Genomic DNA, 52941 nt, shown 5'->3' on the forward strand with positions numbered 1-52941 from the left:
GTTAGATAGCCTGTTTTCGCCTGGTTACAACTCCACAAGGGTCCACTTTTTTATACCCAGAGTTCGAGGGGGTTCATAATGGGACGAGAGGGACGTAGAGCAGGATCGAATAATCCGGAAGGTGAGGAGAATCGTGAATCTTCTGCTGCTGATCCTGAAACTCCTGAATCGACGGATGGGGAGGTGGCATCTCCTGGCACGTCACAAACGACCTTCGAAAACGGATCAGATCCCGCCGATTCGTCTCAAGAAGCAACTAACGGCGACGGTGGCGGCATCTCAATTCGTGATCGTCTCCAAACGGAGTCGTCCGGTGGCGTTTTCGCGAACAAAGACCTCGTCCGGTCAGATACCATCATCGACGAGGACCGTATCGTCGGTCGGGACGACCAACTGGGCCGTGTCGTCGACAATCTAAAACCGGTCCTCCAGAATGAAGGGATCCCCGATATGCTCCTGAGCGGGCCATCTGGAACGGGGAAATCGCTCATCATTCATGCAGTCTGCAAACAGATCGTCGAACTGTGTGAATCTCAAGGCAAGACCTTCGGGGTCATTTCAATCAACTGCGAGGGGCCGAAGACTGCAGATCGGGCTGTCTATCGGTTAGTCAAAGCCGCTGCCGACGACCTCGGCGTTGATCCTGGTGTTCCCCAAACCGGCGTCTCAACGGATCAGAAGCTGGAGCGACTGTACGAACTGATGCGAGAGTATTACGACGGTGTCATCTTCATTCTCGATGAGATCGATATGCTCGAGGGGCCGTATCAGGAATCAGAGTACAATTCTCTCATCTACCAGCTTTCACGGGCTCGCAAACTCGCTGACTTTGATGGTCCCATCTCGCTCACGACGATCACGAACTACGCCGACTTCATGAAGGACCTCAACAGCCGCGCACAGAGTTCTTACAACCCTGACGACATCTTCTTCGACGATTACGATGCGAACCAACTCCGTAGTATTCTCCGCAACCGGCGGGACGCCTTCAAGCCAGACTCACTTGCAGATGACGTTGTTCCGCTTGTTGCTGCGTTCGGCTCCCAAACGCACGGGGATGCGCGGAAAGCGATTGATCTCCTCAGATGGGCTGGTGAATTAGCCGAGCGGCGTGGGGCCGACACGGTTATCGAGACTGATGTCCGTGATGCTCAGGAAAAATACACCGAAAACCGCAAGCTCCGCCATATCAGCGGCATTTCGACTCAAAAGAAACTCTCCATCTACGCTGTGGCGGCCACTGCCCACTACGCAAGAGAACACCCTGAGTGGATCCCTGCTGGACCTGCGTTCAAGACGTATCAATTCATTGCTGATACAATGGACGCGGACCAGTACAGCCGTGAGACGTTCGTAAATCACGTCACAGAGCAGAGTACGTACGGTGTGTTGGACTTCGAGCGTCGAGGTAAGGGTCGAGGCAGAGGAGTGCATATGTATTTCTCCCTCTCTGAAGATCCCGAAACGATCATGGAGACGATCCGTGAGGATTCCCGGTTCGAAGATCTAGCTCACGAAGAGGCGACTATCAGCGCGGTTGTCCGCGAACGGCTGAAGCAGTTCCGGAGTAAGAACTGATCTCGCCCGTATTCTCCCCGCACTTACTTCTCGAAAACGGGGGGTGTTCGTATCCCGCGCGATGCGTTACAACTCGAAAATGGGGGGTGTCATTCGTCGGGATGTCTCGTTACTACTCGAAAACGGGGGGTGGGTGAGCCAAGAGATTTGACGTGCCGGTCAATGTACTGTGCTTTCCCCTTTCCCTCTCCCATTTACAACTCGAAAACGGGGGGTGTGTCCTACGATTTCTTAATCGTCGGCACCATCGATGATGCGGAGACGGTGGAGAAACGACGGAAACGTGGGGCGGGTGTCCTCTCCCTTCGTGTTTCACTCGTCCGGGTTGACCGGACCCATTCACACTGAGGGGTGTTGGGCAAACCAATCCCATTCACACTCTGGGGGGTGTCGTCTGCTACGTCTCTAATAGTACTGAAAAGACCACCAGGCTACAGTTCAATCTCGTCTACTCGTCGGGATTCACCGGCCCTTTGTACTTCGACGTCACCGAATCTCCCTCCCGCCACTGCCAGTAGTAGTAGCGGTTGTCGTTGATTTCCTTGATCGTGATCGTCGCCTTCGCCGGCACGTCGTCTGGGAGGTCATCGGGGCGCTCCTCGATGTCGGCGTCGTCCGCTTCCTCCTCGAGACGAGCTTCCCGCTCTTTGTGTTCGGCCAACGCCTCGGCGTAGCTGGCAACGTCCCGAAGATGCTCCGATGTGGCTTCGTTGAGCGTGTTGACGATCTCCGTCGGGAGGTTCGCCGGTGGGGTCGGGGGTTCGTAGGACATCGACTCTCTCCGTGTTAACCAACACAGACTCTCCACCCATAGTTTTGTTGGTTAAGACGGTGGAGACGGCTCCCGTGCCTGCTGACTGTAACACTACTCGAAACTTCTTCATACATAAGTTTCGTACTATGTTACGCCGTGCTCCGGCGCATCGAACTTGAGGTCCTCGCCACGGTCGACCGCGGCGACACGATCTCCGAACTCGCGACGAAGCTCGACCACAGCAAGAGTTACCTCTCTCGTGCCGTCGCCGACCTCGTCGAGAAGGGGCTCGTCTACACGGAACGCGACGGCCGTCGAAAACGCGTCGTCCCGTCGGATGCTCGCGCCGTCGAGCTCTATCAGGACCTTGTCCGCCAGCACTCTCACATCGAGTTCCCCGAGCTGCTGACCGGGAAGGCACTCGAGGTGCTGTACTACCTCGACCAGCCGCAAACTGTCTCCGAGATTGCGGACCGGACCGACAACTACCGCAACACGGTCAACCGGGTCCTCAAGCGGTTTCGCGACCGTGGGCTTGTCGGGACCGTCGACGGCCACTACAAGTTCAACGCCGACTTCGACCGCCTCCACGCGTTCGCCTGTGAACTCGCACACCACTACATCGCCAGCGCCTCGAAGCCGTCGCCCCGAAGGGGACGATTCTCTGGGAAGACTACGACGAATTCCTTGCTCAGGCCGAGACGGAGATCGATGCGGCGGCGTTCCACGAAACCGGCCTCGCTCGATTCGCGGCCTTCGACCTCCAGTTCCTGCTCACCGGGCACCGCTACTACGTCTACTCCGAGAACCTCGACGCAGTCACGCCGGCAGAGCTCTGCTGTCACACGCTGCTGATCGACGACGGCAGCCGCCACCGCTCGTACTGTCTCCTCCTGCTCAGCCACGTCGACGTCGCCGAGGAGGACCTCCGAGCGCAGGCGGTGAAGTACGATCTAGAAGACGAAATCGACGCCTTGCTCCGCTATCTCGAGACGCACGGTGAGGTCGACGACGACCGGCTCCCGGAGTGGGACGAGTTTCAGGAGCTGGCGGCAGACTACGAGGTGCGACTATCCTGAGACCGAACGTCGTCGCCAGCCGTGCCGTCTGCCGGCGTCAGTTCGGGTTGTAGGGATTCGTTGCTGTCTCGAGCCGATAGACATCCTCGATGGCGTCAAAATCGTCGTCAAACGCATACAGGTAGCCGAGCCCCTCGGTTTGCATATACGCGACAATGCAGGCATCGACGAAGGAGAGGGGTTCGTGTTGGCGAAAGAGGGCCTTCCCGGTTGCGAGGGCGTCGGTGGTGAGTGAATCGATGTGGAAGCGGGCGTTTTCTTCGATTCGATCGAGGAGATCGACGGCTGCGTCGTGGCCGGCGTGGGTCGTGAGGCCGTTGAGCGTTTCCGCGAGCACGTAGTCGAGGACGACTGCCTCCGGGAGCGCTCCATTGTCAATGCCTTGGAGCACAGGAAGTGCGGCATCGTGGGATCCATCCCGCCGGTATGCGGCGGCAAAGAGGACTGTCGTATCGATCAGTGCACGGGGCATTTACTCGACATCGACGCCCCAGGCGTCGTGATCGCGCGTTACATCGGTCGGCTCCTCACCAGCGTAGCCGTCGAAGTCGGCGAACGTGCCGGTTTGCTGTTGGATGACGTGGACCCGAATGCTCCCGTCATCTTCGAGATGCCAACGGAGCTGGTCACCGTCGTCGATATCGAGTTCACGCCGAATCCGGGCCGGAATGTTCGCCTGATTGCCAGACACTTTGCTTTCGGCGTCGATTCTGTCGCTGCTCATACCTCTCGGTACGTGACCGGCCGTGAAAAGCCTAGTGTGTCGCCACACTACCACGCGCTCCAGAAGATATCGTTCTAGTTCGAGGGTGCTGGAAGGCGCCCATCCGGACGTGGAACACGACCCTGTTTTATCTCGTGATCGACGCGACGCAGATGCTTGCAGCCGCCTTCGGGTGAACGCTGCTGCCAGTCGGGACAGGTACACGACTCGTCGATGACGTCGACTTCGTACCGGTTCCCGGACGCGGACTGCACCTCGTAGCGGCCACCTTTCGAGAGGAGCGAAACGTCCATCGCTTCGGCGACGGCACGCTTCGTGCGGGGCTCGAGATCGTCCTGTGACTCTGCGTTCTCGTCGACGACCAGCCGGTCGCGAACGTCGCCCGTTCGGCCACCGTCCGGAGCGACGGCTTCCGCAGGGCCACTGAGCCACTCGTGGAGCACTTCCTCCACCGGATGGCCTTCCGGCCAGAGGTAGTGGACCTCACGACGCTCGCGATGGTCGTAGGAGCCGCACGTGGCTGCGCTTCCAGTCCAGACGCGCCAGGCACCCGGCGCGGCCATCACGTCGACGATGTCGCGGGGAACCGTCTGGTGGTCGTCCGGGAAGAACACCCGGAATCGGGTACACCCTTCTTGCGGCGGCACGGTCTCCCACCAGTCTTCGCTGGAGCCCCAGCTGTCGTACATCGCCTCGTCGCTCCCGTAGCCGACTGTCACGCCATCGATCGGCGTCCAGTCCGCTGGGAGGGGATCCGCCTCGCCTTCGAGCACCCGAAGAACGGCGTTTCGGAGGTACTCGTGGGCTTGGTTGTCTGTCGTTCGAGCGACCTGGTCATGCTGCTCGGCAACGTGTTCGGCTTCCTCGAGGACCGTTGTGAGATAGTCTTCAGTCATGGTTCGCGGAGGTCAGAATGCGCCTCCGCCCTTCTGCGGGCGCAGAAAAAACTTAACCAACAAAAGAGGGAGATTCGGGCAATTTGTTGGTTAACCGATTTAGGGAGCAGGCGGCTCTTCGAGCACGTCGATGAGCTCCTCTGCCGTCCGACTGATTCGTCCGAGCCGCTCGCGAACGGCTTCGGGATCGTCCGACTCCCAGGCTGCGAGGTAGAACGCCGACCCACTGGTGTCGAGTCCGCAGTACCGGCCGACGACGTACGCGACGGCTTCGGCCTCGACTTCGCGTTTCGACCGCTCGGTGTCGTCGGCGACGTCGAAGTGGAGCAGGGCGTGCGCGTACTCGTGAACCAGCGTCCGGGCGAGATCAGCGTCGTTCTCCCGATCACGCACCTCGACACGCGGCTGCATATCGACGAGACTCAGCTGCTCGCAGATGCCCTTCGCCTCGCCGTGCGTCCACTCCTCGGCTGGAACGATCCGCACCGTCACGCCGAGGTCGTCAGCGGCGACAGTCAACTGTTCGACGAGATCACCGGCGTCCCCGGTCGCTTCCGTGTCGAGATCAGGAAGTGGCTCGCCCTCGGTCTGGGAGACATCGAACACCGGCGCGGGCTTGAACCCGACGAGACCCTCGGACCATTCCTCGGGCGGCGTCTCGTCGTACTCACAGTCGCTGTCCTCGTGGTAGCTCGGCGAGTTCTCGCACTCCGGGCACTGCTTGGTGATGATCGGCGCCCAGATCCAGATGGCCGATTCGCCCTCTGTGACGTACCGGTCGAACTCCTCCTGCCACGTCCGGTAGCCCGCCACCCGGCTCGCCTCGGGACACTGCTGCTTGATAAGGAGCGTGTTCCGGTAGGAGTAGTCGTGGAAGCGACTCTGGACGTCGAGCCACCCCTGGAACTCTTCGCTAGCCTGCGCGTCGTCGACGCCGGCGACGAGGTCGTCGATCCACTGTTCGATAGTGCTGTTCATCTCGTCGGATCGCGTGTCGGTCTGGTCGAAGGAGACCGACGAGTCACTAGTCGTAGCCATTGTGTTCACCGAATCGAGTTCACGGCGACTGCAGCAGTTCAGAACGCGCCGCACCCCTCGGGGGCGTTCAAAAACCGCTCTGTCGGTCAGCGGGAGTCCGTGTCTGAGCCGTTTAGAGAAGGACGAGCGGGCCCGGTGGCGGTTGTTTGGTCGCTAATCCACGAGTAATCGACTCGGATTCTTCAGACACTTCGGCTAACTTGCTTTCCTGAGCCTAGGTATTCGAAAATACTGAGTGGAGTTTCATCGAGCGAATTGTCGTTGACGGATTATTATAGACCGATTAGTTTCTAGCGTGCGAGAAACTTCGAGTGCTCGAAGCAGGTTCTATACTTCGGACTTGACAGTATAATTACTTTGAGTATAGATGTATAGGCGCATGTCGGATCAAGACTGCCACTGTGTCGACCCAACGGTTGACAAGTCGGACGCACAGACCCCGGAAACAGACAGCTGGATCGAAGAACGGCCAGTGAAGACCGCCGCGCTCCCGGAGGCCGTGGGAGACAATATGAGTCGGTTCTTCGGCGATTCGATCGACACGTTCGACGACATGATAGCGGCGATTCGTACGGTGGTCGAAGGGGAGGGAATCGCTATCGACGAACTCTGTCACGTTGATGGTGAAACCCCTCACTACGCGAAGACAGAAAATGAGACCTATCACTTCCGGTGTTTCTACGACGGTATCGCGCTCGCCCATCTCGTGGATGAACCCGTCGAAATCCGGACTGAAACCCCCACAAACGACCCCGTCGATATTCAGGTGTCGCCCGCGAACGGCGCCACAGTCACACCGCCAGATGCGGTCATGTCCTTCGGTGTGACCACCGAGAGTGACGTGCCCGCTGACGAGATGCCCACAACCCGGGAGGCCTACGGAGCCATCTGTCCATACGTGAAGGCGTTCCACACCCGCGGCGACTACGAGCGCTGGGCGGAAGACGTGGCGGCCACCACGGTCGGCATTCCCCTCGACGCCGGTGTACCCATCGCCGCCGCACTAACAGCGACCTCTTCTTCGTGGGGCGCCGAATGAGCTTGGGTGGTATCGCACTCGTCGGCTCACAAGCTACACTCGGGCTCGCGGGTCTGGCCGTCGGCGGCGCGAAGGTCACACACCAAGAGGACCAAGTCGACGATTTCCAGCGATTCGGGTATCCACAGTGGTTTCGGGTCGCTACCGGTATCATCGAGATACTCAGTGGTATCGGCCTGCTTGCTGGGTTAGTCTGGCACCCCGGACTAGCGCTGGTGGGTGGTCTGCTCCTCAGCGGGGTGATGGTTGGCGCGATAATCACCCACGTTCACATCGGTGATCCATTGTCGAAAACCGCCGTACCTGCGTTCCTGCTAGCTCTCACGGCGGCTCTCCTCGCGGGTCAGCATCTCGTACAACTCTAACCCGGGGCCTTCCATCTCGCGGCCGAATTAAGACGTGCGGGCTCGACGACGGAGGAAGAGCCCAATCACAAACAGCGGGAGCGCCGTCGCCAACCCGACCACAAGTGCATCGCCGATGGAACCGACGGCACCGTTTGCCGCGGTCACGCCCGCTGCCGTACCTCCGGCAACCGCTGCCCCGCCCCCAAGCGAGGCGAGACCGACACAACAGAGCCCACAGATGCCGGCGATAGCGAGTATCCCCCATCGTGAGCCATCGTCCTCTGAGGATGCCGTACTCTCACTGTGAGCGGTATCGGGGTCGGCCACCTCGCTAGCCGCTCCTCTGTGGTCGGTGTCGCCATCAGGCCGACTCTCCCCCTCGGTACGCTTCACCGGGTCCTCGGTCATGCACCGACCTTCTTCAGGACGGACAAAATACGTTCAGTACCCCGACAGTAACCACATTACGTTACCGTAACGGAGCGCTACAGCCAGCAACTGGAACAACTAGGGACGGGGAATCACTCTTCGATCTCCTCTACCCACTTGAGGAGGGGTTCGAGGTGTTGGCCCAACTCTTCGCCAGTTTCCGTGAGTTCGTACTCGACCCGTGGCGGGATTTCCGCGTACTGTTCGCGCGCGAGAATCCCGGCCTCCACGAGTTCGTCGAGTCTCGTCGAGAGCGTCGAGCTACTCACGTCCTCGAACGTTTCTTCGATGTCACCGTAGCGGGCTGGGCCGATCACATCGACCATGCAGACGAGTTGCATTGCGTACCGGCGGCTGAGAAGGTCCATCACGTCACCCAATGGACAGAGACAGTCCATGTCGATATTCGTTGAACTTGGCGTTTCAGTCACTGTGTCTCGAGAATCTGGCATAGCTTTCGTTCACCACACCTGATTTCATACTTCGGACTTGACAGTATAAATAGTTCGGTATTCAAAGTAGTGATGTATTATGTGTCAAAATAACCCAGAACGGGAAGTTACGTGTACGCTCACTGAGGAACAGGAAGCAGCACGATCAGAGAATGTCCGATCACTTCTCATCTCACACTATATTGGGTACAAAGCTCCAGAAGACGCCTTGGAGCTCCGATTCGAAGGCGGTGACGAGTCACTCCAAGCAGTTGCTCAGTTCATTTCGGCTGAGCTGCAATGCTGTTCGTTCGCTGATTACAAAATCACCGTGTCGCCCCCATACGAAGAAACGGTTCTGACCGTCACCGGTCCTGAGGGGACGCGACAGATGTTTCGGGAGGGGTTAGTCGAACGGCTGGAGGAAGAGGCGGCGTCAAGTAGTCAATCTGCGTGAACTCACTATCGTCTCGACGACTGAGGGCGTCCTAGCAGGCGGAATCGTCTTTGCTCTTGGCAGGTTGAAGGTACGTTTTCCCCCATTCCTCAAGCGAGTCGATGACTGGTTGCAGTGACTCTCCTCGATCAGTTAGCGAGTATTCGACGGCGACGGGCTTCTCACTCACGATTTCCCGGTCGACCAGTTCCTTCTCTTCGAGGTCGTCGAGGCTCTGCGAAAGCATCTTGTTCGTAATCTCTCCGACTTCATTACTGAGTGCGTTGAACCGGAGCGCGTCGTGTTGCAGCAGGCGGTGGATAATGACTGGGTGCCACTTCTTGTCGATCACATCCATTGTGCACGTGACTGCACACCAGTCGTCGCCCGCACACCATACCGCCAGGCATTCGTCCTCCGGAACGTCGGCCGAGTCGCTCATACAGCTTTGTTGTACGTCCGCCCGGATAGAAGTTCCCCAACGATACGACATATACAAACGAAACCACGGTTTCGCGGACGAAACCTCATAACCTAACAGATACGTGATACTTATCTATCGAGCGTTCTTCGGGTAACTTGGAATGACGGAAATCAACATCGAATACTGTGTGCCGTGTGGCCTCCTCGAATACGCCGTGGAGACCCAGGAAATGTTGCTCGAAAAGTTCGGGCAAGATCTCGACGGCGTCCGGCTCCAGCCTGGTCACGGCGGCGTGTTCAAGGTACACGCAGACGACGACCTCGTCTGGGACAAGGATGACCACGACGGCGAGATCGACCTCGAAGCAATCACTGCGGCTGTCCACGACCGCGCTCACGCGCACGCCTGAGTGCCCAGCTGTTGACTCACGCTGTCCATGCTTGAACTCTATCAGGCAGAGGGGTGTCGATATTCGGCGAAAGTCCGCGAGACGCTGACCGACCTCGGCGTCTCATACGTCGCCCACAACCCCCGCTCTGCCGCCGGCGAGACTCGCAACGAACAAACCCATAACCACCTCCGAACACTCGGCGGGGAAGATCAGATTCCCTTCCTCGTCGATCACCAGCGCGGCGTGACAATGTATGAATTCGACGACATCGTCGCTTATCTGGAGGAACACTACGCATGACCGACGCCGTCGGAGAGAACTGCCCGGTCTGTAATTCCTCGGACAACGCGAAAGCGCAGTTTGCGACTGCCAAGGTGGCGGAGCACATAAAGGAGAAAGCCCACCGGGATGACACGCATCAGGAGTGGATCGACAAACACACGCAGAACGGGACGCTCTCGGAGATCCGCGAGGCGCTCGACGAGAAGGGGCACCCTCGGAACTGATCGATGGCTCGCGAGTCAGAGGACGGCGATATCGATCTCCGACGTAATCTCCGCCCGGTTCTCCGGATCGGCATCGCAGCATTGTTGCTCGTGCCGGGAGCGAGTAAGTTCATCACCTACGGGACGTCGGTTCGGTTCTTCGAATCGCTGGGGCTGCCGGCACCGGCTGTTCTGGTCCCAGTTGTCGGTAGTTTCGAGCTCGTCGCCGCCGGGCTGTTACTTCTCGATCGGTTCTCCTGGCTCGCAGCGCTCCTCACTATCCCGATTATGACCGTTGCCGCGATTACTGCCGGGCCCACCTGGCAAAATCTCGGTGCCCTCGCAGCTGCGGTCGTACTTGTCGGCCTCGACACCCAGGAGGTGACTGAACTCGTATGACGGGTCACACCTGTCCGATCTGCGGTGCCAGCTTCACGTCCGAATCCAGCCTCGACGACCACTGCTGGGATGTCCACGACGCCTGTCACTACTGCGGCACGGAGTTCGACGACCAGAACGCGTTGTACATGCACTGGCTCACAGTCCACGAGGACAGCCTGTCGAACAGAGCTCGAGCACGGGCAACGTCCGAAATCGGCGAGCTGACGTTTCGTGAACGACTATACCATCAGGGCCCCGTTGGCGCGGTCGCGAATACCGGTCTCAGCAGACGGAAGCTGTTGTTCGGAGGACTGCTCGGTCTTGGTAGCGTTGCCGGGGCAACGATCTTCGGTGGCTCCGGTGGCGGGAAAGCCCTGACGGAGCACGCTGCGGCGACGGATCTCGGGACGCAGCCAACGCTTGGCCCCTCGCCGTCGGAGGCTGAGGGAACAATCGTTGCGTTCGAAGATCCGTCGTGCCCGGCCTGTGCCCGGTTCGAGCGCTCCACGTTCCCTCAGATAAAATCCGAACTCATCGACCCCGGACGAGTCTCGTTCGTGTTCCGCGGGATTCCCGTCGTCTACCCGTGGGGTGACCCTGCTACCCTGGCCTTGGAGGCGACATATAGCCGCAGTGCCGAGGCGTTCTGGAGACTCAAAGCGTTCTACTACAGAGAGCAGGCGAACGTCGGGACGGAAAACGTTCAGGACGTGACCAGACAGTACCTGGCCGACCAGACCGACGTCGACGCGGACGCTGTCATCAGCGATGTCCAGAGTGAAACGTCACGAGATGCAGTGGATGTGGATCTGCAAGCGTCGCAAGATGCGGGCGTGCGGGGAACGCCGACGTTTTTCCTCTTCAGCGGGGATTCGTTTGCGACCGAGATCGTCGGTCCGCAATCGTACGATGTGTTCGCGAACTCACTGGGGGTGTGATTTCGGATGACTGTTGACCTCCGTCCTCGGTTACCGACCAGCGTTGACGAGTGGCGACTGGTCGGCCGCACGGTCCGACTCGTCCTCTCTCTACCGCAGTACGCTGTCCTCGCCGTCGGTTACGCTGCGCTCGGGCTCTCCGTATTCGTGTTCTCGCGAAATCTAGCCATCCTCCGGCAGATCGTCCTTGGTAGTAGTTTGCCGTGGGTGAGTCGGGCGACGGTTCTCGCTGAGCTGTATCCGTTCGTTGGCACTGCATATACCACACTCCAAGGAACCATCCTCGCCTTGACAGCGATCCTCATCGGCATCAACATGGCCGTCGCGACCTACCACGTTCGCGAACACAGGTTATCGGTCGGACAAGGTTCCGGCAGCCTCGGAGGGATCGTTCTCGGAACGCTCGGGGCTGGGTGTGCGGCGTGCGGGTCGGCCGTCCTTGCTGGACTCCTCTCAGTCATCGGAGCCTCCGGACTCCTCCTCGCGCTTCCGCTCGATGGACTCGAATTCAGCGTTCTTGCGGTGTTCGTATTGCTTCTCTCGCTCTACTGGTTAGCCGATGGAATGCGTGGCGGTGAAATCGCCGGCTGTCCTCTCCCCGAATAGACGGACATACATCACTAATGTATTCGACCACAATCGACGAACACAGTCGCCTGCTCACACTTACAGTATGACACGATTCTCGAAACAGTGGATTCAGCACAATCAGGTCGCGATCTACGCCGTCGCCGCTCTCCTCGCGATTGTGGTCGGCCTCGGCCTCCCGAGCGCGAGCTCAGTGCTGGAACCGCTCATCAACCCTGTGCTCGCGGTGCTGCTGTACGTGACGTTCCTCGAGATCCCGTTCGTCCGTATTCGGCGGGCGTTCCGGAACGGTCGGTTCATGGCGGCGGCGCTCGGGATGAACTTCGTGGTCGTCCCGATCGTGGTGTTCGGGCTCACGCGGTTTCTTCCACAGGAGCCAGTCATCCTCGTGGGGGCATTTATGGTGTTGTTGACGCCGTGTATCGACTATGTCATTACGTTCACCGAACTTGCGGGCGGTGACGCCGAGCAGATCACGGCTGCAACGCCGGCACTGATGCTCATCCAGCTGTTGTTGCTCCCGCTGTACCTCTGGCTGTTTATGGGCCAGCAGGTGGCCGAGTTCATCGAGGCGGGGCCGTTCATCGAGGCGTTCATCGTCATTATCGCGCTTCCGCTGACGCTCGCGTGGGCGACTGAGTACTGGGCAGAGCGCTCCGAGCGCGGCGCACAGTTGCAGGACACGATGGGCTGGTTGCCGGTGCCGATGATGGGGGTGACGCTGTTCGTCGTCATCGCCTCCCAATTGCCGCGCGTGCAGGATTCGATCGGACAGATCGCATCGGTCGTTCCCGTCTACGTGGCGTTCCTCGTCATTATGCCACTGGTCGGTCGGCTGGTGGCCGGACTACTGGGGATGGAGGCTGGCGAGAGTCGAGCGCTCGTGTTTACCTCCGTGACGCGGAACTCGCTAGTTATCCTCCCGCTGGCACTCGCGCTCCCGTCGGGGTACGCGCTCGCACCAGCGGTCGTGGTCACTCAGACACTCGTTGAACTAACGGGGATGGTTGTCCTCACACGAATCGTCCCGGCCTGGTTAGTCCCAGATTCGCCCGACCAGATTCTCGACCTCGATGTCGGCCAGAGTGATTGAGTCTCACTCGATACGGCATCCAGATCGTAGGGCTGGGTCACCGGAGCTCGTGGCGTTCGTCCGCGAAGCCGACCGTGACGAGGTACTCGAGGAACTCGTCGAACCGCTCGACGTCACTGGGCGTGTCGGTCGCAAGATGACGTGCCCACTCGATGGCCCACTGGAAGGCGGGATCCGTGCCGCCCTTGCCGTGAATGTACCACCACCGGGCCGCTTTCAGCACGACCAGCGGATTCGTCGGCGGCTGCTCACCGGCGAGCCCACGGGTGATGGATTCGATTTCGTCGGGGACGTCGGCGGGATCGACCTCCGCTGATTGCGTGTTGTCGATATCGACCGGGATCTCGTCGATCGAGACGTTGTCAGGACGCTGTTGTTGACTCACAGGCATCACCTCTGAGGACTTTCGAAGGAGCCCTCGCCCTCTCTGGGGGCACGAAAAACAGTCGAATGAGACGCACTCTACTGATTCTTCCAACGCGATTTACCTACCATCCCGATTTTCATCGGTTACCCAAGATTTTGGAGAACGGTGAGTTTATTTGCCCGTTCACCGGAGACAGAAGTGAAACACGGGCGATGGAGTCCGCCTTCCCCAACCGCCGACACGGCTGATGACTCCTATTTCCGGCTCATCAGATGCTACGGAGACAACTCATTCGGCACGGGGAAGCGATCGTACTGATTGCACTTGGTGGAATCGTCGGTGCGAATCTTCGATACGCTGTTGGGGCAGCAGCGGGTGACGCACTCTTGACCACTCTCCTCGTCAACACCGTCGGGAGCTTCGGACTCGGGGTACTCCTCTTCGATGCTCGAGCAGATGAGGTCCTGACCAAACGGGTGCGGTATGTCTTCGGAACGGGCTTCTTCGCTTCATTTACCACCTACAGCACGTTCGTAGCCGATATTGCGTTGACCGCACCGGAACTTGCAGTCCCCTATATTATCGCCAGTTACGCATCCGGGTTTGGCGGAGTCCTCGCCAGTCGAAAAATCGTGTCTGCGACGTCTACAACCGCAATACAGCCACCGACACCGGGTGATGACTGATGGAGGTACTTCTTATCAGTATTGGCGGAGCAGTCGGTGCAGTCCTGCGTTATGTGGTCGGGCAGCTAATCGACAATTCGTCGTTCCCGTGGGCCACTCTCGTGGTAAACGCGCTCGGGAGCTTCATCCTCGGGTTAGTCATCTTCGGGGTGAGTGATTCCGACATCCTCCTCTTGGTGAGTGTCGGATTTTGTGGGGCGTTCACGACATTCTCGTCGTTTAGCTTTCAGACCGTTAGCCTCTGGGAACAGGGCGAACAGAGAGCTGCATTCTTGAATGCGCTGGGCAATCTGACCGTCTCTCTGCTTGCGTTCGGAGCTGCGTGGGTTCTCATAGCCTAAGCACTGAGAAATCCTGTTCATCGGTCGGTTCGGGGAGATCTGGAAATGAATACAACTCGATTTACGTCACGCCGGCGGGAGTTAGACGCTCTGCTGGACGGCTATTTGATTCGAACTGAGCGTAGAACTTCGCTTGTTAGTCAACCACTGGTTGGACTGGCAACCGCTCGAGGCGGCGATGGCACGGGATACAGAGAGTCAGCAGGTTACTCAGGACATCTGCATCGTCGACCGACTGGTCTGGGTCGTCGTAGAACCGCCGTCGAGGAATCCGATGGTGAACCGGAAGATCACGTCCGAATTTCTCGCGGTGAGCTTCGCGGCCCATACCGCAGCGCAGCCAGGACTCGTTATCACGGGCGATGATTTCCTCACGAATCTGTGGCCAGTTCGAGCCAAACGGAACTGTCTCAGTATCAGACTGACGGTAGTTTTCTAGATAGTCCGGGTCGGCCGCTTGAAGGGCCGTTCGCCACGTTCCGAACTCACGCTGATACGGAACGATGGAGAACTTCCCGTGTTCGTTCATTTCCGTCGTTGTCGGTGGGTGACCCAGATCATCTGCGACAGCCCGTAGTTCGGCTAATAACTCCTCCCGTGGAATTCGCCACCGCTGATTCGGCTCGAAGCCGGCAGCTCGGAGAGCTTCATTCCACGAACCGAATCGCTCCTGATAGACTGCTGCACTCCGTTTCCCTTGGCTCCGCATCTCATCCTTCCGAGGGACATGGCCTAGCTCTTCGGCGAGACTGTTGAGTTCGGATATCAGATCCTCTTCGCTCACATTCCACACGGAGTGGACTTCCAACCCAGCCTGTCGAAGAGCACGATTCCAGGTTCCAAACGCTCGCTTGTACGAATTCGAGGTGTAGGGGCCACTCCGGTCCATCTCATCTGTCGTGGGGGGTCGACCCAGTTTCTCAGCGAACCCCTCTAAGGCAGTAAGGAGTGTCTCTTCGGAGAGGTTCATTTCGACGTTCGGTTCAAAACCGGCCGCCTGTAGTGCTGAATTCCATCCTCCAAATCGCTTGCAGTATGTCTTTACCGAATACTCCCCGTGATTACTGTATTCTCGCTCTGACGGAGTTCCCCCTACGATGTCGGCAACCGATTTGAGATCTGCAATGAGGTCCTCATCGGGCGTCGGTGATCGTCCGTCTGGGTCGTTCGTTCCTGTTTGAAGTCCGGCAGCCTCGAGTGCGTTATTCCACGACCCGAAGCGATCCCCGTACGTCTTCGAAGCATGAGGTCCTGAATCGTCCATCTCACTCTGCGAAGGGGGACGACCCAGTTCCTCAGCGAACTTCTGGAGTCGATTGAGGAGTTCCTCCTCCGAGTACAGCTTCTTGCCCATAATTTCTGATGCGGTTGAGTCACTCAGTTTGGTCCCGGCTCGCTATTTGAATGTCCGTACTGGTCTCTGTGATGCGTCATCCTATCGATAATGGCCTGTGTCTATGATTGGGGTCGCAGGGCCACAGGTTGCAGCCCCGCGCCCTCTCAGGGGCACCAACAACAGGCTGTAAGCGCTATTAACCAACAAATGGCTATACCCACCAGATGTTGGTTAATCGTTCACCCGATTGACTGGCTATGAGTGTCTTTAGAAATGAATCAAGTATTCTATCCACAGAAATGGAATAGGGCTAGAGATGAGCCGCATAAGAGACATTAATCGGAAGTCTTACTTGAGAGTCTATTCAATTCGATTACGATGGCACAAGGGACGGGACGACTTCGACGCTATCTCGACGACGAACTTGAGGAGTGTCGCAGCGAGGACGTCGAGCGCCGACTCGACGAGCTCAGCACCCTCGAAGCAGCACTCGGAACTGCGCAGGTAGAGGCTGAACTCGATGTGCTCTCGGCACTCTCCAACGAGACACGGTATACGCTCGTCCGTGTGCTCGTTGCCGCACAAGAGGAACTCTGCGTCTGTGAACTGAATGCGGTTGTTGACGTGACCGAGAGCGGGCTCAGCCACGCGCTCTCGAAACTCGTCGATGCCGGACTAGTCGACGGCCGGAAGGACGGCCGGTGGAAGAAGTACCGTGCGACCAACCGGGCTGTTGCGCTCGTTACCGTCCTCGAGGGGAGTGTGAGCGATGAGTAACGTCGACGCCCACGACCACGGCCCCAACTGTGACTGTGAGAGCTGTGGCGACCCGCGCTCGATGGACTTTCTCGATAAGTACCTCACCGTCTGGATTTTCGGCGCGATGGCGATCGGCGTGGGACTCGGATTCGTCGCCCCGTCGGTGACCCAACCGATCCAGAACTTCCACCTCGTCGAGATCGGCCTCATTATGATGATGTATCCGCCACTGGCGAAGGCCGATTACTCGCAACTTCGGACCGTCTTCAGCAACTGGCGGGTGCTGGGACTCAGTCTGATCCAGAACTGGCTGATCGGCCCGACGCTGATGTTCGGGCTCGCGGTCGTCTTCTTCAGCGGGTTCGTCCCCGGCCTCCCGGCGCGACCCGAATACTTCCTCGGGCTCGTGTTCATCGGGATGGCTCGGTGTATTGCAATGGTACTCGTCTGGAACGAACTCGCGGAGGGATCGACCGAGTACGTGACGGGCCTGGTTGCGTTCAACAGCCTCTTCCAGATCGTCACCTACGGGGTGTACGTCTGGTTCTTCGCTCTGTTCCTTCCGCCACTGCTCGGTATGGAGTCACTCGTCGCCGGCATCACGACGTTCGATATCACGCCGATACAGGTGTTCGAGGCGATCGTCATCTTCCTCGGGATTCCGTTCGCCGGAGGATTCCTCACCCGGTACGTCGGCACTCGCGCCAAGAGTGAAGCGTGGTACGATGATGAGTTCATCCCGAAGATCGACCCGTTGACGCTCGTTGCGCTCCTGTTCACCGTCATCGTGATGTTCGCCACGCAGGGCGGCAACATCGTCGCCTCGCCTGGTGACGTTCTCCTGATTGCGGTGCCGCTGACGATCTACTTCGTCGTGATGTTCCTCGTGAGCTTCGGGATGGGGCGGGGCATCGGTGCGGACTACTCGACGACGACGGCCATCGGATTCACGGCGGCGTCGAACAACTTCGAACTCGCCATCGCCGTCGCCGTGGCGGTGTTCGGGGTCGGCTCCGGTGTCGCGTTCGCTACCGTCGTCGGCCCGCTTATCGAAGTCCCCGTCCTCCTAGCACTGGTCAACGTCGCGCTGTACTTCCAGCGGAAGTTCGACTGGGGTGGCTTCGATACTGGAAATCTCGATTCGTCCGCACCTGAGCCGACAACTGACGATTAACCACAAAAATGTCATCCAACACTGAAGCAGACGATCCGATTCGTATCGCCTTCATGTGCGTCCAGAACGCTGGACGCTCACAGATGTCCACGGCCTTCGCAGAACGTGAACGAGAATGCCGTGACCTCAAGGACCGTGTCGAAATCCTCACTGGAGGCACTCACCCGGCCGACCACGTACACAACGAAGTCGTTGACGTGATGGACGAAGCCGGGTTCGACCTCTCCGACCGGACGCCACGAGAGATCACGCTGGACGAACTGCGTTCCTGCGACTACGTCGCCACGATGGGTTGCTCGACACTCGACGTCGGTGACGTTGGCGAGGATGTCGATGTTCAAGATTGGGCGCTGGAGGATCCTGACGGACAGGATCTTGATCAGGTACGCGAAATCCGTGACGAAATCGAACAGCGGGTCATCTCGCTGTTCGATGAATTTAGCATAGCTGAGTAATCCTTCCGAAGTATTACTTTTCGTCTTCTCGCAACGCTTCTGCTTTCCACTGGAGTCGGCGCAGAATCTGCGTCCGATTCTGGTGGGCGTTCTCGTAGGCAACACACTCCTGGAGCGTCTCCATATCGGGGATCGTCGCGATCCCGGCCTTGATCAGGCGCGTGTTCGGTGCTTCCAGACGCTTCTCTGGAGGGAATTCGTCACTTTCTTCGTCGTCAGTGGCTCCCATCTCGAACAGCCTCCACCCCTTGAGGGCCGACACAAACAACTCTCCGTACGATAACGCCCCACCTCTAATAGAGATAAAACCGATACAACGGCTACCGTAATGGTCATCCCCCGCGAGTGTTTACAGGTCCGTATGGAGCGAAAGACGATTTCCGTCACCGGGATGTCGTGCAACGGGTGCGAACAGAACGTGGAAACCGCCCTGCGAACCCTCGATGGTGTGAGTCGGGTCGAAGCCGACCACGAAGCTGACACGGTCGATGTGGTCCTCGAGGATGGGGTCTCCAACGACGACGTGAACGCGGCAATCGAACAGGCTGGCTACGACGTAGAGGCCTAATCAGCCGTCGCTCGGCCGTCTCTCACGTCTCCGTCCGTGCGTTCGTCGAGGGCGAACTCGGTGTTGACACCCTCACCGGAGAGGAGTTGGCCAGCGAAGCTGTTGGCGAGAACGGCCGAGACGGACAACACCATCGCAAGCATCGCGAACACCGGATGAACGAGTCCCGTGGTCGCGGCAGCGACGCCGACGCCGTTGAACGCGAAGGCTGTCACGAGATTCTGGCGAGTCTTCCGATAGCTCTCGTTCCCGATCTCGTAGGCGTCCATCACGCCGCCGAGCCGATCGCCCATCAGGACGATATCCGCCGACTCAATGGCAATATCGGTTCCTGCGCCGATGGCAATCCCGATATCCGCCTGCGTGAGTGCGGGAGCGTCGTTGATGCCGTCCCCGACCATCGCCACGCGGTGACCTTCGTCCTGCAGGCGACCGATCTCCTCGCGTTTCTCGTCGGGCAGCACGTCGGCCATGACGCGATCGATACCGACCTCCTCGGCGACCGCGTTCGCAGTGCGTTCGTTATCCCCGGTGATCATCACGGGCGTGATACCGGCGTCACGCATCCGCTGGACAGTCTCGGCTGCATCGACTTTGATTTCATCGCCGATGCCGACCAGGCCGATTAGGTCACCGCCACGGACGACTCCAGAGACGGTGAGGCCGCGGCCCTGGAGCCGTTCGATGTCGTCGCTCCCCTTCGACAGGTCGATCCCCTCGTCGCTAAGCCATCTCGGTTTTCCGACCAGCACGTCGTCGCTGGCCATGGTCGCCCGGACGCCCTTGCCGGTCACGGAGTCGAAATCATCGGGGTCAGCGTACTCAACATCTCGCTCGTCGGCGAACTTGAGGATCGCATCAGCGAGAGGATGCTCGGAGAACGCCTCTGCACTGGCCGCAGTCGTGAGTACATCCACCTCGTCGGCACCGAACGCGACGACCTCACTGACGGCAGGTTCGCCGACGGTAATCGTGCCGGTCTTGTCCAGCACGATGTGGTCGATATCGGGGAAGATCTGGAAGGCGTCGCCAGAGCGCATCAGGATGCCGCGGTCAGCGGCCTTCCCGCCGCCCCGAATCAGGGCGAGCGGTGTCGCCATCCCGAGCGCACACGGATAGCCGAGCACGAGGACCGCCAGCGCTGCGAACGCCCCGCGCTGGACGTTGGGGGCTGCCCTCCACGCGAGCGGTGCGACCACCCAGAAGAGAAAGGAGAGCGCGGCAATCGTCAAGACGCCCGGGACGAAGTACTTGAGGATGCGGTCGGCGAGCTGGATGATGCCGGGTTTCATCGCCCGCGCCTCCTCGATCTCGCGGGCCACCTGGTTCAGGAACGCGTCCTCGCCCGTTGCAGTGACCTCGATGAGCAGGGTTCCGGTCTCGTTGACGCTGCCGCCGATTACTTCGTCGCCCTCGGCCTTCTCCTCGGGGATTGACTCGCCGGTGGCGACCGACTCGTCGACCGTGGACTTGCCCTCGACAACCTCGCCGTCGACGGGGAGGTTCTCGCCGAGCTTGACGCGGACGCGATCACCGATGTCGAGGGCGTCGACAGAAACTTCCTCGATGTCGCCGTCATCACCGACGCGACGGGCCGTATCGGGTTGGAGGTCGAGGAGGCCTTGGACGGCTTGGGAGGCCCGAGTGCGGACGATGAGGCTGGTGTACTCCGAGAGGATGTGGTAGGTAGTGATGAACACGGAGACGGCGAAGAAGTGGACGGTCGGGAAGCTGGGGAACACGAACAGGCCGAGCAGTCCACCGAGGAGGCCCGCAAACGCACCTGCCTCCAGGAGGACGTGCTGGTTGAAGATCCCCCGGCGCAGGCTCTGGTAGGCTTTCGCTTTGATGTATCGTCCAGGGCCGAACATCGTCCCGAGTGCCAGCCCGAGAGTCACGAGGTCCATCGCGAGCGATGCAGACTCGAAGCGCCCCATCACGAAAATCATCCATCCCATCAGGGCAGCGACAACGATGGATGCGCCACCGGCGATGAGGAGGCGGCGCCTGCCGTCGGCGAGTTCGGCCTGCTGTTGCTCGTACCGCCTCGTTTTGTCCGGGTCGCGGATGGTGTACCCGAGATCCCGGAGTGTGTCCTTCACCTCGACCTCGCTCAGGTGCTCATCGTCGTATTCGACGAGAACTTCCTCGTGGGCGAGGCTGACGTCGACGTCCTCGACGCCGTCGGTTCGGCTGTAGGCCTTCTCGATACTGTCGGCACAGAACGAGCAGGACATCCCCCCGACGTTGAATTGTTCGTGTGTCGTTCCCATCGTGGGTGGTGGTTGTCGCGCGACGCGGATAACCATTACGACAGATTTCATAGCGGTTTCGAAGAGTTAATACTGCTTTCGGGAGCGTGGCGTTACTCTTACCATCGTTGTCTGCCTACCTTCTCACACGAATGGCGCTCCTCGAATCAGACGTGCCGATCCGCGAAGTCGTGACGACGGACCCAGAGAAAGCGAAGGCGCTGGAGAACGACGTGCGGGCGAAGATCCTCGATATGCTCGCGGCCGAGGCTATGACGATCGAAGAGATTCACGACGAGTTGCATCGTCGTGGCGAGGAGAAGGCCGAAACGACGGTGCGCCACCACGTGAACGTCCTAAAGGACGCCGGGATGGTCGAGATCGCACGGCTTGAGGAAGCTGGTGGTGGCACACGGAAGTACTACAAGTCGAACACGCGGGTCTTCTCGTACGACCTTCCCGAACGTAGTACTGACCAACTCGCTTCGGCACAGGACACGACTCGTGAAGAGCTCGCTGCGCTGATCGAGACCCTCGTCGAGCAACACGGCGACGAGATCGCGGCTGTAGCGAGAGAGATGAAGCCGTGTGAATACTGCGAAACTCAGCACTACGAGGAGTTTGTCGTTCGGGAACTGCTCAATCGCGCGCTCATCGACCTCGGCGAAACCGGGGACCTCGACGATCTCTTAGCGACCGCCGAGTGAGCGATTTCGTCGAATATCGTTTATTTATAATTTCCCCCAGTACACTGGGCGGAGGGTTCATTCTGCTATACCAGCAATACTCGGATAATGCGCCAAGCGGTACTCAGTATTGACCACGAAACACTGACTGAGTACGGGTTCGAGGTGTTTCAGGACTCCGGATTACTCGATATTGAAATCCTCTCGTGTGAGGGACCACGCGGCGTTTCCCGCCTCCACGTCGAGGAGCGACTGGATGAACAACGGCTGGACGATCTCGAGACGGTTCAGTGGTGGGAATATGTAGCGGATCAGGGATCGGAGCATGCCTATCTTGTCGAGATGAACGTGGCCGACGAGTTGGACCGAGCCGGCGTCGATGCTGACAGTATGACGCGGGCTGAATGGGCCGAAGTACAGAGCCGGGGATTCGCATTCGAGGTGACTGGCTCCCAGGCGGAACTCAAAGCAATGATCGCTGACCTGCAGGCTGCTGGACAAAACGTTACCTTGGAACAACTGCGTGACTATCGTATCCGAGAGTCGCCGTTGGATGCACTAACCAATCGCCAGCAGGAAGTGCTTGATGTCGCGTACGAGCTCGGGTATTACGACGTACCGCGTACATCGTCAACGGAGGAGATTGCAGCCGAACTCGGCGTGGACGATTCGACCGTGGCCGAACACCTCCAGCGAGCGGAACACAACCTCCTTGAATTCCTCCTGGGTTAGTCGAGATCCACGTACTTTCGTATCAGCGACCGCACTGCTGCTGGCTGAAACGGCATGGTTTTCCCGTCGGTTTCTGCAGCCCACTGCTCGTACGTGTCTGCGGATTCAAACGCGTTGATGTACTGGCAGAACGTGTTCGTGAGTGTGGGTGTCTCGGTTTGGAGCATCCAGCTGAAGATGGTTTCATCGCTGTCCTCGAGCTCCGGAATGGACACGGCGATCCCGAATGTGATCACGGTATCTTCAGGGGTGACGTCCACGCCCCCGTTCTGGACAGTGAAGGTGATTGGCGTTCTGGTTACGGGATCCACCGAGCGGACGGTGACTGGATCCTGAGTCTCCATCACCGCGGCACCGAGTGCGTCTAGGATGCATGGCGAGTACTGGATCTGGCCGTTCACGCGGACTTCGTGTCGGGTCGGGTCGTCCGTGTAGAGGTCCTCCGGCTCGATGGTTCGGTCGCTCGCCGCAAGCTGCTCGGCGAACGTGGCCCAGTAGTCGCCCATCGTTTCCGGTGGGGTCTCGAGATTGCTCACTGCCGCGAGGTGGTTCGCGAAGTCGGGCGGCAGGTCGATACGGTCGTCGGGTTGGGATTCAGTTCCCATTGCAAAGTAAGAGACGGCCCAGCAACCGGTGGTACTTGCTCCCAGCTAGCTGGGGGAGTTCATAGGAGGCTAATCTCCAGAAACCTCAACCCCTGACCTTCGTGTGACGGAGTGACCCGCTTCGAGACGCGTTACGAGGGTTTGTGAACGCCACCGGCGGCGGAGTTGATGCTTTCGGGGAGCGTGGGGTGGATGTGCATCGTTCTGGCGATTTGGTCGGCGGTCGCGCCGAGTTCGATGGCAAGGACGAGTTCGTGGACTATTTCGGCGCCCTGTTCGCCGACGACGTGCGCTCCGAGGAGCTCGTCGGTCTCGGCGTCGGTGACGAGTTTGACGAACCCCTCGGGTTCACCGAGCGCCTTCGGCTTGCCCTGGTCGGCGAGGTCCTGACGACCGATACCCACCTCGTACCCTTCGTCTCGTGCTTCCTGTTCGGTCAGTCCGACGTGCCCGACCTGCGGGTCGGTGAACACCGCCCACGGGACGACTCGGCCCTCGGTGCTGATTTCTTCGTCTTTCGCGAGCTGTCGATACAGGAGGTCGGCGTCGTCGCGCGCGGAGTGGGTGAACATCGGCGGCCCACTCACGTCGCCGATAGCGTAGACGTCGTCTGCGGTCGTCCGGAAACTGTCATCAGTCTCGACAAATCCCTGCTCGTCGGTCTCGACGCCTGCCTGTTCGAGTCCGATGTCGTCGGTCTTTGGGTGCCGTCCCGCCGCGAGCAGGACCTCCGAAGCCGTCGTCGCGACGATTCCATCCGGCCCGTCGGCCTCGAGGACGATTCCTTCGCCGTCGGATGCAAGCTTCGTTACGGCGGCCTCAGTGCGAACGTCGATCCCTTCGTCGGTGAAGACGTCCTCAATCACTGTGCTGACTGCCGGCTCCTCTCGGGGGAGCAGTCTGTCACCGCGCTGGAAAACGGTCACGTCGGTGCCGAACCGGCTGTACATCTGGGCGTACTCGGTCCCGACGTAGCCGCCGCCGATCACCGCCAGCGAATCCGGTACCGTATCGAGAAACAGCATGTCGGTGCTGTCGAGGACCTCGACATCGTCGAGTCCATCGATCGGTGGTCGTGCGGGACGGGCACCAGTGTTGATGACGATCCGCTCTGCTGAGATACGCCGATCGCCGACCCGGAGTTCCTCGGGCGACTCGAAGGTGCCGCGCTCTTCGATGAGGTCGACGCCGTCGTGGTCCGCGACGTTCTCGTAGGCGCCCTCGCGAATGCTCTCGACGACGTCGTCTTTGCGCTGGACAATCGCCTCCAGATTGGCGGTGATGTCGGCGTCAATTTCGATGCCGAACTCCTCGCTCCGGCGAGCGAGGTGTGCGACCTCTGCGCTCCGGAGCATCGTCTTTGTCGGGATACACCCGCGATTGAGACACGTTCCGCCGAGGAGATCGTCCTCGACGAGGACCGTCTCCATGCCGGAGTACGCGCACTTCATCGCGACGGGGAGGCCGGCCATCCCGCCCCCGAGCACGAGCAGGTCGTAGTCGGAGTCTGTCATAGTTGTGGGGAATGCTATTGGTTCGCTTCTTCGAGAACGTCCTTCCGTTGCTTGAACTCGTCTTCTGAGAGCTCTCCCTGGGCATACGCGACTCGGAGTTCCCTGAGTGCCGGGTCTCTGCTACTGAGACCACCTCGGGTGACTACGCGATAGAGGGCGTATCCAACCCCAAGGACGACCAGCAGAACGGCCAGCATCATTCCAGCTCCCAGAGCGGTGACATCGACACTGGGCCGCCGGGCCACATTCCCCCACCCATCCACATCATCGGCATCATGACTGCCATCAGCACGAACGGAATGACCAGAATCGCAGCGATGACGATGAGTACGACACGGAGCGGACTGCGGCGTTCAGATGTTCGTTTAGAGTCCATGATTAGTGGTCGTAGCGTATTCGGATAGCTGTTGTGCGGCTTCCGGTACCCCGACACCTCCTCTGTTTTGGCGTGAATTTGTTTTTATGAATATTACTCGACACAGCAGCTCATCGTCGACGTGTCCCGTCGGAACGCCTGACAGGCGTGTTTGAACGCCTCGCTGAAGGTGGGGAACGGGTGGACGGTGTCGATGATGTCGTCGACGGTGAGGCCGAACTTCACGGCCAGCGTCGCTTCCATAATCATGTCGGCGGCACGGGGCCCGACCATGTGGACACCAACGATCTCGTCGGTCTCGTGGTGCTTGACGACCTGGACGAGGCCGTCCGTGTTTTTGACGGCCTTCGCCCGCGGCACGTCCTCCATCTGGACGGTCCGACAGGAACAGGTGCCGTGCTCATCCATATACTCGAGTTCGGTCGTCCCGACGGCTGCGACCTCGGGACTGGTGAAGACGACTGCTGGGACCGCATCGTAGTCGATGCTGACGCCCTCGTCGCCGAAGGCGTTCTTGACAGCATGGTTGCCCTCCTTGGCGGCGACCGTTTCCAGTTCGGGCTCGCCGATTACGTCGCCGGCCGCGTAGACGTCTGGATTCGTCGTCTGGAAGTGCTCGTCGACGTGGATCGTGCTGTCGGGGTTCATCTCAACCCCGACCGATTCGAGACCGATGCCATCGCTATTCGGCTGGACGCCGGTCGCGACGAACAGCGCGTCGCCGGTGACTGTCCGCTCGGTGCCGTCGACGACTGTTTCGACGGCGACACCCGACTGGACCGTTTCGGCCCCACCGTCGGCTGCTGGCGGGCGGACGCGCTGGAAGTCGTTGCCGGTGATTACCTCGATGCCATCCTCCTCGAACGCACGCTGCATCTCACGCCCGAGCTGGCCTTCCATCCCCGAGAGGACGCGGTCGGAGCGCTGGAGGATGGTCACATCGACGCCGACACGGTGGAGAATCTGGCCCCATTCGAGCGCGATGTAGCCACCGCCGATGATCGCGATGCTCTCCGGGAGGTCGCGCTCCTTGAGGATGGTCTCGCTCGTGTAGTAGTCGGCCTCCTGCAGACCGTCGATGGGTGGCGCCCACGGCGAACTGCCGGTCGCGACGAGTACCTTCTCCCCAGTGATGCGTGCGCCCTCGTGGGCGCCGTCGACGACCTGGATGGTCGTGTCGTCGACCAGCCGGCCGTACCCCTCGTAGATGTCGGTCTCGAAGTGCTCGGCGACGTCGACGTAGTTCTCCTGCCGGAACCGTTCGACGAGGTCGTCGGTGCCGTCGAGTGCGGCCGCCCAGTCGACGGTCGGTTCGCCGTCGCTGTACTGGACCGCCTCGAACGGATTCTCCCGCGGCGTGGCTGCCTGCTCGCCCACCGCGAGCAGATGCTTGCTGGGGACACAGCCGACGTTTACGCAGGTGCCGCCAAGCGGTAATCCTGTATTTACCAGCGCCGTCGAGAGTCCTCGGTCACTCGCTTCGGTAATGGCAGCGAACGCTGCTGCCCCACCCCCGAGGATTACGAGATCATACTGAGTCGATTTAGACATTCTAATAATCGTTGTATCGTTTGTGGCTTTAACGTTATGCTCTTAACGTCTACGGCAGCCGCTTTCTCGTCCACTGGTCCCCGAAAGGACTATACACAAATGGAAATTTGGCTATTGTAATGAGCATCAATCTTCTCCAATCGAACGACGACGTACACGAGGCCCGGGCGAACATCTTCAGTGCGCTCGGTGATCCGACTCGGCTCCGGATCTTCCAGACACTAATCGAGGCGGACGAACCGCTCAACGTCAGCGAACTGTGCGACCGCACCGACCTCGGGACGAATCTGGTGTCGCATCACCTCCAGTGTCTGAAGAACTGCCAGCTGGTCGACGCGGAACGCGACGGCCGCAAGAAGTACTACGAGGTGAGCCGGCCGGAAGCCGTCGAGATGCTCTCGCTGGCCGACGACTGTATTCGCCAGAACATTGAGAGCGTCCTCGGGTGCGAGGTCGTCACCGAGGCCGAGACCGATGAGCGGTGACGCTGAATCGTGGCTCCCGTATGCGGGAGTCGGTGGCGTCGTCGCGTGCTGCCTCGGACTCGAACTGCTCGGTGGGGCGGTGGTAGTCGGTGGCCTCGCGGCCACCATCGGGCTCTCGACCGGCGTGACGTATCTGGCGGTTGTCGGCCTGGGCGGGTTGGTCGCGCTGTTCGTTGCCGCCGGCTATCAACACGTTGAGGGGGTGAACGATGGGCTCCTCGGCTGATGGATCGTCCTGGGGGCTCCTCGGCCTTGCGGGGGCACTCAGTCTCTGTTGTATCGGCACTGCGACTCTCGCCGGCGGGGCCGCAGTCGCCGGCGGAACAGCCGCCGGCGCGACTGCTGTCAGCGGTGTCGCGGGTGGACTCGGTGGCATCCTCGTGACCGCACTCGCCACTGCGTTGCCGCTCCTCGTCGTCGGGCTGGTTCTCCGACGGAGGAATGGACAATGACGGACGGGACGTGTCCGGTCTGTGGCGACGATTTCAGTGCAGGTGGCGCGTTGAGCGACCACGCCTGGGACGCGCATGATGCCTGCCGGTACTGTGGTGAGGAGCTGACGACCGAGGACGAGCTGTACGTTCACTGGCTGGCCCGGCATGAGGGGGAACTCTCGCGGGTTGATCGAAAGCGAGCCGAATCCGAGGTTGAGACGTTGACGTTCGGGAATCGGCTGGCCCACCAGGGCCCGGTCGGGGCGGTTCGGAACGTCAGCCTCAGCCGGCGGCAACTCCTCGGCGGTGGTGCGGTCACGCTCGCTGGGATCGGCGCACTTGCCGGGAACACGCTTCTTGGTTCCTCATCTGGCCCGGCGCAGGTCCAGACTGGTGCGGCGGCGCCGCAGGCGACGTTTACGACCCTCTCCGGGGAGACGGGTCGGCTAGCCGACTATCAGGGAAAGAAACGGATGCTGTGGCTGTTCGCGACCTGGTGCCCGAGTTGTAAGCAGGGGGCTCGCGCGCTCCAGAACACGAATGACCAGCTTGGCGACATGGAGATCATCGGGGTGAAAACCGCCGGGAACGCCGGGTACGAGGGGCCATCCGTCCGCGAGTTCGTCCAATCCTTCGCGCCCTCGCTGTTGGACGCCGACAGGTGGACGTGGGGCACCGCCTCCCAGCAGACGACCGAGACGTACAATCCCCAAAACCGGCCCGACATCTACTACCTCATCGACCAGGACGGCACGATCCAGGCACGCGATACAGCTCCGGCGGCGACAATCGACCGAATCACCCAGTTCGCACAGGGTGGCGACACACGAAGTGATCGCCCGGGTGAAGAGTACGAAATCCAGCCCGCCGAGCACATCCAGCAGGGAGCCGACCATCCGCCGTACAACTCCAATCCCCCGACGTCCGGCTGGCACTACTCCCAGCAGGCCGACTGGGGGTTCTACACCGAGGGACTCCCGGACGAGCGGGTCGTCCACAACCTCGAGCACGGCGGTATCTGGATCACGTACACGAACGTGAGTGACGAGACGCGTTCCCAGCTCCAGGATCTCGCAGAACAGTACCCCAAGAGCGTGATCGTCACGAAGCGACCCGCGAACGATGCCCCGATCGCTGTCGCGTCGTGGGGGCAGCTGCTGGAACTCGAGTCACTTGACCGTGCCCGAATCGTCGAGTTCATCGAACAGAACCGGAATCACTCCCCAGAACCGATTGCAGGCCAGTAAGATGCTCAGGACGCATCTCAACACGCTCCGGACCGCCAGCGGCCTCGTCTTCGCCCGGCGGACGTACGCGGGACTCGCCGTCGCGACGTTTCTCCTGGCGGCCGTCTTCTACACGTTCACGCTCCCGGCCACGTATACGGGCGGCCAGGTCGGGATGGTCTCTCTTCGCTACCTCACGCCAGCCCTCGCGGGCTTTGCACTCGTGATGGCGGGACTGGTGGCCGTCATCGTCGCGTTCACGGCCTACAGTCTCCGGCTCGGGGCGTCGACGTCCACGACTGCGACGACGTCCGGGTTCTTCGGCAGCGTCTTGCCCCCGATCCTTTGTTGTTCACCGCTCCTTCCGACGGTTGCAGCGATGTTCGTCGGTGTGTTCCCCGGTGTCTTCGGCGTCAGTGGAGCGGTCCAGGGGTTCATCGCCACCTACGAACTCGAGATATTGAGTGTGGCGACGCTCCTGCTGGTGTATGCTGTCCTTCAGAACGCAAAGGGGGTAACACGATGTGCCGCATGAGTGGATTCGGCTTCCAGACAGATGACACCCTAGTCACCCTGTATCAATGAGTCCACGACAGCAGACTGACCGTCCGGGGAGCGATGATGAGCGGACAGCACGGCGGATGGGTCACCGTCTCCTGATTCGGGGGCTGGCCCTCGCCGGCGCACTCCTGTTCGTGCAACCTGTAGCCGCCCATAGCGGCAGTACCCACGCCGGTACCCCACACTGGGCGTTTCTGGTGCTGATCCTGGGTGGGGGCGTGGTCATGGGGGGCAGTGCGTTTCTCGGACAGCGGGCGTGGAGTACCCGTCCGAAACGGACGCTCAGCGGGGTGTTGATCGGGCTTGGCGTGGCGCTCATTGGGACGATTGCGATCATCCAGATCCAGATCGAACCCGTCGGGACGACTCCGACGCTCCACGGGTGGTATCCGCCATTCGCCGTGGGTATGACTGCGTTGCTCACGACGGGGAGCCTGTTGCTCGGTGTCTGGCGATGGCCAACTCGTCCCGAATACAGTGCGCTCGGACTGGCACTCGGGATTTGGATAGGGTATCCAGCCCTGATGCCGAACAGCGGATATCGGAACCCGCTCGGCTACCTGCTCGTGGTCGTCGTCCCGCTTCTCGTTGGCTACATCCTGTGGGTAGATGTGTGGCCCGTGATTCGGAGCGATGCCGTTGATCGGCTCGCTGGACGCGTGGGCGGTCTCGTCGCAACGATGTTCGGCGTGTTCTTCCTGTTCTCCGCGGGACTGTTCACCGTGAACCCGGAACAGGGGGTAAACGGCCCGACAACCGCGTTCGTTACGACGGCGAGCTTTGCGAATCCGCTGGTTGTCTGGCCTGCTGTCGAATTCTATCTTCCGTCAATCCCGCTCGCAGGGGCGATGTCAGTCGGCACTGCATTGCTCATCGGCACGCTGGTCGGACTCATTGGACTGACTGTCTCGTTGATGACGGCGGTCTGGCAACGGAGCCTGGAACTGTCGTCGTCAGGCGGGATCCTCGGTGGCCTCGCAACGACGGGCGCGACGGCCTGTTGCTGCTGTGGGCCTGCGGTGTATGCGGTCGCGAGCGTGTTCTTCGGCGTCTCGGCGAGCCCACTCTACTGGGCGTTCATCGATCCGGCATCACCGCTCGGCGCGCTCTTTTTTGCAGCTGCCGTCATCCTCCTCGTCTGGAGTGCATCACGGTTTGCGGCCCGACTTGCTGAATCGGATGTGTGCCACATATGAACTGCAACGGCATCTCGATAAGGTTCAAAATTATTTTATTTTGATAGGTCCGCTCGAATTCCCCTTGAGAGACGTTTCAGTCGGATTTCAGCTCATCGCCTCTTGGAACCGCTCACGCAGCGCGTCCTCACGCTCCTCGAACTGGTCGACCTTCTCCTGTAGATCGTCGCTGACGCGCTCGATGCTCGCGAGCGCCCGCTCGCCGGCGAGCGACGCCTGCGACCCGTCGTCGCCGTCTGGCTCCAGCTGCTCCTCGTAGGCTCGCTCGACGCGCTCGATGGTGCCCTCCGGGTTGAACAGGATGTCGTTGGCCGTGCGGACGTAGCCGTCCAGCGACGCGCCTTCCTTGCCCTGGAAGAAGTGGGTCAGCGCGTACGTCGCGCCGGAATGTAGCGTCCACATGTCGATCTCGACGGGGGTGGCCGCATTGGCCTTCGCATCGCTCGCGGCACGCTCGGCTAGGTAGTCCGCGAAGCCCAGCAAACTGTAGAACTCCGTGACGGTGAACGGCAGGTCCGAGAAGTCGAGTTCGATGTTCTTGGCGTCACGGATGAACTCGAGGAGGTCGTCGGCGACGAGTTCGACCTGTGCGAGGAGTTCCTCCCACCAGGTGCGGAAGTTCCGTACGTCGCCGACGTGCTTGATAACCTCCTTGTCGGTGAGCGACCGCATCGTATTCGAACAGTACCCATCCTGGGCGAATCCTTCCACGTAGACGGCGTGCTCGCCGAAGAAGTCGTAGCCCGACGTGACGCCCATCGTGATCGGGTCCGATCGGCCGGGGAGGCGCACCTCGAGGCCGTCGAACATTATGTCCATATGGACCTCGCCGCCGCCCCGGTAGCGCCGGATCTCGCCGAACATCACCTCGCCCAGCGGCGTCCCGTCGATGGTCTCCTCCCGGAGGACCTCCTCTAGCGGCCCGTAGACGTCGACCGGGTTGATGATCGAGTACGAGTCAGTCGGGATGTGAAATAGCGACTCCGCCTCGGTGTCCCCATCCGCTTCTGCTTGCAACCGTGACGGCTCGACGATGGCGTTGAATCGCTCCGTTTCGACCCATTCGTCGCTGTACGGGTTGCGATACGCGACTGCTGTATCCACTGCCTGCGGGAGGTTTCGAATCGCCGCACTGAAGCTGATCGGTTCGGGACCACCGTGTTGCTCGGCGTACCAGTCGGGTAGTTCGGTGTCGGTTCGCCCATCGAGGCCTGCGAAGACCGTAGCTGTCTCTGGGTCTTTCATGGATTCCATTCCACAGGCGCAATGCGTTCCGAACCGCGCCTGCACCCATCGCAGGCGCAAAACAGACGCTACGTATCGTCGATATCTGGAGTTGTCCAGATTGAGGCGACGCGCTCGGCGAGATCTTGATTACGTTCCCTGATATTGTCCTCAGTCCAGCGTTCCAAATCCTCGAAATAGCTGTTCAGTTCGACGTGGCTTTCCATAAGCAGTTCTCGCTTCTCCGCGAACGGCCGATTTGAGAGCTCGGGATTGTACCCGCTGAGAGTCAAGTTACCTAGTGCGTGTAACCACTGGTCATGAATACGCTCCCACTCTTCGCCGAGCATATCCTTCCATTCGTCACCCCACTCGTTATCATCGATGGTCTGGGGCATCACATGCTCTATCGTTAATTCATCGTACTGTACTGGCTCTTGATGGCCGAACTGCTCTTCGAGCGTCCAGAGAATAAGCCACGTTTTCTTCTTATCCCGGTTGTACATATCGAAGCGATTGATATTATCGAAGAGTTCTGCGTCATCAGGCCACCCTTGACTCTCCAGATAGGCGAACAGCGATTCTTTCTCGTTGCCATCTTCGATTGAGCGGGCCGCAATTGGGAACGTCCGATAGTACCCTCGGGTACTACGACCGCAGATGAATCGACGGAGCACGAAGCTCTCTAATCCGTGAAGGATGTCGAGGAGCGCGTCGAGGCTGAGATCATCGGAGTTCCATCGGTCAAGCAAATTCAGGATCAATTGGTGGGCAGTCCCGATTTCCAGATACTGGATGCGTTCTAGCGCATCCGTCAGCTCCTCACGGGGAGCTGTTCCAGGCCGATGGATCCAGAGGTACAGATCGGCATAGTACGATAGTTTGTCAACCAATTCGTGGGGAGTCAGGTCTGCCGTTCGTTGCTTGAACTGATGATAGATCTCATTCTTCTGGACGTATTCACCGTTTCGCATCATGTAATCCCGATAGAACTCGGTGAGATCGACCCCGGCATGACGGTCTGTTTCTTCGAATTTTTGCTCGAACGGCATCCAGTGATCGTCGTTGAACTGGTCCTGTTCGGTCAGAGACAGCTGCATAAAGACGTGATTCCGGATAAGATCCGATTCCTCAAGCTGGAGTCCACGCTCGTTTAACGTCTCAAAAATCGCATAGGGATTCTCATCTTCAGACGTCGTAATCATCACCAGTGGAAGTTGCTGGATGATGATTTGTTTGAGCCGATCTAAAGTTTGTAGTTCGTCGTTGCCGTTGAGGTCGTCAATCCGTTCATAGAGGAACTCGTAGCTGTTATAGATTGAAGTATCCGCCAAATCCCCATCCACAGACTCCTGTTCAACGATTGCGAAGAGGGCATCTCGGTCCTCAGCGCGGGAGACGACCTTGAATTTTTCTACCCCGTCTTTGAACTCGTCGATAAGATACTTCTTGTTGATCTCCTCAGCGAAGTTCGTGTACTGTTCGCCTCCAACTTCCGCTGCGTAGTCGCGAATGGCGCTCAAAAACAACGTGAGCGAAATGAGGCGCTGCTGTCCGTCAATCACGAGATATTCGGGAACTGTCCCGGGTCGGTGGTTGCCGGGCATAACGACGAAGGTTCCGATGAAGTGTTCTTCCGAGATTGAATCTGCTTCTAAGAGGTTCTGGATATCAGACCAGAGAGCTTCTAATTCCTCTTGTCCCCACGAATAGTTCCGTTGGAATACTGGTATGACAAACTGCTTCTCGCCCGCAAATACGTTCTGGAGAAATTGATCTTCGGCGTCCATTCGTGAATCTATGATAACCACCTAATGCGAATCTCATAAACATAAGGGAAGTCACCGGATAGAATCGTCCTACACCGCCGTGATTCAGTCCTCTGTAGAGGTCTACGGCTCGGAGGCTGAATATATGCATTCTTGATCTGCCGTTTCGATCACCTGAAGCAACAACGCCCACCGATTCGCGATTGCATCGTCTCGGGCCTTGGGCGCCCTTCCCGAACGCGAAAACACCACCTCATTAACTGACATCACCCCTCGGACCCGGGAATAGGTGGTAATCGACTTCTTCGCTGATGGATGCAACGAACTTCGCAAAAGGCAGTTGGATGGCCTGTTGTCAGCGACTACTCCCGTTCTTCGAGGACGATTCGCCTTGCCTCAGCTACCAGTCCGTGGGCATCAGCCATCGCTTTAGCATCAAGAGCGACGGCGGCCCCAACACCATCCTCAAGGACGAAGTTCATCTCAATAACGTTCTCGAAGCACTGCACCAAGCAGGTGAGCTTTCCGTGGTCTCCCGAATAGGTGTCTTCATAGATTGGAGCAGTTAATGATTCCATCCGAGAATCGTCGATTGCAGATTCAATCTCCCCGGTAGTATATTTCTCAGCGACATCATCCCTTAGATAGACGATCTCGTAGGAATTCTCCTCGTATTTCACGATACTACGAAGGTGTCCATCCGTTCGTTGCTCGAAAAAGTTCTCGAGACGAGTGGCCATCCTTGTCGCCATATTACCATCTCTCGTCTCTTTCACTATATGTGTACGGCAAAGAACCCGGCGTAATATTTCAAATGCTCGACTTCTAGGGGTCAGTACTCCGCTGACGACGGACCTGTTCGGGATTTGGAACCCAGGGATGTGCGTTCCAGCAATGCCGGGCGTGGCTTTGCGGTGAGTCGAACTCTCTACAACAGGATCCACACACGTAATTGGCATCGGGCCAGGGCTCGCTGACGAACATCGCTGTCACCGTCGTCGCTACCGGCTCGGGAGCTTCGCTCCGCGTGACGTACTTGTAGCCGATAACCGTCCGTTGGCCCATCGCTGTTCGGGCGACCTCGGCGGGCTTCTCCTCGGGGAGATACACCCAGCGAACGAAGTCGTCGACCGATTTCTTGGCTGAGGGCTGGAGGATGAACCATCGCTCGTGGTCATCTCGGAACAGGTAGCGTTCGGTCCCCCTGTTTTGGAGGTATATTGGGTCACCCCTGCCGGGGACGAGCTGCAGTCCGAGCGACGGCGATACCGGTTTCAACAGCTGGTCGACGACCGATGGGTCGTCATCTGTCCGGCTCTCCGAATCAGCCTCCGCTACGAATTCATCGAGACTGGCATTCGTGGTCACGGGGACCACCTCCCGAGGGAGGCCTGTTCCCGGTTGGACTTAGTTGGGACTTCGCAGAGAAACCGCCACTTCGGCTGCTCTCGGATCTGCTTATCGGGGCGATTTCCCGCTTGGCTGGGGTCTGTTTTACCGGCACAGTGCCAGCCCTTGTCTCTGAGCGCTTTGATCATCGAGCCGTCGAAGTCGGCCCGCACGAACGTCAGCAGGAGCCGAACGCCTCGTCGCCGGCCGTGCCGACGCACGAACCGCTCCATCGACCGGGCGAGGGCGGCAGAGGCGAGATTGGGGAAATCGACGCCGATGCAAATCCGTGCCGCCTCGACGATCTCGTCGCCCTCGTATCGCGTCCCGTCGTACTCCAGCGAGCGAATCAGCGGATAGCGCCACGTAATCGCACCTAGTAGCTGGTCCTGGTAACAGAGTCCGTGATGGACGAGATTCGTCCGGGGGACATCGTCCATATAGGAGTGATGTGCTTCGTAGATCGCGCCGCCGACGTGGCGCGGGATCGATTCGATATGGACGCGCTCTGCGAACCGCAAACCGAGCGGCGCCGTGACCGGCTGGCCTTCCCGATGGATGGGACACGAACACCCCTCGGGGGTAGGCGTATACTGGAAGCCGGTACTCCGTATTTGGTCTAGAGAGTGTGTTTGGGTCACGAGTCGGTGTCGTCGATGCGCTCCTGTCGGTCGTTGTATCGCTCCAGTTCGCGCCCGATTTTCTCGAGCGCCTCGACACCACGTTCGAGGAGCCGGTGGGTGGCTCGCGCCAGTCGAAGCGTCTCCATCAGTGCCTCCCCTCCGGGGGTTCGATGAGGTCGTTGCTCTCTTCGGCGAGTTCCCGGATTACCCGTTCTACGTCAGCATCCTCGGCAACCGTCCGATGTACGAGCGGGGCAGGATATGCACGGTCGCCCTGGCTGCAGAGAACGACCAGCCACTCGTCGCTTCCATCCCCGAGTACGATGTAGTGGTCGCGATCAGCGCGCTGGAAGACCCGCCGATCCGGGCGAGAGACGGCTCGCCAGTTCTCGGGGAGCGTCGGCGACGGCCGTCCGCCGTCGGGGAGTGCGACGACGTCGTCGGTGATTGCCGCCATCGCGGCGTCGATCTCCTCGTCGGTGAGGTGCCAGCACGCCGCTGCACCGTCGCACTCCAGCTGCGAGACCACTTGATTCCGGAACGCGATGTAGTGCTCACGAGCGAACTGCTCATCGTCGTAGTAGTCGAGAAGGAGCGCGCACGCGAGCTGGGCGGGCCCGCTGCCTCGATACCCGACCTCGAAGCCGCTGGGACTGTGGTTGACGAGATCGAGACTGCGGTCGGGTGTGAGCTCTGTGTCCTCGGGACGACGAGTGACAACCAGATCTCCACGTCGACGTCGGCCGACGTACGCCGTCGTCATTTGAATCGCCCCCGTTCGTCCCGCTCGCGATTGGACACGTCCCACTCGTGGTCTGTTGGTTTAATCTCGGACCCGAAGCCGTGTCGTTCGGCGTGTTCGGTGCGACTGAGGAGTTCGAGGTTTTCTGGTCTGTTGTCCCACCTGACACCATTCTTATGATGAACGTGCTTGTCCGCGACGGCGTCGAACCCGCGCTCTGCCACCATTACGAGTCGGTGGATACCGACCGAGTCTGTCGTCCCACGATAGTTTGTGGCACAGATGACGTAACCACGGTCGGTGAACACGGCGGGATGCCGTCGACGGTTCGGGGCCGCCTCACGTGCGTCTCGACGAGGAATGTCGAACTTCTGCATCCACTTATGCACCGTCGGTTGCGTACAGTCGAGCTTATCTGCGATCTCGTTCGTACTCAGCTCCTGTTCCCAGTAGAGTTCGTAGAGGAGCGATTCGTCTCGCCAGGGGTACTCTGAATCGGTCATGGCTCGGTAACGGGGAGTGGCTTCCCCCGCGCCCCTCTCGGGGGCAATAAACACTACCGAGCGGAATCGTACTTGAATCTCAGATCCAGTTCGTCACCGACCCGAGCAGGTCTGCAGACAGCGTGAGTTACGGTGGGAGGTGACGGTCGTAGATATTCCGCCGATGCCCGACCGCCTCGACGATGAGGACATCCTCGTCTCGGTCCCACGTGATGATCGCACGGTAGTCACCGGCACGAAGCTTGTAGTACGGGTAGCCGGTGAGCTTTTCGAGTCGGTGGGAGGTCCAGTCTTTCGCCTCGTCGAGTTTCTTCACCAACCGCTCTTGCGCTTCCGATTCGAGTCCCTCTAGCAAATCGAGTGCTTTCGGTGTCCACTCGACCTCAGTCATCGATGCCTAGCCGGTCCTTCACGTCGTCCTGCGACACCGTCTCGCCCTGCTCCCGCTGCTCGCGGCTCTCGGCCAGATGCTCCAGCGCTTCCTCGGACAGCTGCGTTGGCGGGTTGACAGCGTCCCGAAGCGCGTCGCGGATGAACTCGGATTTGTTCGCGTAGCCACGCTCCTCCCAGACGTCGTCGACCTGTGCCAGCAGCGACTGTGGCACCCGGACGTTGATTTTCTCCATTTCACCGTCGCCGCCGGCGTCGCTGTCAGTGCTCATATGCTGTGATACGCCTGTATCACGTAAGTAGCTTCGGTTGGATACGCAGACTGTGATTGACGAGGTCCAGACTGCGCTCGAGGGAGAGTCGACGATGCTCCGAGAGGTTCAGGACGACGGCTTGGCCGTCGACGCGGAAGCCGACGTATTCGACTGCGTCTCGGTGAGCCTGACCTGGCGATGCGACTGGAACCGATTCCGAACTGGCCATAGGTACATTCCCGTTCATCGTTGCTCGCGGGCGGTTCGGTGACCCCCGCACCCCTCTCAGGGGTTCAACAAACAGGACGGCGCTGCGTTCGGCAACGTATTTGGCAGTTGCAACGTACTGTCCACATAATTGAGGATGGCTGTACTGGACGATCTCTCGGGGTTCGAGTTCGAGGACGTGATGGAGGACGTGTTCCGGAACCTCGGCTACGAGAACGTCCGCCAGGCCGACCGCACGGCTGACGAGGGTCGCGACGTCATTATGGAGGAGGTCGTCGACGGCACGCGGCGCGCGATCATCGTCGAGTGCAAGCACACGGGGACGGTCGGGCGGCCGGTCGTCCAGAAGCTCCACTCCGCCATCGCGACATTCGATTTCGACGGCCCCAAACGCGGAATGGTCGTCACGACCGGCCGGTTCACGAATCCCGCTCAGGAGTACGCCGATCGCCTCCAGCAGAACGACGACCCGCACCCAATCGAGTTGCTCGACGGCGAGGACCTCCGAGAGATCGCCGACGAGATCGGCCTCGACCTCTACAACGGTCGCATCGAGATTCTCTGCGACGAGACCCTGCGCCCGTACGATCCGGCCGCCGACGTCGACGCCGCCGTCGCGGAGGCATTCCGCGACATCGAGAACATCGAAGCCGCCGACCTCTCAGACCCACACTCATCGGTGACGTTCCGCCCGGTGGTCGCTGTCACCGCGGACACGAACGCCGTCTTCGAGACGTCGGTGGGCGTCATCCACCGGATCAACGACCGGACGCGATTCGTTGCCCACGCCGAACGCGGGCAGCCGCAGGTCGTCGATGAGGACGTCGGGACGCTGGTCACCGAGAACCTCCACGCGACGGTCGACCTCGACACCGCGCAGTTCGGAGAGGTGTTCGACGACGTCGAGGAGCGCCGGTTCGGGCAGACCCAGACGGAGTACAAGGACTGGGCCGTCGAGCGGCTCCAGGAGCACCACACAACGACGGTGACCTACACCGGCGACAACAACGTCACGTACAACAAGACTTGCGAGCCGAACCGCTCGGACATCTCCGTCCAGTCGATTGAGCCGGTGTACCTCCCCGAAGTTCGGCACACCACCGACATCCAGGAGTACACCTACCCCTACGAGTACTACGCGGCAGGCCCGTCAAGAGTGACAGCCGAGGACGGCATCCACCGCTGCGTTTATTGTGACACGAGCGGCGGCGACGAGACGTACACCTACTGTCCGAACTGCGGGGCCATCGCCTGCTCCAGCCACACCAAAACGGAGCGGCTGGAAGGCGAACCGGTCTGTACGGGCTGTCCCGTGACGGAACGGTTCGCGCTGAAGACGAAGTACTTCTACGACGAGGAGAACCTCGAAGCGTTCCGCGAGGAGTACGCCGCGATGCCGATCCATGAGAAGGTGATGGAAAACAAGTGGCTGGCCGGGGGAAGCGTTGTCGCGACGCTGCTGGTCGTCGTCGGACTACTCGTCATCGGCGGCATCATCTGAGCGGGCTAAGCGTTCACGCCGGCTCAGCGACCAGCTCTTCGAGCGCGTGCTCAAGCGGGCCGTGGAACTGCCAGCTGGCCCGCTCGAAGGCGTCCTCGGTCGGACCATCCCACCGGGGGAACGCGGAATGACCACTCACCTTGACCGTCCACTCGGACGGCTCCTCGAATGGGTTCCGGGTCGGGAGTTCAACGACGTAGAGGTACTCTTCGTCGCCGTGGATGCCGTCGGCCGGATTCTCGACGCCGTGTCCGAGCAGAAACATCGGCTGGTTGAGGTGCTCCATATTGTCCGGATCGAGGAGATCCGAGGGTTGGTCAGCGTGGATGCTCCGATCACGCCCTTCGTCCACGTAGAGGGTCATCGTCGAGAGTGTGTCGAGGAACAGGAACTGGGCAGCGGCGTACGCAGGCCCGCGCTCTGTTCGTGTCTCGTCGAGCAGCTGCTTCAGCTGATTAAGGTCACGGAGGACGCTATCGGGATACCCGTCCGAGTGTCGGTAGATTTGTGCGATGCGGTCGGTATCGGACTGTTCGCCTGCGGTCTCGCTCCGTTGGATGAATCGGAGTTGACTTCGTGTCGACATCGATCACCGCCGGCGCGTGTGCGCCGGCACCCATCGCCGGCGCAGAAACAACCTCTCCTGAATCGAGTGGGGTTTCTGGGATCTCGACGAATGGCTGAAACTGAGAAACTTAAACCCGGTTAAAAACGGATTCCGAAATTCGCAAGATGGCAGTCGGGTGGGGTCCTTGCTCGGAAACTGATGCTGTTCCAGCCCAAAGGTATGCGTATGTCATCGGAGTCTGAGAGGGGCTCACCACTCCCCGATCCGGATGAGATTGCCAGGCGGGCCGAACGGCAGCGTAGTCTGTACGAGGAGGCCGCCGAGAATCCAGACCGGGTGGTGCCAGCGATGTTCATCGAGGACTGCGCCCGGTGCGAAACGCTCGCCGATAAGCGGCGTCGTGAGGGCTTCTATAAACACTTCTATCGGACACTCCCTGACCGAGAGACAGCGAAGCTGTCCAGCGACGATCTCCCCGAGGAGATTCAGTCTGCTGCGCCCGTCCATCGTGCAATTGATGATACGACTCTCGAGGACGAGAGCGCGGACGTGGCCTCCGTTTCGGAGCTGTGGGAGCAGATCGGTACTGGTGAGCACCCGGGCAAGCTGTGTCAAACTCCACTGGTCCACTATATCGACCGTGAGGACTGCTATATCCACGCAGAACCAACGCGGGTCGGCTTCAGCTATGGCCTCCCCGTATTCGTGTATAAACGCCGGCAATCGGACAACCACTACGGAGTCTTCTTCTCCAGTGAGAAGGCGTATCTGTGGCTCTGTGGGTGGATTCTGCACGCCAACGGATTCTTCGACCCGAAAGAGTTCATCCCATCACTCTACTTCTTGAAGGCCTCGGACCCATCCACAGTTGCTCCTGAGCTGGTGTCCAAAACAGAAGATCTCGTGTTTCGTAACGGATTCCCCGGCGTAGACGCGCCCGAAATCACAGACCTGCCGGACGGGGCCAATCTGTACCAATTCCCGTACAGCAAGGACACGTATGCGGATCAGTTTGCTCGATGGCGCCGTCTCTACTTCGACGAGCGAACCCCTCGTGGATGCGGGTCCTGCGACGTGTGTCGGGCGTAAATTCACCGCCCTAACGCGTGCTCTACGCTAGGTGCGACACCTCTGATGGTTCTTCGACGTCGTCGAACTCGCCGCGCTCGACAGGCTCCCAGTCCTCACCTGGCTCCGGACTCCACCAGTCGACCTCGTAGGCGCCCGGTGCGCCGAGGATCTTCACGCGCGCCGACCCATCAGGCAGGTCGCGGCGCAGTTTTTCGTCGACGTGGAGGTTCCAGGTCGTGGTAGAATCGAAGCAGGCGAGCACGGCCTCCTCGTAGCCGCGCGTCTCGCGGGATTCTTGGAGTTCGACCTGGGTGTTGCAGTTCTTGCAGAACACCCCCTCGAACGGGATGTGAGTGAAGACCTCCTGCCCGCAGACGGGACACCAGAGGAACTCGAACAGTGCCTCGCTGTGTCGGTCAAGTACTTCGAGACTCATTGGTTGACTCACCCGGTCGTACCGGGCCACCACCTCGTGCCCGGCCGAAAAACAGCGCCCACCGCTCACTCACTCACCGTTCGGCGCCGTAGACGATGCGTGAGGGGGCTTCGTACCCACAGTCGGGGCAGTCGTACCATCGCTGGATTTTCGCCCCGTCTGCTGCCTTCTCGCCGACGCGAACGTCGTCGTTCGGACACTCCGGACAGCTGAGTTCCGGGGTGGGCCGCTCCCGGAGTTCGTCACGGAACGACTTCGCATCCTTCGTCTCGTATCCTCGCGACCAGACGGGGTAGCCGTCGACGAGAATCACCCCGCGCCACGTGTACCGGTAGGAATCCGGCGTTCGATGCAGGACGGCTCGCGCACCGGTCTCGGTGTTCCGATACGCGAGTGTCGGCGAGCGGCTCTCGCGTCGCCAGTTGGTGATGGGAGGCATTATTCAGAAGTGGACGTCAGCGGGTACGATCCAGAGCTCTTCACTCTCCTCGAGGAGTCGATCCAGTTGTCCACGGTGGCGAATGCCGGTTCCGTGTTCGGTGTACAGGAAGATCGTCGGGCCGTCGTACGCACCAACCTTGTGGAAGGCGTGCCGGGCGAGGTCCTCGTCGCGCATGATCTCCTCGTCGGAGAGCTCCTCGATGGCCTCTTTCACCCGGTCGAGATTACGCTCGAATTCCTCTTTCGTCGCCTCCCAGCCACGCTCGAGCAGGTCTTCGCCGTCATCGGAGTCGACGGGGGCTGCCGTCGGCAACTCCCCCCATCGGGCCGAGCCAGCGACCCTCGTGTCCTCCTCGTCGAAGGCGACAAAGTAATCAAATACAGCACCGGATTGGGGCTCAGCGCCGACCAACTGCCTGAATACTGACTTCCCTGCAGCCAATGCTTCGTCTTCTGTCGATGCCTCTACGAGGGCGTAAATGACCAAATGCATCTAAACCACCTCAGCGCCCGTGGGCTAACCGCTACTTGACCCAACGCGCGCCGCTCTCTCACCGGCGCGAACAAACAAATCCTGACTGGTACTCTTAGTACAGCTCAACTTCATAGAGAAATCGTCTTTTACTGCTCAGCTCGTCAAACGTCACATATTGACGTCCACCTCGAAACGAGGTTCCTCCACGCTGGATACGGCGTTCCACGGGAGTGACTTACGGGTTTGTGCGCTGTTCGTTGGGATTTGTCCCGATCTCGGGGGCGTCTGTGGTCGAACGCCACTCGTGGTTGTCCCACTGGAACCGCACGGGCCGCGCCATCGGCCTGACTTGCTGCTCGGTGATCCGCCGCAGGAACGTCTCTGCGGCTGTGAGATCGGCGTGTCCCTCGAACCCGCAGGGGCAGGTCAGGGTCTCTCGATGTCGAACTGTCTCGGCTTGCTCCCCGCATTCCGGACACGTCTGACTCGTCCATGCCTCGGTCTTCTCCGCTACCTCGATTCCATACTCCTCACAGACGGACCGCAGCTGATCGACGAACTGCTTGAACGCCCAAAAGTTCTCCAGCTTCTCGTTGATTTCAGGGGATGGTTGGATTTCGATGACGCCGGTGAGGTCGCCAATGTACACCGTTGCGATCCCCTCGTCGTGTAATCGTTCAACAAGGTCACGGATGAGGGCCTTCTGGGCATGGGTCCGCCGGCGGGAGCGTTTGCGGTAGAGCCGGCGGATTCGTTGGCTCGTGTCCCGCTCTGGCGGCAGCTTGGACGACAGGCGCGCGATCTCTTCGGTTGTCGAACGGAACTGCTCGAACAGCTCCTCACCGTCGTAGAGGTACCGTTCCCCTGTCGTGGTCGTACAGGCAACGAGATTGTTGGCACCTAAATCGAGGGCGGCTTCTTCCGAAGCCAGTGGTGAATCCAGTTCCGAGTCGTCGACTGAGACTGGTTGATATGCTCGATAGGTGCCTTCAACCTCGTCGTATTGAATTTCCAGTCGCCCCTGTTCGCCGGACCACTTCGGATCGCCACGCACCTCCAGTCGGAGCCGTTCGTAGTACCCCAGTCCATACTTCTCTTTGAGATCCTGGCCGACCGGAATTTCGACCCGGGAGTAGTCGCCCCACTCGATCTCGTACGAATCGTTCCGAACGAACAGCCGGAGATCTCGCCCGTCCTCTTGATTCCCCCAGTAGCCCGGTGGGGACGCGTCTTCACCGCTTTCCAATAGCGCGAAAAACGACTTCCAGGCGGCGTTGTTCTTTCGTGTCACCGTCTGGACGCCGGCAGCGCCGAGTTGGCCTTTGTACTGTCCGCGAAACTCATTGGTCTCCCAGATGTTCTCGTCATCGAAGAACCGCTGGCGGCGGGCATAGTTCAGCTCGTTCCAGAAGCTCGCCGTCGCGTCCATGACGTCTTGTAGGAGGGCCTCATCCGACTCCGAGCGGGGACGCACCTCGAAAGTATTGATCCGTTTCATCGCTTGCTTATTTCCTGCTGGTCGGGTCGCTCTCATCGGCGCGGAATGTAGCCGAACCGTTCGATCTCGGCGGCCTGTTCTCGGAGAAGCCCGACGAGGACTTGCTCTGGAACGCCTGCCTGTGCTTGTTCGACCAACAGACTCTGAAGTCCCTCACGGTCGTCCTCGACGGCTTTGAGATCGTTATCGCCCATCGATGCGCTCCCGGGTATCCCCGGTTTCGTATTTGAATGTTGGCGACGCCGTCTGGCTCTGAGAGTTACGGTGACTTCGTTCGAAGACGGCGCCGGCGTGTGGGTCCGCGCCGACCAAGCGGTCGAACACCGACTTTCCGGTGGCCAGCGCGTCGTCGTGCGTCGATGCCTCTACCAGTGCGTAAATCACCATATGCATCTCGAACACCTCGAAACGCCGACGCACCGGGAATCGTTGCTCGCTCCAGCTGCGCCGGCACCCATCGCCGGCGCGGAATAAACAACTCTGGCCTCACTCGATCACAGGATATTGTTCGCCCACTCGACGGTGATCGCTACGGCATCGGGTGTGAAAGCTACGATGGTCATTTTACCGTTGATTGAACTGGAAACACTCTTGAGATGTATTCACGCACAAAACACGATGTGCCGTTTCAGAGGGCTACGCTAATTCCGAGCGACGGAATCGGAAATTCGCGATCTTACTGGTCGAGGAGACACTTTGAAAGCGTCACGATTCGGTTAGCAGCTGTCGAAGGACGTAGTGTAGGATGCCGCCGTGTTCGATGTATCGCACCCCGGCAGGTGTGCCCACCTGGGCCGTCACCGGGAACTCAACCGACGACCCGTCCGACCGCTCCGCAGTCACCGTCAACTCGGCCATCGGCTCCAACTCGTCGTCCAACCCGTAGATCGTGTAGACCTCTGACCCGTCCAATCCAAGCGCCTCCCAGGAGTCACCGTCCTGGAACTGCAACGGCAACACACCCATTCCGACGAGATTGTCCCGATAGATGCGCTCGTAGCTTTCCGCGATGGTCGCACGAACACCGAGAAGGTCGGTCCCCTTCGCCGCCCAGTCACGGCTCGACCCAGTCCCGAACTCCTCGCCCGCCATCACGACGAGTGGAGTTCCCTCCTCGCGGTACCGCTGGCTGGCCTCGAACACGGTCGTCTGCTCACCAGTCGGATGGTGGATGGTGTACCCGCCCTCGACGTCGTCGAGCATCTGATTCTCGATGCGGACGTTGGCGAACGTGCCTCGCATCATCACCTCGTGGTTACCCCGGCGGGCACCGTACGTGTTGAACTCGTGGGGCTCGACACCGTGGTCCATCAGCCACTGGCCGGCCGGCTGATCCGTCCCGAACGGCCCGGCAGGACTGATGTGGTCAGTCGTAACCGTGTCACCCAGCGTTAGCAGACACCGTGCATCCTCGACGTTAGAGACGCTGGGTTTCTCCAGCGGGAAATCTTTGAAGAACGGCGGCTCCCGGATGTATGTCGAGTCCTCGTCCCACTCGTAGACCTCGCCCGTCGGGGCCTCCAGCGCGTCCCATCGCTCGTCGCCTTCGAACACTTCGGCGTACTTCTCCTCGAACATCGACGGGTCGACGAAGTCGTGGACGGCTTCGTGGATCTCGTCGCTGTCTGGCCAGAGGTCCGCCAGATAGACCGGGTTGCCGTCCTCGTCGTACCCCAGCGGGTCCTGCTCCAGATCGATGTCCATCCGCCCAGCGAGCCCGTACGCCACCACCAGCGGCGGGCTGGCGAGGTAGTTCGCGCGCACTTTTGGATGGATGCGCGCCTCGAAGTTCCGATTCCCGGAGAGTACGCTCGTCGTCCAGAGGTCGTGTTCGTCGATAGCGGTCTCGATCGGCTCCGGGAGCGGCCCTGCGTTCCCGATGCAGGTCGTACAGCCGTAGCCCACGACGTTGTAACCCAGGTCTTCGAGGTATGGCAACAGCCCCGATGCTTCGAGGTACTGGGTGACGACGCGGCTGCCGGGCGCGAGGCTTGTCTTAACGTAGTCCGGGACGTCGAGGCCACGCTCGACGGCGTTTTTCGCCAGGAGCCCGGCTGCCAGCATCACGGAGGGATTCGACGTGTTGGTACAGCTGGTGATGGCGCTAACGACGACGCTCCCGTGCCCGATTTCGACGTCGTTGCCGTCGATATTCACGGAGGCGCGCTTCGTGAGAGGGTCGAGGTCGGGGCGGTCTCGACCGGTGTCCACGACCGCCTTGCCGCCGTCGGTCTGCCCCATCGATTGGTCGCTCTCACCGAGCCACCGGGCCAGCGCCTCCTCGTCAGCGTCGTCGAGTTCGTCCTCGAACTCGCCGTGGAGTAATTCCCGGAAGTGGGTTCGCATGTCACCCATCTCGACGCGGGACTGGGGTTTCTTGGGGCCGGCGAGACTCGGCGTCACGGTCGAGAGGTCCAGTTCGACCGTCTCGGTGTACTCGGGGTTCTGCTCACCGAACAGCCCCTGGGCGTCCAGATACTTTCGGACGAGCTCGATGTGGTCCTCGTCGCGGCCCGTCAGTTCGAGGTAGTCCAAGGTGGCCTCGTCGACGGGGAACATGCTGATGGTCGAGCCCTGCTCGGGCGCCATATTCGCGATTGTCGCCCGATCAGGAACAGTCAGCGTCTCCACGGCGGGCCCATAGAACTCAACGAATCGATCGACAACACCGACATCCCGCAGCAGTTCGGTGACGTGCAGTACGAGGTCAGTCGCCGTCGCACCCTCGGGGAGTTCACCTGTGAGTTTCACGCCGACAACCTCGGGGAGGTTCATCGTGATGGGCTGGCCGAGCATCGCGGCTTCGGCTTCAATACCGCCGACGCCCCAGCCGACGACGCCGATGCCACCAATCATCGGCGTGTGGCTGTCGGTCCCGACGAGGGTGTCTGGGAACAGCCAGTTCTCGCCGTTCTGCTCGCGTTCGTGGACGACTTGCCCGAGATACTCCAGATTCACCTGGTGGACGATACCCGTCCCTGGCGGCACGACACTGAAGTCGTCGAAGGCGTTTTGCGCCCACTTCAGCGCCCGGTACCGTTCGCTGTTGCGCTCGTATTCGAGTTCGACGTTCTTCTCGTAGGCGTCCTCGTTGCCGAAGTAGTCCACTTGGACGCTGTGGTCGATGACCAGGTCGATGGGGACTTCGGGTTCGACGAGGGTTGGGTCGCGGTCCTTGCGTTCGACGGCCGATCGGAGTGCCGCGAGGTCTACAACGGCGGGGACGCCGGTGAGGTCCTGGAGGATAACCCGGGACGGCTGGAACGGGATGTCGGCGTCGGGAACGTCCGGTTGCCAGCCAGCGAGGGCCCGGATGTCGTCCTCGGTAATGTCCTCCCCGTCGGCGTTACGGAGGACGGATTCAAGCATAACACGGATACTGACCGGGAGTTTGTCAAGTTCACAGAGGCCTTCCTCTTCGAGGACGGTGAGGTCGGCCATTTTGTAGGTCGTTCCATCGGCTTCGAACTCGCGGATCGCATTGAAAGGGTTCATTATTGTGGAAGATTTCAAACGGAGTAACCTTATTCTTGTTCCCGTTCTCGGGAGACGGGATTCGAGCAGTTCGACGTGTTCGTTGGACCTGCCCGAAGGGGTTCAGAGAGCTCGTTGCTCTCGTGTTCGACGAGTGACACAGTTCTGCATAAGGTGGCACTGTCTTTCTCGCTAGTCTTCATGGGTTCATACACCCATTTCTTGGCCAGTCTTACCGTCCATGCGTTCAGGCGCGATTCGCGACAACCGCATCGCGTTCCCGGTGACACCGAGGCTCATCCCCATATCACCGACAACGACCGCCAACGCAACGCTGACCAGACCCAGCGGCACGCCCAGCGCCAGCAGGAGCTTTACGCCGAGGCTCGCCCAGATGTTCTGCCGGATCACGCCGTTGGCCGTACGCGACAGGTCGTACAGGTACGGGAGCTTCCCGACATCGTCGCCCATCAACGCAATATCGGCCGTCTCAAGAGCGGTGTCGGTGCCGGCTGCGCCCATCGCGATGCCGACCTCCGCGGTGGCGAGCGCGGGCGCGTCGTTGATGCCGTCACCGACCATCGCGACCTCACCGTACTCTGCCTGTAATTTCTCGACAGCGTCGACCTTCTCGTCGGGCAGGAGTTCTGCGCGATACTCATCGACACCGACCTGCTCGGCGATAGCGCGGGCAGTTCCCTCGTTGTCGCCGGTCAACATTACCACGCGCTTGACGCCCAACTCGTGCAGGCGTTCGACGGCCCGCTTTGAGGCCGGGCGCACCTCGTCGGCGATGGCGATCGCACCCAGCAGTTCCGACTTCGTCCCGACGATAACGACCGTCTTGCCCTCCCGCTCCAGCGCGGAGAGGGCATGTTCGGCGAACGCGCCGGCGTCGGACTCGGCTGCCTCTTCCGCCATGACACCGCCGTCCGTCTCGCGGCGTGCCCGAGCGAGGTCGAAGCCGAGCTCCTCGAAGAGCGCGGGCTTGCCCGCATAGTACGTCTTGCCGTCGATCTCGCCGCGGATGCCCCTCCCGGTGAGGCTCTCGAAGCCAGTCGGGTCGGGCAGGTTGCCTACGCCTGCCTCCTCCGCCCGGGCGAGAATCGCCGTAGCGATGGGATGCTCACTGCGCCGCTCCAGCCCGGCGGCGCGACGGAGCAGATCGTCCTCCGTGGTGTCACCCACCGGAACGACGTCGGTGACGGCGAGTTCGCCCTTGGTGAGCGTCCCGGTCTTGTCGACGGCGACGGCGTCGACCTCGCCCATCGCTTCTAGGTAGTTTCCGCCCTTGATCAGGACGCCGTTCTTCGCGGCGCTCGTGATGCCCGACACCACCGAAACGGGTGTGGAGATGACGAACGCACACGGGCAGGCGATCACCAGCAGCGTGAGCCCGCGGATGAACCATGACTGCCAGTCGCCCGCGAAGGTGAACCCGTAGCCGGCTAGGTCCACCGACACCGGGTCGGCAATGACCAGCGGCGGGATGGCGGCGGTCAGGATTGCCAGCGCGACGACGAGAGGCGTGTAGTAGCCCGAGAAGCGGTCGACGAACTGCTCAGACTCGGTTTTCTTCGCCTGTGCACCCTGTACCATCTCGATGATGCGCGAGAGCGTCGAATCGCCAGCGGTCGAGGTAACCTCTACCTCGAGGTACCCCTCTTCGTTGATCGCGCCGGCGTAGACCTCGTCACCGGTAGCCTTGTCGACGGGGACACTCTCGCCCGTAATCGGCGACTGGTCGACTGCACTCTCGCCGTCGATGACCGTCCCGTCGAGCGGAATCTTGTCGCCGGGGCGGACGACGACGGTCTCGCCAACGTCGACCTCCTCGGCGGGAACGGTCACTTCCTCACCATCGCGACGGACGGTCGCCTCGTCGGGCGAGAGTTCCATCAGCTCGCGCAGGGAGTCCCGTGCCCTGTCCATCGCATAGTCCTCGAGCAGTTCGGCGATGCTGAACAGGACGGCCAGCGTGGCGGCCTCGACGAAGTAGCCGATACCGGTCGCCGCGATGATCGCCGTCCCCATCAGCAGGTCGATGTCCAGACTTCGGTTCTTCGCGGAGTAGTACCCGCTACGGACGACCGGGATGCCACTGGCCGCGACGGCGCCGAGGAACAGAACATCTGCGATATGGAGCGGGTACTCGAGGACGCTCGCCACTGTGACGTTCTGCCCGGTGAGGAGGAACTCGAAGAGGAGACCGAGCGTGACGAACGCCGCGCCGAGCCACATCTTCTTCGCGCGGGGACTCGTCCAGACCTCCGACGGTGGCGCGATGTCGACGCCATTGCCCGACTCCTCTCGCTTATCGCTCTCGGCGTCCGAACCTCCGACGACCTCATAGCCGGCACCTTCGATCGCTTGGACCACGTCGGATTCGCTGATTCGGTCAGGGTCGTACGTAACAGTCGCCGTGCCGGTGGTCGGCTGGAGCGTCGCGTCGACGACGCCGTCGACGCGCTGGAGGCTCTTGTCGACCTTCTGGGCGCAGGAGGGACAGTCCATCTCGGGGACGGTGAAGCGGGCGGTCAACTCCTGTCGCTGCCCGCCCCCGCTCGCCTGTCCCGCTATATTCGGATTCTCTGTCATCACTTCACGGTAGGAGCGGGAGTTCGATAGGTCTTTATTGGAATATTCCAACTACTGGCGTCAGTGTGATGCCAGCCGTTCTTCAGCTACCCGCTCGCCGGCGACATGTTGCTTCGCCAAATGTTCTTCCGCCCGACGGAGTCGGTAGGTGAGTGTTGACCGTGGCACGTCGAGATGCCCGGCGAGCTCGCCGACGTCGACCTCGCGGGGCGACTCGTAATAGCCGTGTTCAACCGCAGCCTGAAGAGCGGCCTCTTGGGCTGGCGGTAGGCCGCTCGGTGTCCCGTCGCGTCCCCCAGCTGATGTTGTTGTGTCCGCTGTGCGGAGCATCTCCATTTGTGCACACTCCCCCACGGCGACTTCGAGAGCGTCGAAGAACGCCGCCACGTCACCATCGCCGGAGTGGATGAGTCGCCACGTGTAGTGGCGCCCCTCGTGACGGGTCTCGAACAAGACGCCGTCGCCGAGGTGGTCGCGAGCGATATGGGGAACTGAGGCGCAGGTCGGAGTGCGCTCCCAGTCGGAGTAGAGGATGAGCGTGTCGTCCGTCCGATCCAGCACACGAGTCGTCTGTGTGGCGCCACAGTCCTCGGTGGCGAGACAGTCAGCGTAGTAGTCGCCGGTGAGAAAGGCGTCCTCGATGGCGTCGAGCGCCTCAGGAGTTCCGGTGGCGTGGTCGACCCGCCAGAGACGCTCGGCAGTGGCGTGCAGCGAGAGCGAGCGGACACGGGCGTCGGGGTGGTCGGCGAGGGCGTCCGCCACCCGGTTACAGCCCGGCTCGTATTCGAGGGCGAAGACGAGTTCGCGCATACCCTGTGTACGGCCTCCTACGACATAACCCATGGCCCGGGGCGATGTCTACTGGCGGGTATCAGATCACGTCGTCCGGGTCGTGGACCTCCTGCATTCGCTGCGCTTCGGCCGCGTATTGTTCCTGGAGGTCGGGGTCATCGACCGTGCCGAGATTGTCGGGTTCAGCGTCGACTGCTGCCGTCGTATCTCGGACGTCGGTGAATGAGGTTAGTGCTCGTTCCTTCCGATAGTACTGTTCGCCATCGGGTGTTGCGTAGGTGAGGATGATCAGATTCTGTTCGTCATCGGAGTACGTCCGCTCGACAAGCCAAACACGAACACCGTCTTTAGGCTGATTTGACATACTTGGGTGTTTCCCGGGATCCACTAAGGAAGTGGTGTTACGGCTTGCTGAGACTCGCCTTCTCGAAGGGTAATTCTCCGGTCGGAATGAGCAGCTCCTGTCGGTCCCCGACCCGCTCAGCGAGCTTCCGTTTCAGGTACTGTCTCGCCGTCGACGGCGTGAAGACGCCCTTGTCGAGCATGTCGCCGACGACGTCTTTGAGGGCTGCGAACTGGCCCTGCAGGTGGCCGTCGCCGACCGGCTCGCCGTCGTACCAGCGCACCGTCGCGAGCGCGCCGTTCCCGACTGTTTCTCCCTGCTCGACCGTCTCTGAGTCGTACTGGAGGCCGAACCACAGCGTCCGATAGGCGGTCACCTCGAACGTCGTCGACACCACGAAGAACGCCTCGTGGTGGAGGTAGTCGAGATGGTCAGCGACGATCTCGTCGAGGGTGAGCCCGGTGGCGCGGGGCTTCGGTTCGACGACCGTCGACGGTCGATCCTCGCCGGCGAGGTAGCCGTCGACCGCATCTGCCTCGAGGCCATCGGCCAGTTCCGCCAGCAGCTGTTTCGCCCACTTGGAGTCGGTGTCGTCACCACCGAACGGCGATTCAGCCGAAATTCGGCGCTTGAGCTTGAGGTTCGCTGCGCCCCAATGGCTGTAGTGGAGCGTGTACTGTCCGTCTGTGCGTTCGTACGCAACGAGTGCGCGGTGTCCCATCGAGCAATCACCTCACGGGGCGACCGCGACTGGATCGCCCCGCACCCCTCTCGGGGGACGAACAACGCTACCAATAGTTGCTATCGAGGCTTCTTTATTCGGGATGAGTAGTGAAATTGGGGCGGCTAAATCGGCGAGTGGATCTATGAACTAAATATGGAAGCTCCTGCAAGTTATCTTCTTAAAGAATCATCGAGTATGAAGTGGATACTACACACAGTTTATGGTTCTCTCCAGTATCTCCAGAGAAGAGGTAAATCACTTAGATAAAATAATTTGGCGATTTTACGAATATTTCCGTCGTTGATCGCTGAGAGGGAGTCCTTACTGAGCTCGTTCAGATCCTTCATAAATTGATCGTACCGTTCATTTGATGCGAGATACAGTAGCCTGGTCATCATCTGACGACGATTTTGTCGGGGGGCGACTTGCTCGTGCCAGAGGTCATCGTAGACTGCCATCGCTTCCGAAGACGTATCCACTGTACCAGTAAGACAACGGTCGGCGGTCACCGCCGCTGCACGAGCTGATTTCATACACTTGTACACACCCTCACCCCATACAGGATCAACCGATGGGACTGTATCGCCAATTGCCATAAATGACGAAGTACTCATCGCTCCCGGCGGTTGAATGTGAGCTGAGCCACGAACCTGCGTATCCGAGACACGTTTGGCGTTTTCAAAGCGTGGATCCGTTTCAAGCCAATATTCGAGGAAACCGTCCACAGTTCGATCCTCAGTGGCGTGCTCCCGATACCGCTTGTTTTGAATGAAACAGACACCGACTTTTGCTGTGTCTCCACCAGTGTGGAAAATCCAAGAATATCCTCCTGGGGCGTATTCGTGGTTTAGCTGTAGCATCATCGCGTCAGCAAGATCGGCATACCCAGGATGATCGAGATTGATTCCCTCAAATTGATATTCGATACCAATCGCGTGATTTTTGCGCTCTAGATCGACGACATCCAAGCTCTTGGCTAACGGTGCAGCTGGCCCTGTAGCATCAATAACTATCTCTGCGTAGATCTCCTCGTCACTATTGTATCGGACGCCCACGACATCCCCATTATCGACTATTGGATCTCTCACACGGGCGTCAAAACGGTAGTCTGCTCCTTTCCTCCGGCCGTCTTCGACGAGGAACTCTTTGAACTCAGAAAACTCCAGGACGAACCCCGGCTGATCTCGAACGAGATAGTTGTTAGGAGATTCAATAACAACTGAATCTGTCGCGTGCATGACCACGTCGTCGGGGATACTGAAGGAGGCCATCATCGACGCGAACGTACCGCCGGTAGATTTGTTGCTCTGTGCCGGGAACTCATCCTCTGCCTCAGTCTCCAAAACAACTACATCGTAACCACGCTCAGCGAGATCTCGTGCACACTGCGCACCTGCTGGGCCTGCACCAGCAATTATCACGTCGTAGCGATCATCCATTTCTGATGTACAAACTCCCAGAATACAGCCGAAAAGGTATTGAAACACAGTGCCACTTCTGGTTCGTTTCAACATAGGCCGTCCTATAGTTTCAGCAGTAATTT

Annotated in this window: 64 protein-coding genes, 4 pseudogenes and 1 riboswitch; of the genes and pseudogenes, 26 read left to right on the forward strand and 42 right to left on the reverse strand. The window is 60.1% G+C overall.

The window, feature by feature from the left end; all coding sequences use genetic code 11:
• The first annotated feature begins 78 nt into the window (after positions 1-78).
• Positions 79-1578, forward strand: a complete 1500-nt coding sequence (locus ACFQE9_RS02245) for a Cdc6/Cdc18 family protein (RefSeq protein ID WP_379739663.1) — start codon at positions 79-81, stop codon at positions 1576-1578.
• 448 nt (positions 1579-2026) lie between these two features.
• Here ACFQE9_RS02245 and ACFQE9_RS02250 read toward each other — a convergent pair whose 3' ends face one another.
• Positions 2027-2350, reverse strand: coding sequence for a DUF6788 family protein (locus ACFQE9_RS02250; RefSeq protein WP_379739666.1), 324 nt, complete (start codon positions 2348-2350; stop codon positions 2027-2029).
• A 138-nt stretch (positions 2351-2488) separates the two neighbouring features.
• Here ACFQE9_RS02250 and ACFQE9_RS02255 point away from each other — a divergent pair.
• A pseudogene (locus tag ACFQE9_RS02255) lies at positions 2489-3411 on the forward strand (helix-turn-helix transcriptional regulator).
• Positions 3412-3448: 37 nt separating this feature from the next.
• On the opposite strand, the gene ACFQE9_RS02260 reads toward ACFQE9_RS02255, so the two are convergent.
• From ACFQE9_RS02260 to ACFQE9_RS15205, 5 genes and pseudogenes are all read right to left on the reverse strand, one after another.
• Positions 3449-3883: a PIN domain-containing protein gene (locus ACFQE9_RS02260; RefSeq protein WP_379739669.1), complete on the reverse strand. Its 435-nt coding sequence runs from the start codon at positions 3881-3883 to the stop codon at positions 3449-3451.
• Positions 3884-4135 carry an AbrB/MazE/SpoVT family DNA-binding domain-containing protein gene (locus ACFQE9_RS02265; protein WP_379739672.1) on the reverse strand — a complete coding sequence of 84 codons (252 nt, stop codon included), beginning with the start codon at positions 4133-4135 and terminating at the stop codon, positions 3884-3886. It lies immediately after the preceding gene.
• Positions 4136-4209: 74 nt separating this feature from the next.
• On the reverse strand, positions 4210-5031 hold the full coding sequence (locus ACFQE9_RS02270) for a hypothetical protein (RefSeq protein ID WP_379739676.1): 822 nt from the start codon (positions 5029-5031) through the stop codon (positions 4210-4212).
• A gap of 99 nt (positions 5032-5130) precedes the next feature.
• The gene (locus ACFQE9_RS02275) at positions 5131-6069 is read right to left on the reverse strand and encodes an ArdC-like ssDNA-binding domain-containing protein (RefSeq protein ID WP_379739679.1); all 939 of its coding nucleotides are present in this window, start codon (positions 6067-6069) and stop codon (positions 5131-5133) included.
• 112 nt (positions 6070-6181) lie between these two features.
• Positions 6182-6262 (reverse strand): annotated as a pseudogene (locus tag ACFQE9_RS15205) (hypothetical protein); the annotation flags it as partial.
• Between the two features lie 186 nt (positions 6263-6448).
• Here ACFQE9_RS15205 and merB (ACFQE9_RS02280) point away from each other — a divergent pair.
• Together merB (ACFQE9_RS02280) and ACFQE9_RS02285 are read left to right on the forward strand one after the other, a co-directional pair.
• The gene (merB, locus tag ACFQE9_RS02280; protein WP_379739682.1) at positions 6449-7108 is read left to right on the forward strand and encodes an organomercurial lyase; all 660 of its coding nucleotides are present in this window, start codon (positions 6449-6451) and stop codon (positions 7106-7108) included.
• On the forward strand, positions 7105-7473 hold the full coding sequence (locus tag ACFQE9_RS02285; RefSeq protein ID WP_379739685.1) for a DoxX family protein: 369 nt from the start codon (positions 7105-7107) through the stop codon (positions 7471-7473). The genes merB (ACFQE9_RS02280) and ACFQE9_RS02285 overlap by 4 nt, the downstream gene beginning before the upstream one ends.
• Positions 7474-7500: 27 nt before the next feature.
• Here ACFQE9_RS02285 and ACFQE9_RS02290 read toward each other — a convergent pair whose 3' ends face one another.
• The 3 genes from ACFQE9_RS02290 to ACFQE9_RS02300 all read right to left on the reverse strand — a co-directional run bounded on the left by ACFQE9_RS02290 (position 7501) and on the right by ACFQE9_RS02300 (position 9193).
• A complete protein-coding gene (locus ACFQE9_RS02290) occupies positions 7501-7863 on the reverse strand; it encodes a hypothetical protein (RefSeq protein ID WP_379739688.1) in 363 nt (120 codons plus the stop codon).
• 113 nt (positions 7864-7976) lie between these two features.
• Entirely contained in the window at positions 7977-8252 is a 276-nt protein-coding gene (locus ACFQE9_RS02295) for a winged helix-turn-helix transcriptional regulator (RefSeq protein ID WP_379739947.1), read from the reverse strand.
• Between the two features lie 551 nt (positions 8253-8803).
• The gene (locus ACFQE9_RS02300) at positions 8804-9193 is read right to left on the reverse strand and encodes a winged helix-turn-helix transcriptional regulator (protein WP_379739691.1); all 390 of its coding nucleotides are present in this window, start codon (positions 9191-9193) and stop codon (positions 8804-8806) included.
• Between the two features lie 142 nt (positions 9194-9335).
• On the opposite strand from ACFQE9_RS02300, the gene ACFQE9_RS02305 reads away from it, so the two are divergent.
• The 7 genes from ACFQE9_RS02305 (at position 9336) to ACFQE9_RS02335 (ending at position 13051) form a co-directional block, all read left to right on the forward strand.
• Complete coding sequence (locus ACFQE9_RS02305) at positions 9336-9584, forward strand: SelT/SelW/SelH family protein (RefSeq protein WP_379739694.1); 249 nt, start codon at positions 9336-9338, stop codon at positions 9582-9584.
• A 27-nt stretch (positions 9585-9611) separates the two neighbouring features.
• Positions 9612-9866: a glutathione S-transferase N-terminal domain-containing protein gene (locus ACFQE9_RS02310; RefSeq protein WP_379739697.1), complete on the forward strand. Its 255-nt coding sequence runs from the start codon at positions 9612-9614 to the stop codon at positions 9864-9866.
• On the forward strand, positions 9863-10072 hold the full coding sequence (locus ACFQE9_RS02315) for a hypothetical protein (protein ID WP_379739700.1): 210 nt from the start codon (positions 9863-9865) through the stop codon (positions 10070-10072). The genes ACFQE9_RS02310 and ACFQE9_RS02315 overlap by 4 nt, the downstream gene beginning before the upstream one ends.
• A gap of 3 nt (positions 10073-10075) precedes the next feature.
• Positions 10076-10450: a DoxX family protein gene (locus ACFQE9_RS02320; protein WP_379739703.1), complete on the forward strand. Its 375-nt coding sequence runs from the start codon at positions 10076-10078 to the stop codon at positions 10448-10450.
• Positions 10447-11370 (forward strand): thioredoxin domain-containing protein, encoded by a 924-nt coding sequence (locus ACFQE9_RS02325; protein WP_379739706.1) that lies wholly within the window; start codon positions 10447-10449, stop codon positions 11368-11370. Before ACFQE9_RS02320 ends, ACFQE9_RS02325 begins: the two co-directional genes overlap by 4 nt.
• A gap of 6 nt (positions 11371-11376) precedes the next feature.
• A complete protein-coding gene (locus tag ACFQE9_RS02330) occupies positions 11377-11976 on the forward strand; it encodes a hypothetical protein (protein ID WP_379739709.1) in 600 nt (199 codons plus the stop codon).
• A 67-nt stretch (positions 11977-12043) separates the two neighbouring features.
• A complete protein-coding gene (locus tag ACFQE9_RS02335; protein ID WP_379739950.1) occupies positions 12044-13051 on the forward strand; it encodes an arsenic resistance protein in 1008 nt (335 codons plus the stop codon).
• A gap of 37 nt (positions 13052-13088) precedes the next feature.
• Here ACFQE9_RS02335 and ACFQE9_RS02340 read toward each other — a convergent pair whose 3' ends face one another.
• Complete coding sequence (locus tag ACFQE9_RS02340; protein WP_379739712.1) at positions 13089-13436, reverse strand: DUF8013 domain-containing protein; 348 nt, start codon at positions 13434-13436, stop codon at positions 13089-13091.
• A 181-nt stretch (positions 13437-13617) separates the two neighbouring features.
• A riboswitch (Fluoride riboswitch) is annotated at positions 13618-13682 on the forward strand.
• An 8-nt stretch (positions 13683-13690) separates the two neighbouring features.
• On the opposite strand from ACFQE9_RS02340, the gene ACFQE9_RS02345 reads away from it, so the two are divergent.
• On the forward strand, positions 13691-14104 hold the full coding sequence (locus tag ACFQE9_RS02345) for a fluoride efflux transporter FluC (protein ID WP_379739715.1): 414 nt from the start codon (positions 13691-13693) through the stop codon (positions 14102-14104).
• On the forward strand, positions 14104-14445 hold the full coding sequence (crcB, locus tag ACFQE9_RS02350) for a fluoride efflux transporter CrcB (RefSeq protein ID WP_379739718.1): 342 nt from the start codon (positions 14104-14106) through the stop codon (positions 14443-14445). Before ACFQE9_RS02345 ends, crcB begins: the two co-directional genes overlap by 1 nt.
• A gap of 136 nt (positions 14446-14581) precedes the next feature.
• Here crcB and ACFQE9_RS02355 read toward each other — a convergent pair whose 3' ends face one another.
• On the reverse strand, positions 14582-15799 hold the full coding sequence (locus tag ACFQE9_RS02355) for a homing endonuclease associated repeat-containing protein (protein ID WP_379739721.1): 1218 nt from the start codon (positions 15797-15799) through the stop codon (positions 14582-14584).
• 360 nt (positions 15800-16159) lie between these two features.
• On the opposite strand from ACFQE9_RS02355, the gene ACFQE9_RS02360 reads away from it, so the two are divergent.
• The 3 genes from ACFQE9_RS02360 to ACFQE9_RS02370 are packed head-to-tail and all read left to right on the forward strand — an operon-like array spanning position 16160 to position 18169.
• Positions 16160-16558, forward strand: a complete 399-nt coding sequence (locus ACFQE9_RS02360) for an ArsR/SmtB family transcription factor (protein ID WP_379739724.1) — start codon at positions 16160-16162, stop codon at positions 16556-16558.
• Positions 16551-17714 carry an ACR3 family arsenite efflux transporter gene (gene arsB / locus ACFQE9_RS02365; RefSeq protein ID WP_379739726.1) on the forward strand — a complete coding sequence of 388 codons (1164 nt, stop codon included), beginning with the start codon at positions 16551-16553 and terminating at the stop codon, positions 17712-17714. The genes ACFQE9_RS02360 and arsB overlap by 8 nt, the downstream gene beginning before the upstream one ends.
• An 8-nt stretch (positions 17715-17722) precedes the next feature.
• Positions 17723-18169 (forward strand): low molecular weight phosphatase family protein, encoded by a 447-nt coding sequence (locus ACFQE9_RS02370; RefSeq protein ID WP_379739729.1) that lies wholly within the window; start codon positions 17723-17725, stop codon positions 18167-18169.
• 13 nt (positions 18170-18182) lie between these two features.
• Here ACFQE9_RS02370 and ACFQE9_RS02375 read toward each other — a convergent pair whose 3' ends face one another.
• Complete coding sequence (locus ACFQE9_RS02375; protein WP_379739953.1) at positions 18183-18398, reverse strand: DUF8129 domain-containing protein; 216 nt, start codon at positions 18396-18398, stop codon at positions 18183-18185.
• A gap of 132 nt (positions 18399-18530) precedes the next feature.
• On the opposite strand from ACFQE9_RS02375, the gene ACFQE9_RS02380 reads away from it, so the two are divergent.
• Positions 18531-18737 (forward strand): heavy-metal-associated domain-containing protein, encoded by a 207-nt coding sequence (locus ACFQE9_RS02380; RefSeq protein WP_379739732.1) that lies wholly within the window; start codon positions 18531-18533, stop codon positions 18735-18737.
• On the opposite strand, the gene ACFQE9_RS02385 is transcribed toward ACFQE9_RS02380, so the two are convergent.
• Positions 18734-21010 carry a heavy metal translocating P-type ATPase gene (locus ACFQE9_RS02385; RefSeq protein ID WP_379739735.1) on the reverse strand — a complete coding sequence of 759 codons (2277 nt, stop codon included), beginning with the start codon at positions 21008-21010 and terminating at the stop codon, positions 18734-18736. The genes ACFQE9_RS02380 and ACFQE9_RS02385 overlap by 4 nt on opposite strands.
• Positions 21011-21141: 131 nt before the next feature.
• On the opposite strand from ACFQE9_RS02385, the gene ACFQE9_RS02390 reads away from it, so the two are divergent.
• The gene (locus ACFQE9_RS02390) at positions 21142-21696 is read left to right on the forward strand and encodes an ArsR/SmtB family transcription factor (RefSeq protein WP_379739738.1); all 555 of its coding nucleotides are present in this window, start codon (positions 21142-21144) and stop codon (positions 21694-21696) included.
• Positions 21697-21783: 87 nt separating this feature from the next.
• On the forward strand, positions 21784-22407 hold the full coding sequence (locus ACFQE9_RS02395) for a helix-turn-helix domain-containing protein (protein ID WP_379739741.1): 624 nt from the start codon (positions 21784-21786) through the stop codon (positions 22405-22407).
• Here the strand turns inward: ACFQE9_RS02395 and merB (ACFQE9_RS02400) are convergent.
• The 4 genes from merB (ACFQE9_RS02400) to merA form a co-directional block, all read right to left on the reverse strand.
• Positions 22404-23012 (reverse strand): organomercurial lyase, encoded by a 609-nt coding sequence (merB, locus tag ACFQE9_RS02400; RefSeq protein WP_379739744.1) that lies wholly within the window; start codon positions 23010-23012, stop codon positions 22404-22406. The genes ACFQE9_RS02395 and merB (ACFQE9_RS02400) overlap by 4 nt on opposite strands.
• A 131-nt stretch (positions 23013-23143) precedes the next feature.
• Entirely contained in the window at positions 23144-24526 is a 1383-nt protein-coding gene (gene lpdA / locus ACFQE9_RS02405; RefSeq protein ID WP_379739747.1) for a dihydrolipoyl dehydrogenase, read from the reverse strand.
• A 14-nt stretch (positions 24527-24540) separates the two neighbouring features.
• Positions 24541-24723, reverse strand: a complete 183-nt coding sequence (locus ACFQE9_RS02410; RefSeq protein ID WP_379739750.1) for an SHOCT domain-containing protein — start codon at positions 24721-24723, stop codon at positions 24541-24543.
• A gap of 272 nt (positions 24724-24995) precedes the next feature.
• Positions 24996-26453 (reverse strand): mercury(II) reductase, encoded by a 1458-nt coding sequence (merA, locus tag ACFQE9_RS02415; RefSeq protein ID WP_379739753.1) that lies wholly within the window; start codon positions 26451-26453, stop codon positions 24996-24998.
• 119 nt (positions 26454-26572) lie between these two features.
• On the opposite strand from merA, the gene ACFQE9_RS02420 reads away from it, so the two are divergent.
• The 4 genes from ACFQE9_RS02420 (at position 26573) to ACFQE9_RS02435 (ending at position 29133) form a co-directional block, all read left to right on the forward strand.
• Entirely contained in the window at positions 26573-26938 is a 366-nt protein-coding gene (locus ACFQE9_RS02420; protein ID WP_379739756.1) for an ArsR/SmtB family transcription factor, read from the forward strand.
• Positions 26928-27164, forward strand: coding sequence for a hypothetical protein (locus ACFQE9_RS02425; protein WP_379739759.1), 237 nt, complete (start codon positions 26928-26930; stop codon positions 27162-27164). Before ACFQE9_RS02420 ends, ACFQE9_RS02425 begins: the two co-directional genes overlap by 11 nt.
• Before the next feature lie 222 nt (positions 27165-27386).
• The gene (locus tag ACFQE9_RS02430) at positions 27387-28619 is read left to right on the forward strand and encodes a DUF3105 domain-containing protein (RefSeq protein WP_379739762.1); all 1233 of its coding nucleotides are present in this window, start codon (positions 27387-27389) and stop codon (positions 28617-28619) included.
• Position 28620: 1 nt separating this feature from the next.
• A complete protein-coding gene (locus tag ACFQE9_RS02435; RefSeq protein WP_379739765.1) occupies positions 28621-29133 on the forward strand; it encodes a hypothetical protein in 513 nt (170 codons plus the stop codon).
• Positions 29134-29176: 43 nt separating this feature from the next.
• Here ACFQE9_RS02435 and ACFQE9_RS02440 read toward each other — a convergent pair whose 3' ends face one another.
• Complete coding sequence (locus tag ACFQE9_RS02440) at positions 29177-29329, reverse strand: hypothetical protein (RefSeq protein ID WP_379739768.1); 153 nt, start codon at positions 29327-29329, stop codon at positions 29177-29179.
• 54 nt (positions 29330-29383) lie between these two features.
• On the opposite strand from ACFQE9_RS02440, the gene ACFQE9_RS02445 reads away from it, so the two are divergent.
• On the forward strand, positions 29384-30355 hold the full coding sequence (locus tag ACFQE9_RS02445) for a hypothetical protein (protein ID WP_379739771.1): 972 nt from the start codon (positions 29384-29386) through the stop codon (positions 30353-30355).
• A gap of 87 nt (positions 30356-30442) precedes the next feature.
• On the opposite strand, the gene ACFQE9_RS02450 is transcribed toward ACFQE9_RS02445, so the two are convergent.
• From ACFQE9_RS02450 to ACFQE9_RS15210, 11 genes and pseudogenes are all read right to left on the reverse strand, one after another.
• Positions 30443-31600, reverse strand: coding sequence for a hypothetical protein (locus ACFQE9_RS02450; RefSeq protein ID WP_379739775.1), 1158 nt, complete (start codon positions 31598-31600; stop codon positions 30443-30445).
• A gap of 68 nt (positions 31601-31668) precedes the next feature.
• Positions 31669-33369: a DUF262 domain-containing protein gene (locus ACFQE9_RS02455; protein WP_379739778.1), complete on the reverse strand. Its 1701-nt coding sequence runs from the start codon at positions 33367-33369 to the stop codon at positions 31669-31671.
• A 341-nt stretch (positions 33370-33710) separates the two neighbouring features.
• Positions 33711-34100, reverse strand: a complete 390-nt coding sequence (locus ACFQE9_RS02460; RefSeq protein ID WP_379739781.1) for a DUF7522 family protein — start codon at positions 34098-34100, stop codon at positions 33711-33713.
• 73 nt (positions 34101-34173) lie between these two features.
• A complete protein-coding gene (locus ACFQE9_RS02465) occupies positions 34174-34716 on the reverse strand; it encodes a hypothetical protein (RefSeq protein ID WP_379739784.1) in 543 nt (180 codons plus the stop codon).
• Positions 34713-35258 (reverse strand): hypothetical protein, encoded by a 546-nt coding sequence (locus tag ACFQE9_RS02470; protein WP_417447953.1) that lies wholly within the window; start codon positions 35256-35258, stop codon positions 34713-34715. Before ACFQE9_RS02470 ends, ACFQE9_RS02465 begins: the two co-directional genes overlap by 4 nt.
• Positions 35259-35374: 116 nt before the next feature.
• The gene (locus ACFQE9_RS02475) at positions 35375-35506 is read right to left on the reverse strand and encodes a hypothetical protein (RefSeq protein WP_379739789.1); all 132 of its coding nucleotides are present in this window, start codon (positions 35504-35506) and stop codon (positions 35375-35377) included.
• Positions 35506-36123 carry a DUF6166 domain-containing protein gene (locus ACFQE9_RS02480; protein WP_379739792.1) on the reverse strand — a complete coding sequence of 206 codons (618 nt, stop codon included), beginning with the start codon at positions 36121-36123 and terminating at the stop codon, positions 35506-35508. Before ACFQE9_RS02480 ends, ACFQE9_RS02475 begins: the two co-directional genes overlap by 1 nt.
• The gene (locus tag ACFQE9_RS02485; RefSeq protein ID WP_379739795.1) at positions 36120-36605 is read right to left on the reverse strand and encodes an HNH endonuclease signature motif containing protein; all 486 of its coding nucleotides are present in this window, start codon (positions 36603-36605) and stop codon (positions 36120-36122) included. Before ACFQE9_RS02485 ends, ACFQE9_RS02480 begins: the two co-directional genes overlap by 4 nt.
• A gap of 127 nt (positions 36606-36732) precedes the next feature.
• Positions 36733-36996, reverse strand: a complete 264-nt coding sequence (locus ACFQE9_RS02490; RefSeq protein ID WP_058984726.1) for a type II toxin-antitoxin system RelE family toxin — start codon at positions 36994-36996, stop codon at positions 36733-36735.
• Positions 36989-37267: a ribbon-helix-helix domain-containing protein gene (locus ACFQE9_RS02495; RefSeq protein WP_121538244.1), complete on the reverse strand. Its 279-nt coding sequence runs from the start codon at positions 37265-37267 to the stop codon at positions 36989-36991. The genes ACFQE9_RS02490 and ACFQE9_RS02495 overlap by 8 nt, the downstream gene beginning before the upstream one ends.
• A gap of 49 nt (positions 37268-37316) precedes the next feature.
• Positions 37317-37478: pseudogene (locus ACFQE9_RS15210) on the reverse strand (DUF6166 domain-containing protein); the annotation flags it as partial.
• 135 nt (positions 37479-37613) lie between these two features.
• Between ACFQE9_RS15210 and ACFQE9_RS02500 the strand changes: the two are divergent.
• Complete coding sequence (locus ACFQE9_RS02500; RefSeq protein ID WP_379739799.1) at positions 37614-38978, forward strand: restriction endonuclease; 1365 nt, start codon at positions 37614-37616, stop codon at positions 38976-38978.
• Positions 38979-38991: 13 nt separating this feature from the next.
• Here the strand turns inward: ACFQE9_RS02500 and ACFQE9_RS02505 are convergent, their stop codons facing one another.
• Positions 38992-39564, reverse strand: a complete 573-nt coding sequence (locus tag ACFQE9_RS02505; RefSeq protein WP_379739802.1) for a hypothetical protein — start codon at positions 39562-39564, stop codon at positions 38992-38994.
• Positions 39565-39771: 207 nt separating this feature from the next.
• Between ACFQE9_RS02505 and ACFQE9_RS02510 the strand changes: the two genes are divergently transcribed.
• On the forward strand, positions 39772-40635 hold the full coding sequence (locus ACFQE9_RS02510; protein ID WP_379739805.1) for a hypothetical protein: 864 nt from the start codon (positions 39772-39774) through the stop codon (positions 40633-40635).
• Positions 40636-40657: 22 nt separating this feature from the next.
• On the opposite strand, the gene ACFQE9_RS02515 is transcribed toward ACFQE9_RS02510, so the two are convergent.
• The 12 genes and pseudogenes from ACFQE9_RS02515 to ACFQE9_RS02570 form a co-directional block, all read right to left on the reverse strand.
• Positions 40658-41053, reverse strand: a complete 396-nt coding sequence (locus tag ACFQE9_RS02515; protein WP_379739808.1) for a DUF7567 family protein — start codon at positions 41051-41053, stop codon at positions 40658-40660.
• A gap of 73 nt (positions 41054-41126) precedes the next feature.
• Complete coding sequence (locus ACFQE9_RS02520; protein WP_379739811.1) at positions 41127-41492, reverse strand: DUF7568 family protein; 366 nt, start codon at positions 41490-41492, stop codon at positions 41127-41129.
• Between the two features lie 3 nt (positions 41493-41495).
• On the reverse strand, positions 41496-41987 hold the full coding sequence (locus ACFQE9_RS02525; RefSeq protein WP_379739814.1) for a hypothetical protein: 492 nt from the start codon (positions 41985-41987) through the stop codon (positions 41496-41498).
• 217 nt (positions 41988-42204) lie between these two features.
• Positions 42205-43467, reverse strand: coding sequence for an RNA-guided endonuclease InsQ/TnpB family protein (locus ACFQE9_RS02530; RefSeq protein WP_006825404.1), 1263 nt, complete (start codon positions 43465-43467; stop codon positions 42205-42207).
• Between the two features lie 32 nt (positions 43468-43499).
• A complete protein-coding gene (locus tag ACFQE9_RS02535) occupies positions 43500-43661 on the reverse strand; it encodes a hypothetical protein (protein WP_006825403.1) in 162 nt (53 codons plus the stop codon).
• Positions 43662-43740: 79 nt separating this feature from the next.
• Positions 43741-43860, reverse strand: a pseudogene (locus tag ACFQE9_RS15215) (DUF7995 family protein); the annotation flags it as partial.
• 312 nt (positions 43861-44172) lie between these two features.
• Positions 44173-46962, reverse strand: coding sequence for an aconitate hydratase AcnA (acnA, locus tag ACFQE9_RS02545; protein ID WP_379739819.1), 2790 nt, complete (start codon positions 46960-46962; stop codon positions 44173-44175).
• Positions 46963-47148: 186 nt separating this feature from the next.
• Positions 47149-49539 carry a heavy metal translocating P-type ATPase gene (locus tag ACFQE9_RS02550; protein ID WP_379739822.1) on the reverse strand — a complete coding sequence of 797 codons (2391 nt, stop codon included), beginning with the start codon at positions 49537-49539 and terminating at the stop codon, positions 47149-47151.
• Positions 49540-49599: 60 nt separating this feature from the next.
• Positions 49600-50349 (reverse strand): helix-turn-helix domain-containing protein, encoded by a 750-nt coding sequence (locus tag ACFQE9_RS02555; protein ID WP_006825399.1) that lies wholly within the window; start codon positions 50347-50349, stop codon positions 49600-49602.
• 61 nt (positions 50350-50410) lie between these two features.
• Positions 50411-50695, reverse strand: a complete 285-nt coding sequence (locus tag ACFQE9_RS02560; protein WP_006825398.1) for a DUF7967 family protein — start codon at positions 50693-50695, stop codon at positions 50411-50413.
• Between the two features lie 37 nt (positions 50696-50732).
• The gene (locus tag ACFQE9_RS02565) at positions 50733-51395 is read right to left on the reverse strand and encodes a DUF6735 family protein (protein WP_379739827.1); all 663 of its coding nucleotides are present in this window, start codon (positions 51393-51395) and stop codon (positions 50733-50735) included.
• 221 nt (positions 51396-51616) lie between these two features.
• Entirely contained in the window at positions 51617-52837 is a 1221-nt protein-coding gene (locus ACFQE9_RS02570) for a digeranylgeranylglycerophospholipid reductase (RefSeq protein ID WP_379739830.1), read from the reverse strand.
• Positions 52838-52941 lie beyond the last annotated feature (104 nt).

Origin of the sequence: Halopenitus salinus (assembly GCF_042662125.1) — an archaeon.
GTDB classification, from domain to species: Archaea; Halobacteriota; Halobacteria; order Halobacteriales; family Haloferacaceae; genus Halopenitus; species Halopenitus salinus.

Excerpts from the sequence above, each read along its gene's own strand:
- ACFQE9_RS02245 (WP_379739663.1), top strand. The coding sequence starts at position 79 with ATGGGACGAGAGGGACGTAGAGCAGGATCGAATAATCCGGAAGGTGAG.
- ACFQE9_RS02250 (WP_379739666.1), bottom strand. The coding sequence starts at position 2,350 with ATGTCCTACGAACCCCCGACCCCACCGGCGAACCTCCCGACGGAGATC.
- ACFQE9_RS02260 (WP_379739669.1), bottom strand. The coding sequence starts at position 3,883 with ATGCCCCGTGCACTGATCGATACGACAGTCCTCTTTGCCGCCGCATAC.
- ACFQE9_RS02265 (WP_379739672.1), bottom strand. The coding sequence starts at position 4,135 with ATGAGCAGCGACAGAATCGACGCCGAAAGCAAAGTGTCTGGCAATCAG.
- ACFQE9_RS02270 (WP_379739676.1), bottom strand. The coding sequence starts at position 5,031 with ATGACTGAAGACTATCTCACAACGGTCCTCGAGGAAGCCGAACACGTT.
- ACFQE9_RS02275 (WP_379739679.1), bottom strand. The coding sequence starts at position 6,069 with ATGGCTACGACTAGTGACTCGTCGGTCTCCTTCGACCAGACCGACACG.
- merB (WP_379739682.1), top strand. The coding sequence starts at position 6,449 with ATGTCGGATCAAGACTGCCACTGTGTCGACCCAACGGTTGACAAGTCG.
- ACFQE9_RS02285 (WP_379739685.1), top strand. The coding sequence starts at position 7,105 with ATGAGCTTGGGTGGTATCGCACTCGTCGGCTCACAAGCTACACTCGGG.
- ACFQE9_RS02290 (WP_379739688.1), bottom strand. The coding sequence starts at position 7,863 with ATGACCGAGGACCCGGTGAAGCGTACCGAGGGGGAGAGTCGGCCTGAT.
- ACFQE9_RS02295 (WP_379739947.1), bottom strand. The coding sequence starts at position 8,252 with ATGGACCTTCTCAGCCGCCGGTACGCAATGCAACTCGTCTGCATGGTC.
- ACFQE9_RS02300 (WP_379739691.1), bottom strand. The coding sequence starts at position 9,193 with ATGAGCGACTCGGCCGACGTTCCGGAGGACGAATGCCTGGCGGTATGG.
- ACFQE9_RS02305 (WP_379739694.1), top strand. The coding sequence starts at position 9,336 with ATGACGGAAATCAACATCGAATACTGTGTGCCGTGTGGCCTCCTCGAA.
- ACFQE9_RS02310 (WP_379739697.1), top strand. The coding sequence starts at position 9,612 with ATGCTTGAACTCTATCAGGCAGAGGGGTGTCGATATTCGGCGAAAGTC.
- ACFQE9_RS02315 (WP_379739700.1), top strand. The coding sequence starts at position 9,863 with ATGACCGACGCCGTCGGAGAGAACTGCCCGGTCTGTAATTCCTCGGAC.
- ACFQE9_RS02320 (WP_379739703.1), top strand. The coding sequence starts at position 10,076 with ATGGCTCGCGAGTCAGAGGACGGCGATATCGATCTCCGACGTAATCTC.
- ACFQE9_RS02325 (WP_379739706.1), top strand. The coding sequence starts at position 10,447 with ATGACGGGTCACACCTGTCCGATCTGCGGTGCCAGCTTCACGTCCGAA.
- ACFQE9_RS02330 (WP_379739709.1), top strand. The coding sequence starts at position 11,377 with ATGACTGTTGACCTCCGTCCTCGGTTACCGACCAGCGTTGACGAGTGG.
- ACFQE9_RS02335 (WP_379739950.1), top strand. The coding sequence starts at position 12,044 with ATGACACGATTCTCGAAACAGTGGATTCAGCACAATCAGGTCGCGATC.
- ACFQE9_RS02345 (WP_379739715.1), top strand. The coding sequence starts at position 13,691 with ATGCTACGGAGACAACTCATTCGGCACGGGGAAGCGATCGTACTGATT.
- crcB (WP_379739718.1), top strand. The coding sequence starts at position 14,104 with ATGGAGGTACTTCTTATCAGTATTGGCGGAGCAGTCGGTGCAGTCCTG.
- ACFQE9_RS02355 (WP_379739721.1), bottom strand. The coding sequence starts at position 15,799 with ATGGGCAAGAAGCTGTACTCGGAGGAGGAACTCCTCAATCGACTCCAG.
- ACFQE9_RS02360 (WP_379739724.1), top strand. The coding sequence starts at position 16,160 with ATGGCACAAGGGACGGGACGACTTCGACGCTATCTCGACGACGAACTT.
- arsB (WP_379739726.1), top strand. The coding sequence starts at position 16,551 with ATGAGTAACGTCGACGCCCACGACCACGGCCCCAACTGTGACTGTGAG.
- ACFQE9_RS02370 (WP_379739729.1), top strand. The coding sequence starts at position 17,723 with ATGTCATCCAACACTGAAGCAGACGATCCGATTCGTATCGCCTTCATG.
- ACFQE9_RS02375 (WP_379739953.1), bottom strand. The coding sequence starts at position 18,398 with ATGGGAGCCACTGACGACGAAGAAAGTGACGAATTCCCTCCAGAGAAG.
- ACFQE9_RS02380 (WP_379739732.1), top strand. The coding sequence starts at position 18,531 with ATGGAGCGAAAGACGATTTCCGTCACCGGGATGTCGTGCAACGGGTGC.
- ACFQE9_RS02385 (WP_379739735.1), bottom strand. The coding sequence starts at position 21,010 with ATGGGAACGACACACGAACAATTCAACGTCGGGGGGATGTCCTGCTCG.
- ACFQE9_RS02390 (WP_379739738.1), top strand. The coding sequence starts at position 21,142 with ATGGCGCTCCTCGAATCAGACGTGCCGATCCGCGAAGTCGTGACGACG.
- ACFQE9_RS02395 (WP_379739741.1), top strand. The coding sequence starts at position 21,784 with ATGCGCCAAGCGGTACTCAGTATTGACCACGAAACACTGACTGAGTAC.
- merB (WP_379739744.1), bottom strand. The coding sequence starts at position 23,012 with ATGGGAACTGAATCCCAACCCGACGACCGTATCGACCTGCCGCCCGAC.
- lpdA (WP_379739747.1), bottom strand. The coding sequence starts at position 24,526 with ATGACAGACTCCGACTACGACCTGCTCGTGCTCGGGGGCGGGATGGCC.
- ACFQE9_RS02410 (WP_379739750.1), bottom strand. The coding sequence starts at position 24,723 with ATGCTGGCCGTTCTGCTGGTCGTCCTTGGGGTTGGATACGCCCTCTAT.
- merA (WP_379739753.1), bottom strand. The coding sequence starts at position 26,453 with ATGTCTAAATCGACTCAGTATGATCTCGTAATCCTCGGGGGTGGGGCA.
- ACFQE9_RS02420 (WP_379739756.1), top strand. The coding sequence starts at position 26,573 with ATGAGCATCAATCTTCTCCAATCGAACGACGACGTACACGAGGCCCGG.
- ACFQE9_RS02425 (WP_379739759.1), top strand. The coding sequence starts at position 26,928 with ATGAGCGGTGACGCTGAATCGTGGCTCCCGTATGCGGGAGTCGGTGGC.
- ACFQE9_RS02430 (WP_379739762.1), top strand. The coding sequence starts at position 27,387 with ATGACGGACGGGACGTGTCCGGTCTGTGGCGACGATTTCAGTGCAGGT.
- ACFQE9_RS02435 (WP_379739765.1), top strand. The coding sequence starts at position 28,621 with ATGCTCAGGACGCATCTCAACACGCTCCGGACCGCCAGCGGCCTCGTC.
- ACFQE9_RS02445 (WP_379739771.1), top strand. The coding sequence starts at position 29,384 with ATGGGGGGCAGTGCGTTTCTCGGACAGCGGGCGTGGAGTACCCGTCCG.
- ACFQE9_RS02450 (WP_379739775.1), bottom strand. The coding sequence starts at position 31,600 with ATGAAAGACCCAGAGACAGCTACGGTCTTCGCAGGCCTCGATGGGCGA.
- ACFQE9_RS02455 (WP_379739778.1), bottom strand. The coding sequence starts at position 33,369 with ATGGACGCCGAAGATCAATTTCTCCAGAACGTATTTGCGGGCGAGAAG.
- ACFQE9_RS02460 (WP_379739781.1), bottom strand. The coding sequence starts at position 34,100 with ATGGCGACAAGGATGGCCACTCGTCTCGAGAACTTTTTCGAGCAACGA.
- ACFQE9_RS02475 (WP_379739789.1), bottom strand. The coding sequence starts at position 35,506 with ATGGAGACGCTTCGACTGGCGCGAGCCACCCACCGGCTCCTCGAACGT.
- ACFQE9_RS02480 (WP_379739792.1), bottom strand. The coding sequence starts at position 36,123 with ATGACGACGGCGTACGTCGGCCGACGTCGACGTGGAGATCTGGTTGTC.
- ACFQE9_RS02485 (WP_379739795.1), bottom strand. The coding sequence starts at position 36,605 with ATGACCGATTCAGAGTACCCCTGGCGAGACGAATCGCTCCTCTACGAA.
- ACFQE9_RS02490 (WP_058984726.1), bottom strand. The coding sequence starts at position 36,996 with ATGACTGAGGTCGAGTGGACACCGAAAGCACTCGATTTGCTAGAGGGA.
- ACFQE9_RS02495 (WP_121538244.1), bottom strand. The coding sequence starts at position 37,267 with ATGAGCACTGACAGCGACGCCGGCGGCGACGGTGAAATGGAGAAAATC.
- ACFQE9_RS02500 (WP_379739799.1), top strand. The coding sequence starts at position 37,614 with ATGGCTGTACTGGACGATCTCTCGGGGTTCGAGTTCGAGGACGTGATG.
- ACFQE9_RS02505 (WP_379739802.1), bottom strand. The coding sequence starts at position 39,564 with ATGTCGACACGAAGTCAACTCCGATTCATCCAACGGAGCGAGACCGCA.
- ACFQE9_RS02510 (WP_379739805.1), top strand. The coding sequence starts at position 39,772 with ATGTCATCGGAGTCTGAGAGGGGCTCACCACTCCCCGATCCGGATGAG.
- ACFQE9_RS02515 (WP_379739808.1), bottom strand. The coding sequence starts at position 41,053 with ATGAGTCTCGAAGTACTTGACCGACACAGCGAGGCACTGTTCGAGTTC.
- ACFQE9_RS02520 (WP_379739811.1), bottom strand. The coding sequence starts at position 41,492 with ATGCCTCCCATCACCAACTGGCGACGCGAGAGCCGCTCGCCGACACTC.
- ACFQE9_RS02525 (WP_379739814.1), bottom strand. The coding sequence starts at position 41,987 with ATGCATTTGGTCATTTACGCCCTCGTAGAGGCATCGACAGAAGACGAA.
- ACFQE9_RS02530 (WP_006825404.1), bottom strand. The coding sequence starts at position 43,467 with ATGAAACGGATCAATACTTTCGAGGTGCGTCCCCGCTCGGAGTCGGAT.
- ACFQE9_RS02535 (WP_006825403.1), bottom strand. The coding sequence starts at position 43,661 with ATGGGCGATAACGATCTCAAAGCCGTCGAGGACGACCGTGAGGGACTT.
- acnA (WP_379739819.1), bottom strand. The coding sequence starts at position 46,962 with ATGAACCCTTTCAATGCGATCCGCGAGTTCGAAGCCGATGGAACGACC.
- ACFQE9_RS02550 (WP_379739822.1), bottom strand. The coding sequence starts at position 49,539 with ATGACAGAGAATCCGAATATAGCGGGACAGGCGAGCGGGGGCGGGCAG.
- ACFQE9_RS02555 (WP_006825399.1), bottom strand. The coding sequence starts at position 50,349 with ATGCGCGAACTCGTCTTCGCCCTCGAATACGAGCCGGGCTGTAACCGG.
- ACFQE9_RS02560 (WP_006825398.1), bottom strand. The coding sequence starts at position 50,695 with ATGTCAAATCAGCCTAAAGACGGTGTTCGTGTTTGGCTTGTCGAGCGG.
- ACFQE9_RS02565 (WP_379739827.1), bottom strand. The coding sequence starts at position 51,395 with ATGGGACACCGCGCACTCGTTGCGTACGAACGCACAGACGGACAGTAC.
- ACFQE9_RS02570 (WP_379739830.1), bottom strand. The coding sequence starts at position 52,837 with ATGGATGATCGCTACGACGTGATAATTGCTGGTGCAGGCCCAGCAGGT.